Genomic DNA, 57,671 nt, shown 5'->3' on the forward strand with positions numbered 1-57,671 from the left:
TCCCTAACAATCTCAGTTTATTAACTGTTTCTAGCAAATCTACAGTATTTCTGTTAAAACGACTAATTGACTTAACTAAAATAATATCAAAGTAATTTTCATAACTATCAAATATCATTTCTCGAAAACCTGAGCGATAGATATTTTTACCTGAGTCTGTATCTGCATATACCTTAAATAAAATCCAATTAGAATTATCATTAACTACTTTTTGCAGCCCATTCTTTTGGGCTTCTGAAATTTCTTCCTGTGAACCATGAGTTGTACTCACACGACTATAGATTGCTACTCTTTTCTAATTTGATATAGTAGCAGGAATTAATCGTATACTTCTATTTGATCTTCTATTATTTCTCATAACAAAACCTCACTATAATTTTTGACTACCTATCTTTTCAGTATCACCATTTGTATGATAAGTAGCTAAAACCAAGGTTTTATCTTAAAGCCAATTTTAAATTTTGCCCTAAGTTCCGCTATTCTCTAAGGTTCTAGATTTTGAAATACTTTTGCGTATTAATATTCCCTCTGTGCTTAAAACAAAAAATCTCCCTCAGATATACCCTCTGAAGGAGATAAAACACACTTTACTTTATTGTTGTTAATGCCTTAAGCCATTGATATCACTAGGATTTCTTAGATAGCTTAACCACTTTCTCAACATGTGTAGAGTGCTGACCATAGACAAGCTCAAATATAAAAGATGTAGTGAAATTTACCTAATGAAAAATAATATTATTCATAAAGTTAGGCTTACCATTAAAAGTAATCCACTTTTCCATTTAATAATTATGATGTTAAATAAGAATAGTGTGAATTAGTTCAACTCTATACTTCAATCATTTTGTATTGTTTTCTACTGCTGCTACTGCTTCAATTTCCACCAATTGATTTGTATATCCTAATACTGTAACTCCAGATAAGGTGCTTGGAACATCATGATTACCAAACTCTTTTCTTATTGTTTCCCATGCAGTTACTAAATCTGACTGATTGTGAGATGCCACAAGAACTCTGGTATATACTACGTCTTCCAAAGTAGCCCCACAGTCCTTAAGTGCTTCCTTCAAATTCTCTACACAAAGTTTTGCCTGAAGTTCATAATCACTCAAGCTGGGTACTTCTCCATTTTTATTAATAGGACATGCCCCCGCCAAAAATAATAAGTCCATTCCTGAAGGTATACGTCCAGCATAAGCATAATCTAATGGGGCTAAATTTGTAGAATGAATTAATGATATTTTTTTATTCACTTTGATTCTCTCCTTTTGTTCTAATATCTACTAGAAAAATTACAAATTCATTTTTTAAATGAATTTTATGTTCAATATCATTTTAAAGCTTCTACATTTTTTAATAAAGATAATAATCATTTCTATATCATCTTTTATACAAAAGCTACCACACATTACAAGAGTGGTAGCTTTAACCTAATTATCTTTTTTATATACAATTTTCTTAATACTACTATGTGAAAGAAAGAATTCTTCAGCCAGATTGCTAATTGATTGCCCACCTATATATTGGTTTAGTATCTTTGCATTTCTGGCTTTTAGATAATCTCGGCTTTTAGATTTTTCACCCCATCTTTTTCTCTTTTCAGGAAGGGAAGGGATGTATACATATTCACCTTGGATATACTTTTGAATTTCTTTAACTAAATCATCTGGTAATATTCTATCAATTCTTACATATTTCATAAAGCTCACTTCCTTAAATTTATTATTTAATTAAGGAAACAAAGCCTGTATATGTATGAATTTATTTATCAAAAGCGACTAAATATCTATCTCTGTGCAAATTGTCGCCCAAACTCATACCTACAGACTTTGCACAGAGCATTTTAAGCATTTTTCTATCCATGAGATTAATATTCATGGTATCACACTCCTTATTTGTATTAAATCAATTATATTCTTTATTAAGAGGATATGCAATTTTTTACAATCGAGTCTTATCACCTAAAATGAATTATATTACTTATTTACATGTAATTTAAACTAATTTTCAACATATAATTTGCTCTTTATACTTAAAATCATCACTTTATGTGCTAAAGTTAAAAAAGCTCATAAAGTGCATGAATTTAAGGATTATACGGTATCTTTGCGGCGTATGCATTGATTAATTCTTATTATAAGTTAATGTATATTTTTTTCTTTTAATCTATGTTATTTACTCGGGTGGCAAATTGATGACATTGCCACCGAAAATTTAAAAATCTAATTTAAATCAATAATTCAATGAGGTGATAATTTTGTATTCTTTCAATATAAATGACATCAGTAAATCTATTAATACCCCACCCATTAAAATAATTACTACTAGCATTGAATATGAAGATCCAAACTATAATGAGAATTAGCAGTCTATACTTTATTTGAGTTCACTCTTAACATGTGCTTATACAAAAGAAAAATAAGGTAGAAAGTAATATTATAATTACTCTCTACCTCTTAAATTTAAATTAGTTATTAATTATTGTGCATAAACCCCGCCATATACGCTTACATAAGCTGTTGGATCTAAACTTCTAATTTTTATTTTATATACTCCAGCCCTAAGATTAAAAGTTTCATCATACGTGCCATCTCCACCTATTGTTTGACTAGTACGATAAAGTTCATATTCTCCTACTCCAACTCTTCTCCAAATTTCAAATACCATATGTTGACGACTCCTGTCATTAGTACTCCAATTCACAATTGTATTACTAACATATACTTTTCCGTCTTTCTTGTGCAAAAGCCTTAGAACTAAAACCCAAATTACAACCAAGGACTGTTAAAAGTAAACATAAACTAATTACAACCTTTTTTAAATTATTTTTTTCATTTTTATATCCCCCTCAATAATTATTTGTATCTACTACTACTATATTATTACATAAATATACATACTTTTCTTTATTAAATGCTTAAAAGCGTTGTTTTTGAACTCAACTTTCCAATATTATCCTTGGTTTCATATAACTAATTGTTGATATTTTTACATTTAATGTATATAATAAAAATTAACTGTCTTTAATTTATTTGAGTTTACTCTCAGCTATGTGCTTATACAAAAGAAAAATAAGGTAGAAAGTAATATCATAATTACTCTCTACCTTTTAATATTACTATTTCACAACTTTACCTACTTATGGTAAACCAACTATACCACTTACGGTAGCACAAACATTTGAGTCCGCAGATACGAATTTCAATTTATATATTCCTGGTTCAAGATTAACGTATCTTGTAAGACTTCCGGTTCCACCTTCATAAAAGCTACCATATTCTACTTCACCAGTACTACTAGTAAATTTAGCATCTACTAAACTATATTGTCCTACTCCAATCCTTTTCCAAACTTCCACTTGCATATTTTGGCGGCTTCGTTCAGAAGTAGTCCATCCTTCAATTCTATTAATTATAATCACAGCCCTCCTACTATTTAATTCAAATACCCCTTGAGTAAATCCATCACGAACTTCTGTCTCTCTGTAGTTCATAAGTGTTTCTCCTGCAAAAGCTTTAGAACTACAACCAAAGACTGTTAAAAGTAAACATAAACTAATTACAACCTTTTTAAAATTATTTTTTTTCATTTTTATATCTCCCTCAATAATTATTTATATCTACTATATTATTACATAAATGTACATACTTTTCTTTAGAAAATGCATGAAAGGGTTATTTTCAACCTTAACCTTCAAATATTATCCTTGATTTTACGTATTTCGCCTATAATCTAAATACATCTTAAACCATATTCTTATACAAAAGAAAAACAGGCTAGTAAGGATTTTATTCCCTGCTAGCCTTTTAATCATTATATATATCTTTAGTTATTCTTAGATATGCAGAGCTTACCCATCCAACTTTATTGCATTTAGCTGGAGCATTATAATATCTAGCTTGTCTCCAGTTTCCAGCTTTTCCGATTATGGTAATCTTCTCATTGAAATTAAGTTCTCCTTGAATAGAATGATCTGTACTAGCTCCATTTCTAACAATTTATCTAAGGTGATAAATTACGAACTAGATTTAACTTTCTTATTACATCTTCTCTTATATCTTCCATAGCTTTCACCCCTTACCTTAAGGTTGTCCAAATTATAGTATAAATTAACTCTTTAATAGTATTTAATCATACTTTTAACAAATTTAAATCTAGTAATCAGAAATATACTCACAGTTAAAATTTTCAAAAACATAATCATATACCTCAACAATATAAAAAGGTCTTGAATTACTCTAGACCCTCAACTAATACTTTTTCCCCTATTGCTATTTCCTGATTAAATATAACTAGATATATTTTATTCATTATATTACCCCATATCTCTGATTAGTATTTATCTCATTGTATACTAAACTAATCATAATTTAAACCTTCATCTAACACATCATGATTCAATTAACACTACTATTATTCAAGATAAACCTAATCTACAAATTGGAATTTGTCTTTCTAAATATTTTCCCTAGCCACTGTGCATGGATTACCATATGCAACCTTATTAGATGGAATATCTTTTATAACAACACTTCCTGCACCTATTACAACATTATCTCCAATTTTTACTCCTGGCATTATGATTGCTCCACCACCAATCCAAACATTATTGCCTATAGTGACAGGTGCTGTTTGTGTTTTACAAAATTGAAAAGTCCCATCTTCTTTAGTCTCACCAAAACGTTCTCTTGCATTTACAGGATGAAATGCCGTATATATCTGAACATTTGGCGCAATCAATGCATTGTCTCCAATAATAATTTTATTATCATCTAAAAAAGTACAATTCATATTAACTTCGCAATTATTTCCAAAATAAATATTATTTCCATAGTCAACAAAAAAAGGTGCAGTAATCCAAAGATTTTTTCCTTTACTACCAAGCAAATTATCAAGAATATTGTTTTTTGTATATACATCCTCAGACATAGTATTATTGTATTGTCTAATCAAGTTTTTTGCTTTATGCCATTGTGTAATCAACTCCATATCTCCACAATCATAAAGCTGACCAGCTAACATCTTTTCTCTTTCTGTCATAATACTCACCTCTTCAAATTACTATTTACCGACCTGCTCTACAATTACAACTCACTATAAAGAAAATTATACCACAAATATTACCAATTCTATAATTGCTTGTAGTATAATTTATCGTTTTTATCTATCCCCTAAAGTTACAAATGGACTAGTGGATTGGCACCCTTGTAAGGCATTATTGGTTTATTCTTATAAGTCATTCCATTAAATTTATAAATGAATCTAAATACATGCTCATCATAAAGGAATCTTACATGAATAGAAACATCAGCAGATGGTGCTTTTTTATCTATTCTAATGTACTGGGTTGGACCAGCTAAGATTATATCTCCCTAAATGGCTTATAGCTACAAAGCAGGGATACCCTTATTATACGATGACTATACCGTAAACTTTATTCTTCCTGCTTATAGCTTTAGAAATTAACTTTGAATTAAATCCAATTGAAACCTCTTTTCCATTCTCTCCATATGCTCTCCATTTACTTAATAAATCTCCATTTTTTGAAAAACACGTAATATAACTTGAACTCTCAACATAATGTTTAAGCATATCAATGATAAACGCAAGTTGATTGTGTATTCCCTTATCATAACAATAATCTTCTTTTAAATTAATAGAAATTTCATTTTTCTCAAATGCTTTAATAAGTGAATCTTCTAAAATATTAAGTATCCATTTACGTTCCATATAATCATTTGTTTTACTTAAGTCACATAGCCTTAAACTTTTATTTGAAATTATAGCTGTAAAATACAATAAAAGCACTCACTCTTTAACCTAAGTAAGTGCCTACTATATTTTATTATATTCTTTTATAGCATCTTCAATTAATTCATTTATCTCTTTAATCTCTTCTGGTGTTATTGTATTATCATTTATCTCATCATTTAATCTATATTTCATATATTCAATTTCAATTAATTTCTGAAGCTTTGAATATTCTTGTAAAGACCATCCGAGTCGTTATAATTCTATCCACTCTGGTGAATTATCCAAGCCTTCCTCATATACAAATAGATTATCTTCATATTGTTTTGGCATTTTTAACTTTAATAATTTTTCTTTCATAAATTTATTCCACCTTTTTACAAATAAAACCATAATAATTAGCAACAGATTTATTTACATCATTTAAGAAATTGTCCCATGCATAGTAACTGCTTCTAGAAATATGGCTGCTGCCATCTTCAATATGGGTGTTGCTTATTTTTTGCGAGCTTTTGGGTCAAATGCCAGAGAACGCTTGCTGATACAGTAACTCCAATTAAGTTCATTTGGATTAACTGGGGTATAGCCACACGAAAGCATAGCATCTTTAAATTCATTGTTAGTCAGATATATTCCAGTATCGCTTTCTAAAGTATGTTTAATGCCATAACTGGTATGGCTTAACAGTGGCGTTTTTCTTGGACAGATATTTTCAGCAATCCAATTAAAAACAGCATCAATTTCTTGCTGTGGATGATCCGTAATCAAAGCTGCATCTATATACCCATTTTCAGTGCTATAAGGTCTTCCATCTTTCATCATTTTATTTCACCTCCTTGTTTTAACATTATTTAACTTTATTTTCTTAATTAGTTGACTGGCTGCGTATGGGAGATCCTGTAACATACACTTTTCATAATCATATGTAGGGTAAATTCCAACAATATGAGAAATGTTTATGTATGGAAAATGCACTTGCCGAATGTTATATAGTGGAGATTCTCCAAAACCGTCTACTTCATCACACATCCATCCTATTTCTTGAGATATGACTAAATCATCATGAAAGCTCTGATAGGGTATATTGGAAAGGTTAAGTTTTGTATACTTTTGAAACTCATCTAATTGAGACACCCTATACGATAGAATTATAAAGTCTCAAAAATTTACTGGAACATAATCAAAGTTGTTAAATAGTTCTAACTGTATAATAGCATTTTGAGAATTAGGAAAATACTCACCTTTATTCAATGATATTTCTAATACTTCATTGCTTTGTGTTGTCCAAAAAAAACACACGCTCACATCCAATCAAATATATGCTCTTTTATCCACCTTCCAATTTCAATTGGGTGGTTTTTCTATTTCAATTTTACCATGACACTAAAAAGAAAGAAATAACAAAATGTAAATTTTGAAGGGAGTAACCACTATAGTAGACAATAACACAACAAAAGAACGCTCGAAAGAGATTACCGGCAGCATAGAAATCAGTATCCAGGGGCTGTTTGAAAGCGACAAGTGTATGTAATATCTTCGCACCATGTCCCATTTTTACAGCTATTCGCTTAACAACACCCTGCTTATTGCCATGTAGAAATCCGATGCTACCCTTGTGTCTGGATTCAATAAATGGAGGGATCAGTTTTCCCGTCATGTAATAAAAGGTGATAGGAGCATAAAAATCATTGCTCCCACACCCTACAAGATAAAAGGAGCAGGAAAATTATCCCCTCTGACCAAAGTGCCTATACTTGATAAGGATGGCAAGGTAATGACAGAGGAAGTGGAAATAAAAATCCCTATGTATAAGGTGGTATCGGTGTTTGATATTTCTCGGACTGAGGGCGGGCCTTTACCCAACCTTGCAGACAATCTCACAGGCGATGTAAAGCAGTTTGAGCTTTTTATGGAGTTACTATGATTAAAATTATAGGGCCTACAGCAGCTACAATCTCCTTATCACTGGGTTTAAACTTTATTCCTTTATTTTTAAGTTCTGATGCTTTCATTTATTTCCCTCCAATCTATTTTTAGATACTAAAAAAGGACTTACTTATATAGTAAATCCTTTTTGTATCTAAATTTATATATAATATCTTATTACAATGGTAGAACTTCTGCCACTTGGTGTAGTCTTTAATATTTCATCATTTTCTTTTCTTAATTTATACATAGCATCACAAACAGATGACATTTTATTTTTAAGGCCCATTTTTTTATGGATTTCACCTGAAACTATATCTATATACTTTAACTTAGCTTCTCGTGCTTGGTCTAAAATATTTTTTATGAAATTTCTAATTTCAGCTGTAGATACCTTTGTATTTCCTATACTATTCTTTGCATCGTTACAATCGTATTTATGTTTGATAACATCTATTTTTAATTCTTGTTGTTTTTTATCTTTAATATATGTGTACTTAATTAAATTTTTAATTTTGTTAATTTCTGATTCTTTTAACACTTCAGCATTTAACCCCTGCACATTCCAAAGTCCACTATTTACTATCTCAATCTTTGGAGAAATTAACCCTAACCATTGTGCAGAACATTTAAACTCTAGTCCCTTCCACAATGTTGATATAATAGCCTCTTCAAGTCTTAATCTCTCCTCTTGAGTGTCTACTTGAAAACATATAAATGAAATATTTTCACGTAAATATTCACTTATATCTTCCTCAATCTTTTGCTCATAATCTATTTTTATTAACTCCCTATTCTGCTCCTTTATTTCTCTTCTAGATGTATCTAATTCCCATATAAATTCATATGGATCATTACTCTGATGTAACAATGCTCTTCCTATATTCTTTCTTAGAATACTGCCATCAGCATTTTTTTTAACAAAGTGATCTCTAAGTCTTCGTTTTAATCTATTATCAACTCTATGCGTTCCAACCCTAACTATTCTATCCATACCTCTATATTTCTCACCTTTTTGAAACATTATATATATGCCATTTTCAAAAGGTATATTATCTATCTGATTCCAATCATATCTCTTAGTTTTATTAAAAATTTTGTGAAGTGCAAGGCATTTATCATCTGTATTTTCAAAATCATCGAAGACTACTTTATCATCTATATCTTCAATTGATTCTGTACTCTCTATTTTATCTACATTTTCTATTAAACGTCTCAGTTCTGGTATCCAGTTTCCAAGACTTTTTCCTTTTAACGGCAATTCATATTTTTTCAAATGTGGTATGAGATATTTGTTATAGTTAATACCGGCAAGAATGATAAACTCATTCTCGTCTAAATTAAATTTATTCTTCATTTGATTTAGAACATTTAATGACCATACTTTCCTTTCTTCTGTAGATTTATCATTTAGAGTTTCATTGTATGGCTCAACAATCTCAAATTCACTTATTAATCCATGTTTAGCAGATAGTATATAAACTTCATCACAGTTTCTTTTTTTTGCATACTGATATTCTAATTTAAATCTAGGACTTTCTGAATAAAGTTCAGATGCCGTACATTTATATTGTTTTTTCTTACTTGTACAAGATATTAATGCAATTCTCATCTCAAATTCCCCCTAAAATAGCATTCTCTTGTATAAGATTATACATTAATTGTTAAATTTAAACAATTAGGGTTATATTTTTTTAGATCCTCATTTTAGTCATTTTATATATCTTTAGGCTCACTAGGCACAGCAGTAAACCATGAGCTAATAATAGTTGCATCTACTCCTTCTGCATCCTCATCACAGATAAATCTATAATTTCCATCAAAGTCCCTAGAATAGAATTTCCCCTTAAGTTTTGCACTCTGTGCCTTTGGCTTTTCTGCCTCTGTATCATATTCATCTGTGGCAAATTCAAACTTACCTTTTAGTAGCCATACAAATCTATACTTTCCACTATTCTTCTTTGATTTAAATCCTAATGCTATTGTTGGGGGTATATCATCTTTATTTTATATAAGTACACCTTTTACAACTTTTGAACCTTGAAGCTCTGCTCTACTTGTAAGTGATAGTTGATTTACTTCTATTTCAACATCTACGCCTTCAAATGCAGTGATAATATCTTCCACTGCATCATCAGAGTAAATATTATCTGAATTTGACTTTGGTGAAAGCTTTACACTTATTGCTCTTTCAAGTTTTATTGGTGTATCATAAGTTGTTCCTATAGCATCATCAGTTTTTAGTATTGCTATATGAATATCCTTAAGACCTACTTGTCTAGCCATTTATATCACTCTCCCTTTCTTCTAAATAATAAAATTTAAGACCTTTATGATAGATTTTAGTATCTTCTTCATAAAGGTCTATTTCATTTAATCTTTTAAATCCTACCTTAAGCAAAAGTTCTTTTACACTTTTAACTAACTCTGTATAATCATCCTTTGACCAAATATCTACCTGAATATAGTGTGCTGTTAAGCTTTCCTCATCGTCCTCATATTCTTCTCCTAAAACTAAATATTCATGGAAAGTTATATAGGTTTTAGCTTTGTCACTATACTTTTGAAAAGATACTAGAATCTTTAGTGGCTTTAATGCATCTAATATTATTTTACTTATCATTGATCAATACCTCTTTGTAATTCTGTCTTTATAGTTTCATTTATTTCTCTCTTATTTTCAAGAACTGATTTCTCTGCCCAGTGCTGTGCTGGTATTTTACTTGTACCCCATTCAGTAAACTTACTGTAAAAGAACTCTGAGTTATCACCTTTATTAGGTCCAACTTTAATAAAATCTACACCATTATCCTTTTGTATTTCTGACACTTGTATATTTTCAGCCATGTGCCTTTTAGTTTCTTCAGATTTTGGTGCTCGTGTTTCCATGGCTTCTTTTACAAGTTTTCCTACTTTATCTAATGCTTTCTTTTTAATAACTTCACCTTTTTCTCCTAATTTATTAACTTTATCAATAAGTTCTTCCATCCCTTCAAGTTCAACTTTAGCCATCATCCTCCACCTCCACAGCTTTTATTTCAATTTACTTATTTATATATTTTATATTATCTATGAAGGATATGTTATACTGCTTATTCCTAAATAAAATTATCATAGATTCATCTATACCTTCCACATACCTTATTAAGAATTTTACAGTTTTCTCTCTTTCTCATTTTTCTCCTCCTATCCTATGTTATTTTTATTAGCAAATTCACCTGCATCAGCAAGTTTTGTCATGTATCCATTAATTAAATATAAATCTCCACCAAGCTCCTCTGGTATCCTATTAAGGTTTTCAAGTTCACTTATATCATTACTTGATAGCCAACCATTCTGCCTTCTAACAGCATAGCTATTCATTCTACTTTGATAGTCTCCTCTAAGTAATCTATCTACATTGAATTTAACAAAATACTGTTTCTTTTTACTTTCAGTAAACAAGGCTCTTTTAATAGCTTGCTCCCATCTAACAACCCAAGGATCAAGTGTGTACATAACAAACTCAAGTGATTGTTGTTCAATATTTGAAAAACTTAATTTATCTAAATCTCCAATCATATGAGGTGGAATTCTAAATATTCTAGCTATCTCATTTAATTGAAATTTTCTTGTTTGTAAAAACTGTGCTTGTTCTGGTGGAATACCTATACTTTGAAACTTCATTCCTTCTTCTAACACTGCAACTCTATGTGCATTTTTAGTTCCTTGATATACACTATTCCAACTTTCTCTAACCCTAGCAGGATCCTTTACTATTCCAGGGTGTTCAAGAACTCCCCCTGGATTTGCTCCATTTGCAAAGAAACTAGCTCCATACTCTTCAGTTGCTATTGCCATACCTATTGCATTTTTAGCCATAGCTATTGGAGAATAACCAATTAATCCATCAAATCCAAGACCAGGAATGTGCAAAACTTCATCATTTCTCAGAGTATAATTCTGCCCTTCTTTGCAATAAACATAGTATATTTCACCATTATCAGCTCTTTTTACAGACATTATATTAGGCATTAGTGGATATAGAGCTGTAACTTTGCCTCTGCCATCCCTTATAATCTGAGCATAGGCATTTCCCCATAATAAAAGATGACCCATCAATGTTTCTCTAAACACAAATGAGGTCATCTCAGGGTTTGGTTCATCTGCTAGGAGATGATATATTTGATGTTCTGCAGCCTTCTCCTTACTAGTTTCAGTGTATCTATAGGTATGAAGTGGCAGTGAAGCTATTGTTTCAGCTAATATTCTAACGCAGGCATAAACTGCAGTAGTTTGCATTGCTTTTCTTTCATTTACTGTTTTACCACTTGTAGTACTTCCAAAGAAGAAACTATAAGTGCTACCCCAAAAACTATTCTTGGGACCTGCTCTAGGTTCCCAAAGTCTTGATATTATTGGTATTTTCATTATGTTTACCTCCTAAAAATGGGTATGAAAAAAAGCACCTCATTTGAGATGCTTAAATTTTATTGCTTAATGTTCATCTTCTATATATCTTGAATCAAGTAAAAACCCTAATAGACCTTCAACATGACCTCTTTCTCTTGAATCTTCAATATTAATATATTGAAAATAGCAGTTATTTTTAATCCACTGTTTTGCATCATCATAAGTATTAATATTAGGATAATTTATTTCATCTTCAACAATATATTTCTTAAGCCTAGCTGTAGATTTATTACCTTGCAAATGATTAGTATATAATCTGCGTCTTAATTTTTTAGTTCTACCTACATAAAGTGTTTCTAATGTATTCTTATCAACAATCGCATATACAACCGCTAAATCTTCTTTCAACTTGGATGGTACTAAATTTTCAAAATAATACTTCTCACTAGATGTAATGTCTTCAACTAATTTACTTGCCAGTTCCATTCTCACGTTAAAATTCATTATACCCCTCTATTCCCTTAACCATCTATCATTAAATTTATCTCTAAACTCTTCCATAACATCCTCAAAGCGTATTAATCCTTCTGCTTTTAAATGCTTAGAAAACGTAATAGCATTTTCTGTTGCAAGTGCAGACCAAAAATATTGAACCATCTTTTCTGCACTTAGACTGCTCATTCTTGCAACTGTAAGATTTACCCCGCTCTTTATTTTTGACGGGGAGGTTGTTGAATTTAAAATTGGGTCAAATACCCTTTGGTGTAAGAAATCCATTAGTTCTTGTTCTTTTTTCATATTCATGAACCTCCTTATTTATTAGTTGCTTTTTAAACGTATTAGTTCCGCTGCTGCTTTTAGTCTGCGATCAGGATCTGTAGATTTCAATTCCTCTTCTAATACCGTTAATGCCTCACGAATCAAACTGTCTAACTTTGCAGAATCCTCTTTATTAAACGAAGGCTGCTTACCAAGAACCTTATCCAATCCTGATTCTTCAATAGATTCCGGGTACTGGCAGATAGTGTTACGATTACTTATTAGCCTTTGAATACTACTTTCAAGATCCGTGATCAATACACGATCAGTCCACTCTACACTTCTTCTATGGCACATACCGTCTTGAGAGTTATCAAATTGTACTTCATATGCGTAATCTCCTACGGTACCTATATAAGCCCTGTCCTTCTCGACAATAATTACAACATCTCCGGTTTTCATCGTATTAATAAATGTGTTGACCTGCCCAAGTGCATTTCCAAGTCTATGACCTGTATAACCGTAAGTTTTTTCTAACCTATCACGTATTTCATCCTTGCTCGTTTGTTCTAAGTTTCCTATGCCCGGCCAACCAATGCAGACAAAATTTTCGTCAATGAATTCTCGACCCCTCTCAATTCCGTGTGGTTTTGTTTTCATCTGAAAAATATTCATTCTATTACCTCACTTTCATATTATTCATTACGTTTCATCATGTATCGTTATGTTAAATATATCATGGTAGTAATATTCTGTCAATATTTTTCATAACGATTCCTTACGAATTTGATGTTTAACTTAATGAATAGTAGAAAATATTTCTCAAAGCAAACTATTTGCTTACAAAATTAAAATTCCTCTCTCGTCATAAACACTACCACAACTACCTTGATTCCTAATTGCTCTATCCAATGCCATGATTAAAGCAACAGCACCGTCAATACGCTCAGTAGATTTTTCTTTGTCAGGCTTAATATTCCCTGCTGGGTCTGTTTTAACATAAATGTTATCCATCATCCATCTAAGTACTGGATTTCCTCCATGTGCAACTTTCTTTTCAAGTATTAGCTTCATTAATTCCTTAGAAGATGGTGACATATCTTTATAGCCTTGTCCAAATTGAACTACTGTAAATCCCTTTCCTTTATGGTTCTGTACCATCTGAACTGCTCCCCAACGGTCAAAAGCTATTTCTTTAATATTATATTTAGTATGAAGTTCCTCTATAAACATTTCTATAAATCCATAGTGAACCACATTACCTTCTGTGGTTTTTATAAATCCTTGTTTCTCCCACACATCATAAGGTACATGATCCCTTCTCACCCTAAGCTTTAAATTATCTTCTAGTATCCAAAAGTAAGGAAGTACTATATATCTTTCATCAAATGTTCTTAGAGGAAAAACTAAAACAAAAGCAGTAATGTCTGTAGTGCTTGCAAGGTCAAGTTCTCCATAATATTCTCTGCCTCTTAATGAATCCATATCTATATTAAAATCACACTCGTCCCATTTATCCATCTGTATCCAACGAGTTGATTGTTTTACACATTGATTTAATCTTAATTGTCTAAATATATTTTCTTCAGCTGGATTTTCCTTTTAACTATTATACGCATTACTGACCCTTTAGATTTCTATTGCATGCCTAAGTGATTGATTTGCTTTATACTAGTTCTTTTCATTTCCCCAATCAGTATTATCATTTATACCATATATAAATAGATAAAAGGTTTTATCTATCTTTCTACCTTTAATTATGTCGTTAGCATTTTGGTGTTGCTAAAAGCATATGGAATTTCTATCTGTACTAGCAGCAGTTATTTTAAAAAATAATGGCTGTAGTCTTGCGTCTCCTGAACCTTTAGTCATTACATCAAATAACTCTATTAGTTGTGCATGAAGTTCATCGAAAATAACTTAATACACATTAAGACCATGCTTTGATATAAATTACTCCAACAATCATTATTGCTTTTGACTTTTTCATTCATCCCTTAATTCTCCTTTACTTGATAATATAAATATTAGCTGCCCTTCCACCATCATCATGATAAGTCTTCCTAATATTTATATACCCTTTTTCCTCAAGTCTATGAAGATTTTTTCTAACTGTATTCTCACCTATACTTAATGTATAACTAATTTTCTTTATAGGTACTTGAACCTTTCCATCAGAATCTGCAATTTCACACAATAAACCATATATAAGTTTACCTGCAATAGTTGTCTTTAATGTGCCTACTAGCTTATACTTTACCAACTCATCATTCATCTATCTTCATCTCCATTCATCAAGATATTTATATTGGTATTTCTTCTGTGATTTAGCAAACTTAATCATAAATTTTAACTGATCCACAACAGAAATATTAGTTTTGTCCTTAGTAAGCATCATTACAGAACCTGCAATTGAAGATAAAATAAACACCACACAAAATGCGGTGCTCTTAGCTATCATATATACAATTACATCAATTGCTCCTGCTACTAATGTAGCAAGAATAGCTTGAAACAACTCTTCTTTACCAAAGCCATCAAAGATTTCGGTTTTTGTTTTTAAACCTAGTGGAATATATAGGGTTTCTTTTTCGTGGTTATTCACTGTTTCACCTCCTCCCATTTATAAAAATTATTCTAATAGTATGCTATATTTAAATATAGAAAAGAGCCCTTTCAAGAGCTCCTATAATTATTTTAATAATCCGGCTTTTTCCAACTCCATTTTTAAAGCCATTCTTCCCATTTCATCCCTTAGTATTACTTTAGCGGATATTTCTTGTAAATCATCGCTAATAGAAAATAATTCAACTTGTCCTGAACCTAAACTAATTCTTCTAAGAATATCCTCTTCAAGTTTATTCCCTAATTGTATTGGTATAATTACTCCATCATTCTCATCTCCATTACTTGGATAAACACAAATTAGAATAATATTATATTCTGAAATATAATTAACAATGGTTATTGTTGGATTATTTTTCAATTTAGTAATTTTATCTTTATCATCTTTTACTACAATAGAAAGTATATCTTCCTCTTGATAAATTATTTTACATCCCTTATTTTTAAGGCTTTTTCCCCACTCCATTATTTGATCTCTATAAGTTTTACCACTCTCACTATCAGAACTTTTCACTGAAATAATTTCATCTATTATTTCAAATACACTTTTAAAATTTTCATAGTTTATATTATCAAACGGTGCTATTTCATTTAAAATATTATCAGCAAAGTCATTTTTAGACAATGCAATATTTTTATGTTCATCATTCAAAAGATATATTTCACTATCCAAAATTGATATAGATTTTTCACCACATTTATTTTTATTTACACAAAATCTATCTTTTTTGCAGTGTATACCTGACATATTTGAAAATTCTTTACCCATGTATAATCTTCTTCCATTAATATCTTCAGTTTGTAATTCTTCATCAGTATAATAATGTTCTATGCTAATTTGCGGGGTATTTTTCCTATGTTTTGGAACTGGAATAACAAATGAGAATACATTATTTCCCCAATCTTTATAGTTAGCTCCTTCTGTTGAAATCTTATTCAATATGCTTGGAACATCTGCATCAAAAACGCAAATTATTTTATATTCATTTGGAATTTTACTAAGTTGCTTACATAATGACATTAGTTCAGTGTTTCCCATCTCCGTATCATTATACTCTAAAAACTTAAAATTACCTTCACAAAACATATTTTTATTGTTTAGTCTATTTAATGCTCTTTTTAAATGTTTCCAATCTGTTTTTCCTTCTGTAATAACAAGATTTGTAGTTGTCTGTTCCATTATTGTTTTAACACTATTACTTCTACTTCTAACAGTATCACTAATAAAATCTTCTAAAAAATATAACCATATCATTGAATTGTCATTTCCAATTAATATTTTTAAATTAACTCCCTCTTGTCCATAGCTCTTTTCACTTTGTAATATATCATTTTTACCTATCAATACTCTATCTCTATCTTCATCTCCATAAAGATAAATTACATCTGATAAATTTTGAAATGTTTGTACTTTTAATTTAGAATACATACCAAATCTATTATGTTGCTCTTTGTCTTTCCAAAAAAAATTTACTGTAGATTTTACATAAATCCATTTTCCTTCATATGATTTTAAAATCTTAAAAGCTTCCTGATTATCAATTATCATATATCCGAAATCCTCTTGCATATTTACACCTTCTTTCAATGGTATAAATTCTATATTTGTTTTTTAAATCCTTTTAATTTTACATACTTGTTGATTTTTGTATATAATTCTGCATTAGCATTGATAATCAAATTTTATTTTTATTGTAATTTAGTAATGTCAGTATTTATTATTGTAATTTCGACATGTCGCACTAAATTATATATAATTTTTTCGTTCATGAATAATATCCCAATACTAGGTCTTTTATCTGCCATATACTTTCTGCAAGTATATAAAATACCAATGTATTCTTAGCTCTCTTCTTATACATAGCACTTTCATCCTCTGAAGCACCCATTCTTATAAAACAGTAAATCCCCCTTAATCCTGCACCTACTCTAATGAGCATTACAAACGCATCTGCCATTTCTTTTACTAAATCCATTACTTTTTAAACGCTCCTTTCGATATTTGTACTAACCTTACTGATTGATAAACATTGCCCATAACTCCTGCTCTATGTCCACCTGATACAATAATGAATTCCTGTAAGAATTTCGGTGTTTTTATTGCAAGCATTAAGGCTGCTACTACCTAAAACACATGAGTATTGAGCATTAATGCCACTCCAACTTTCGCTAAAACTATTTGTACTAACACTGCTAAAGTTGACAGAAAAAACTTCTGAATATATGTCCTAAATACACCATTATCTGCATCTAATAAGCCAACACAAGCTACTGGAAGACCTACTCGAAGTATCAATATCTCCATTCCTCTCATTAAAAATTGAAGATATAAAAGGAAGAAACATATAAAAAATATCAGTGAAATAATGGCTGTGAAAAGCCCTGCACTTGATATTCCATTAATTATAGCTGTAAAATCTGTTACCATTCCTTTACTTACTGCCTGTATCAATTTATCTGTCAAATCTTCAATAATTTTACCTAGCCAACCATATAAAGTTGGAAAGCTTACTGCTATTGCTAATGCTTTAAAAAATCCTGTAAGCATAATATAGGGTCTGCATCAGCATCTCCCTCTGTCCAAAGAATATATTGCTCAAAGCCTTTCTTTTAAATTTCAATACTATTAGTGAGACACCAAAACCAAAGAAAATATTAAATACTTCTGTTAAACCATTCGTTCCAAGCATAGTATCCATATATCTTTCTGCGTGTAACACAATAGGTACTAAATCATTCAATAATGAATTTACATAGGCAAGGCAACCACTTAATATTCCTGCAATTAAAAGCACTAATAAATATTCCACATCATCACCTCCAATTTTTAAGGAGCTTACGTTTTATATCATAAGCTCCTTAAATGGATTTATCTTAACCTTTGAAGTTAAACATATCTTTAATTTTTTGAGTTAGTGTTGGAAGAACAGTATCTTTAAACAATAAATACAGTCCTCAAAGTACTACTGCTCCTATTACTACAGACATTATAATTTTTACTGCTGTATCAACAAAGCCCTCACCGCTTTTGCTTGTGAGAGCTTCTTTTGCCTTTCCTACCATATTCATAGCCTTTATTTGTGTTCTTAATACTAAATTTTTCATATTGTTATACCTCCATTAATTTGATTATTATAATTTTTATTAATTATTTGTAGTACCCTACAATAAGATTTAATGTTGCCGAACCTAGAACCGCTCCAATGCATGAAACAATTGCCACCACAATTCTGTTATTCCATCTCTTCTGATCCATCTCATCTGCTGCACTTCTTCTAATACAAAAATATATAATTAAAAGTCCTACGAGTACTGGAGCAAGTACCATTAACCAAGTTGTAGTGTCATTAATTAACTTTTCTGTACCTTTTACAATCTGGCTATTCTTGACATCATTTGCTGCATAAACTGGTGTTGCAATCATACTAACTGTATAAACTGATACTAAAGTCAGTAATATTTTTTCTTTTGTCTTTTCTAAAAAGTTTCTAATCTTCTTCAAAATAATCTTCTCCTTTCTCATTTCCTGTTACATAGCTAATTCTTTGAGCCTTAACAACTTTTTCTTGTAATCCCGTTATTGAATTTTTTGTAATACCTAATTGCTCATTAGCTGTGTAATAAAGCCATACTCCCCACAGCTCCATCTCTTCCATACTTGCACTTCTTACTTTCCTTCTATTTTCTCGTAATTCTCTTACCTTTCGATTATGCTCCTTATCTCCAAATCCAAAAATTTTATTAAATTGCCATTTTGACAAGTCTGGAGAATTCATAATTACAGGATTATTTCTTGACGTAATAAACTATAAGGTCTTGAAATAAGTCTTATTTCATCAACTGTAAGTAAATCTCTATGAGTAAGATTAATACTATGCGAACTTGATGGAGTACTATATTTCCCATGAGAAGCACTTAATGAATAAGTAGCCACTGTGTAATTGCCTAACTTCTTAGATATTTCTTCTAAGGTTTCAAGGTCATCTGCCTGAAGATAAATCTAATTTTCACAGTTACCCTTTATGGTTTTCGCCACCTCCTTTCCGTATTTTTCATCTAGTTGTGCAAAACTCTGTAAAAATAAATTAAACCTAATTCCTCTGCCTCCACCAACGGTAAGCTTATTTGAGAAATCAGGTATTTGAGCAAAGTTTCCAAATTCATCAAGCAAGAAGTTTACTCTATTTTTAATCTACCGCCTCTTTCATCTGCACTTTTTACAAGTTCTATATAATGCTGTGATACAAATAAACTTGTTAACGAATAGTAAGTTGTTTTTTCCTCAGGAAGAATAATAAATATGGCTCTTTTCTTATCTCCTGTTTCCTTTGGATTATAATCACTTACATTAGTCATAGAATTTATAAGTGGATTAGTAAAAAGCCTTAAAGTAGTAAGAGCTGCTGTATAAAAGCTTCCTCTTGTTTTACTTGGTGCAACTTCTGATATAGCAAGTAAAGCTTTTGCAGGATGTGTAGGGCTAAGTTTTTTTACATACTCAACAATAGGCATTGAATTTCCTACAACCTTACACATTTCACTAATAAAGTAATAAACATTTGTCATGTTTTGATATTTTCGATTTTTCCCTTCTCTATTGTCATAAACAACACTCATAATGGCACTGGCAATAATACTTGCTTCACCATCTGTCCATATTCTTTCACCTTTAGGCTCACCTACAAGTTGAGAAGTTAAATCCCATGTAGCATCAATAGCTTTTGCTATATCATTGCTATCAACTGCTTCAATTACAGGCTCTAAAAAATTATATCTATCACTCTTTAAGGGATTTTTAAAATCTATAGCAATAACTTCATATCCTAACCTTTCTTAAAACGGATAGGTATATTGATATAACTCGCCCTTGGTATCACTCAAAATCATACTTTCACCTGCAAGAGCTATAGTTCCTATACTTTGAAGCACCACTGTTCTTGTTTTTCCTGAACGAGTTGCACCAATGCATAAACTATGAACATCTTCTCCGATAAAAAATATTTTTTCTTTACCACCTTCCTTTCTATAACCAAGTACTACACCACCCTGCGGTAAAAGAGCTTCGGAACACTTACAAATACTTTGTGGTTTCATTTGATTTTTCATCATTTCCTTCTTGTTTTCCCAATGTTGATTTTTCTTGAATTTCTTCTTGTTTTTCTTTACCTTCTTCTCTTTCATTTTTACATTCACTTCCCTTCCTAATTTCATGCAAGTCATCATAGCCTTGCTTGATTAATGCTTTAACTGTGCTGCCATTGGTATTTAGAATAAAACTTTCAAAAGCTGAATCCTTTTCTTTTCACTTAGCCACTCTGCTGAACCAAACTGCTTTTGTCCTGCTGATACTGGTGTAGAAATTTTAGGTGTTATTTGTTTTAATTCACTTTGATAAGGCTTGTTATTTGCTACAAAGAAAAATATTGCAAATAAAACTATGAAGCCATTTAGGCATAAAAAAAGCATCAACTGTTCTTTACCTGACGCCATGCTCGCTAAACAATATTTAAAATTAGATATTTCTAAAGTTGTTATCTTCTTTGTAAGTAACAACTGTACGGTTGTTGAAAAATAAGCATTAAATAATAGTCCTCCAACTATTATCAGTAAGGAAATAAGTAATTTTTTCTTTTTGGATTTCAATGTATCACTCCTATCTTTTGATTTTATGGCATAAAAATAAGACCTGCCGTTTTGGCAAGCCTTTGTATCAATTAAAATTAATGTTATCTTACAAAAATATAAATTATAGTAGTAATGATATTAGTCTTATCTTATTTTTTATCACAAAGAGAGTTATTTATTAACGCCTTACAATATCAAATTTTTCAGGATTTATAATAACCTCTTTTACTTGTTCAAGCAATCCATATATTAGCGTTGCCTCAATTTTTCCGCTCTCAGTATCATAATAGTTTTTTTCTTTATCATCAATTTTTTTCATTCGTTCTATATGTCTCGCAACATTATTTTTAAGCATACAATATTCATCCAAAACATATTCTTTATTCATTTTAATAATAAGAGTTTTGCATTTATCTAACAAATTGTCTACATCATTAATAGTTATGTTATCTTTACAATTGCCAATACATATTGTATAAAAACACTCAAATAGCTTCTCATTATAATCATTTTTCCCATCTTCAGAAACAAAGAAGCAATAATTATAATCAAGCATATCATATCTTAAATCCTTGGTTAATTGTTTTATATTTTTTGTAGATTGATAAACCAATCCATTATATCCTTGCTTTTCTAAATAATCAGTAAACATTTGTGGCAAAACATATTCTTCAATTTGTTTATTCCTTACATGCACAGGAAATGTTAATATTTGAAATAATATACTATCACCAATAATAATATCCGCATTATTCTTTGAAAAAGTAAATTGATAATTATTATATTTAATTTCTGATCCACTAACAATCAAAGGATAAATACAATTATTTAATGTAATATCAATTGAATTTGTAATATTGTACATACCAAAACGATAGACCCAGCTATACTTTGGATAATATGCAGCAAAATTCACGTTATTGGGTTTATTCCCCAACTCTTGAATAGCAGTAGGTATAGATCTTGCTAAATATAGCATAGGTTTTCCTGCAATACTAAATCTTTGACTTCCCACTATATTCTTTTTGCTGAATGGTATATGGTAATACTCATATATATTTCCATTATCATATTGACCATATGGTCTTCCTCTAAATAATATATTACAAAACTGCATTGCATTATCAGATGAATATTTTGTACAATATTTATTGAAATAAGCATCTAGTTTTCTATATGCATTACTATCATTTCCTTCCATATATGTTACATATACTTCAATAAGCCCATCAAACAAATTTTCTAACAAATCAATTTTCCCTCTATAATCATTAAGCAAATCATCACAAAACTGAACATATAGAGGCTCATTTATATAATTTTTAGAATACTGACAATTACAATTTGTTAACGAATTTAGCTTTTTAAATTCATCAATGTAAAGTTTTTTGTACATACTTAACTTATCTTTAAATGTTGTTTCGCCAAAGCACTTTTCTTTCAATTGTTTTTGATGTTCATTATCAAAAAAGCAACAAATACAAGACATTTCAATCCCTCCATCCTTTATTTAGCACATTAAAAACAGATTAAATTATTATTCTTTTCCATATATTCCACCTCAGTCATAAGATTATAAGAATAATCCTTTATCATATTTTTTAAATATTATTAATATTTTATCATCAAGCATTACGGTAGTCTATATTTCTACATTTCTTCTCCACTACATTTATTCCAATCTAATCCCCTTCCCTTAGCTTCCTCAATAGCCCTTTCCTTTCTCGCCTGTCCTTCAAGAGCTGTTAAAGGATAATATCCTTGATTATAGTTTGTATCCTAATTAGCTAACATTTGAATGGCAGATAATAAAAGTTTCATTTTTGCTTGAAGTTGTTTTTTAGTTGCTTGCTGCTCATTTAATTCAAAAGCTTTAATAAGTGCTTCTTTAGTAAATTGTTCTGGTGGATATAGCTTTCTGTTTCTGCATTTTTTACCGTTAGCATTAGTAAAAGTAATATATTTTCTTTCATCACTCCAATCCACTTTATAGCCTAGCTTCTCCATATTCTTAATAAATTCTTCCTTATTTCTACTACACCATTTGCATTGCCTTACTGCTAAGAAAAGCTCATACTTCCAACTTTGCTCTTTATCTTTAACTCTGTGTTCTTCTCTATTTTTATGGTTTCCTTTAGCTCCATCAACAATTATAAGTCCATAATCTCTGCCATAGCGGTAGCTCCATATGTATCAACTTTGTCTTTTATTGTTGTCTTATAGTCGTCTAAAACAGATTTGTAGAGGAATTTTATGAAATTGAGGTTGTGTGTACTGTTGATTTATAATTAAAGTAGTTGACAATCTACAAGCGTGTACAATTAATTTAGTTTAATATAAATTTTGAAACTTTTCTGATTCTGTTGTAACATTACAACCTTCTTAGGCATATTATATAAATTATGCACTGCAGGTTACTCTTGTATGGAAATTCACAAAAAAGTTGATATTCTTAAAGAAATTGATTCCAACATAATTACTTATGACGGACTTGATAGTGCTATCATTGGCTACTGTGATATTTTTAATAAAACTATTGCAATCTATAACAAAGATAAAGTTATTGAAATACTTATGGATAAAAATAACTGGACTGAAGATGATGCTCAAGAATTCTATGAATACAATATAATTGGTACTTATGCCGGCGAACTAACCCCTGGATTTTTTACATACCTATAAAGTTTAAGTACAATATATTGAATTTATTTCAAACTCAATACATTGTACTTTTTTATCTAATGACTTCAAATTTTCATATAGGCACACCCTTATATGTATTTTAATATTTTCATTTGAAATTATATCTTCTCTAGTCAATCAATAAAATTCTTTACTTTCTCCATATCGTGGACATACCTCAAAAGTATCTATAGTAGGAAATATATAAAGTCAATATTTTCTTTACCCACAAACATATATGATTTCAATCATGTTTTTGTTAATAGTTTATTTTGTTCCTATAATTTTAATAAATCGATATTCATTTTCTCATTTTTCAGGAAATAATCGTACATCATTGTTGCAGGTAACTTCCTAATCTTTATAGGCTGCAACTCCAAAGCCTCTAATATTTCCATACTTACATATCCCTTATCTATTATATCTGGTTGGTCTGTTGGCATTAAAAAGCAGTTCTTTACACTCGTAATGGAGTGATGATCTATAAAATTCTTATATGCCAATTGATATAAATACTGCTTTGTAACATCACCAATACCCGGCTGACCTCGCAGTTCTTTATCTGGCTCTAACTGGAGCATATAGTATTTTGTATCGAAGATAACAAAGTGGCACATTCCATCCTTTGAGTATATCGTAATAAGGTCAGGAATAAGTGTATCCGATGCTATTTTAGTATATAAACTTCTATCATTTCTAATTCCTACCCATTTTGGCTTTTCTATAAGAGATATTAGAGTGGCATTTTCATTATAGATTTTGTGCAAAGATTTAGGCAAAGAAAGAGATCCTAATGTGTTTTGTAGTTGGTTGTTCATTACCTCTGCACACACTCTTTCCCATACTAAATTATAACTGTTTGTGCCAAACATACTGAAACCATCAACCGCTGACAAATTGCTACGGTGTGACGCATAAGCATAAATTGTTTTCAAGACCAACTGCTTACGGGTATTAAATTGTATATTCAGTTCATTCTGGATTCTGTAAAGGATATATTCATTATCACCAAAGTCATCCAGTGTTTCATCCGAAAGCTCAACCGGCATGATATCAAATAAATCCAGTAAATCAGCTTTTTTAAGTTCCTTTGTAAACTGACTTAATATACATTCATGCAGTCTCTTAAAATAATCAAAATCATCTGTTACTCTTTTCTTTGTTAGTAGTTCAGTATAATACGGACGGTTATTACATATCAAAGTAAATGTTTCATTTATAGTCTTGTCCCATAAAATATCACCAGAACCATTTATCTCTATTATATCTTGAGTATTGATGTAAATTCCATTTTCATAGTAATCGTGCATTAAATAAATCATAACTGCAAGCAAGTTAAATGAACCGCTTTCTTCGCTATCATTGTACATACGAATAATTTGTTCTTTGGCATTATACTTTTCAAGAACCTTTAGAATCTGCTTCAGTTCAGATTTAGGAGAAATCTCACTAGTAATGTATTTAGGGTAACATTTCAAAATTCTCCCGTAAACAGTAATAACCCCTACAAAAGTGAAAACATAGAGATATTCGCTTTCTCCAACTTCTACATCAGCAACTACTATATCCTTATCTATCAAATCAGACATACTCTTCTGAGCATCGTTCGCTTTTATAGCTTTTAAGACACCATATTCCTTCATCTTCTTTATAATATTGACTGCTTTTTCAGCTGGGCATTCAAATATGTCTATCAAGTTTTTCTGCGTATATCGTTTTTGCTCACGCACAAACTTGGATATCATTATTCTTCAGCCCCCTCAGTGTCTTCTGTATCCAATGTAGCCTTCGGAAACTTGTCCCTAATTTCCTTGCAAAATATTTCTACCCCTCTCTTATCAAACTCTGTACATATAGATGAATATTTTGTTGAATCCTTACATCCATCAAACAAGGAAGGTCTCTTCTGTTTTGCTGCATCATCAAACAGATACATTAGAACCTTGTTTTTAAAGGCAGATATAAAGGTCTTGGCATCAATTTCAATATCCGTTCCAGAATTAATTATTTTCTTTGATAAGAAATAAGGTCCTAACAATTTATCTTCATTAATCCTATAAGAGGATAGCGTATCATTAATTACTTTACGCAGTTCATTCCATTCAATGTAACGAGCATACGTTCCTGAGCCTAATGTAACTTTTCTTCCTTTAATACCATCTTCACTATCATTAATACCAATATAATCAAAATCCCATCTACGCTTAAATGCAGTATCCATTGGGAATACACCTTGGTCAGCGCTATTCATTGTTGCCCAAATAAACATATTATCTGGAATTTTGATTTTTTCATAGTTCTCAAGATTACCACCAAGATTTTCTTCCTTAGCCAAATATGTTCTCATATCCATTGATGTATTTATAGGGTATTCACTGACTTCATCTTGTCCACGATCAAGTAATTGGAATACATCCCCAAATACTCCCGCTACATTTGATCTGTTGATTTCTTCTACGATAAGCAAATATGGTTTGATGTTATCAGTCTTACTATTCTGTAGTGCCTTAACGAGTGTACGCATAAATGGTCCTGGTACATACTCATAAGAGATTGACTCTTTATCATCACTATCTTTGCAAGGTACAGGCTTATAGGTTCCCACAAAATTTGCATAAGAGTAGTCTGGGTGGAATGTTACACGCTCGTAATCACTTCCATTATATTCCCCAAGAAGTTTTTCACGATCCTTATTAAGAGTGAAACTCTTTCCTGTTCCTGGAGCTCCAAAAAGGATACGATTTCTAGCATAATTGCTTTTGTATCCGGTATTGAACATAATTGGTTTTAAACTCAGATATTTATCTTGTCTTTCTTCTACACTATAACTGTTTTTAATATCCAATAAATCTTTAATTTCATCTAAGGTCTCACCAATATCATTGTGTGAATCATTACTCATAGCGATGCCTCCTCTATTATTTTTTCCATTGCATTTATTTTGCTCGTTTGCAATATATGATAGTCTTTTTGCTTAACAATTAATCCAGCTTGAGTTAATAGTGCAGTGAAAAAAGAAAAAGCCGTAAGAAACCCTATACCTTCTTGCCTGCGATCTTGATTGCTCTTCGCTCTAGTATCGTTATCATTACGAACATCTACTTCCACTTCAAAATCCTGTTCCCCGTTTCGATATGCTAAAATATTGTCTCGCATTGAAGTAATAATGTCTGTAGATTGACCTTCCATTTCGTGTAACATATATGCAAATTCATATTTATTCATTTTTTCAAATTCTAGAAAGCATTTCATAAAAGTTAAAAACGCCTCACGATAATTACTATCTGGAATCTTTAAAAGTTTTATCATTCCATTATAAATAATTTTTTGATTTATGGATTTCAATTTATTAATCGCTTCTTGTTTTTGATACTTACTATATGTTTCATCATTACTAATTTTTTTAATAGCATCAAGAGCCTTGCAATATGCCAAGCCTACGTTGGTAAAGAAGTCTTTATATTTAATTGATGACCCTCTTTCGTAATTTATAAATCCACAATTTTTTAATAATGGATAAATATTACGAGCATTGTTATCATTGAAATTTTTAGCTTTTGAAACTTCTTTTCTGAAATTTACAAACGGTTTAACTTCATTAGGATAAGCTAAAACCCATTCATAACATGAAAGAATCACATAGTTAGTATTATCAGTAAAACTTGCTCCTGGGGATGAGCAATTTTTTACGATTAATTTCATAAGTAGTTCCTCCTCTCTTAAAGTTGATTTTTAATAGCTTTAGCGATTGCATATGCAAGCAGCGGCGGCACCGCATTACCAATCTGTTTATATTGACTTGTTTTTGACCCTAGCACTTCAAAATCATCTGGAAATGATTGAATTCTTGCACTTTCTCGGACTGATGGTATTCTATTTTCCTTGTAGTGGAAGTAATTTCTATGACCTGTATCAATAGTATTAGATGGCGCAGTACTTAGCATCCTCTGAAATGCTTTATTGTACTTTCTAACACTCCAATATTCTTCTGGTAAATCAGAAATTTTACCACCATCTTTAATCATACCTATTATTTTCTTTGTTTGCTCAGTATGATTAGTTGATTGATGATTTAATACTTTTTTACATTTTGATCTCATTTTCCTTTGATATTCATTCTGGGGTTCTGAAATATATTCATTTGATTCATTTTGATATTCAAGTGAAGGTAAATCTCCCAACGCCTCTAATGTAGATATAATATAGTCTTTTTCCTTAGGAAACTCAAAACCTTTTTTCTTCATTCCAACAAAAAACACCCTATGTCTATTTTGTGGTACTCCATAATTAGCCGCATTTATAATTTTATACTCAATATGATACCCTAATTTTTCAAATCTGTTTATGATATCATCTCTAAAAGTCCCTCCACTTAATGTTATCAAACCTTTCACATTTTCAATGACAAAAAATTCTGGGTTTACCTTCTCAACAACTCTACAATATTCTAAATATAAATGATTTCTTGGATCATTAACATCTCTTGTTCCTACTGTACTATAGCCTTGACATGGAGGCCCTCCAATAACACCCACTACCTCTCCTTTTGCAACAATCTCATTTAAATATTCATCATTAAGATTATGGATATCTTCACATATCGCAACTGCATTTTTATGATTATGATTATAGGTTTTAATAGCATCTTGCCAAACATCAACCGCTACCTCCACCTCAAACCCCGCCATTTCAAATCCTCTACTTAGTCCTCCACACCCACAAAATAAATCAATTATTTTATTTTTCATAGTTTTCTATCGCTCCTCTTAATTGTACTGCAATAGCTTTAGATAACAGAGGTGGTACAGCATTTCCAACTTGTCTATACTGCTCTGATCTATTGCCTTTAAATTCAAATTCATCATTAAATGATTGAATTCGTGCAGCTTCTCTTACTGTAGGAATTCTATTATATAACGGATGGAAATAATTACTGTGATTGTTACCCGTATCAATTGTTACCGATGTAGTTGTCTCATCAAGTCTCTTATATGCTGATGAATGCCTATTGGTTCTATTGTTTGGAAATAACTCTTCCGGTACATCTCTCCAATTGCCACCTTGTGGAACATGAGCTATTCTTTCTTGAACTTTTATAGCAGGATATCTAATATCATGATTAAAAATCTTCCCATCTTTTCTTCTTAAATATCTTTGATAGCTTGTGATCGGTTGTGATTTTAATTCCTTTTCTGTTTCATTTCTATTTTCAAAGTCATAAAGTTCCCCAATGGTTTCTTTGACTGTTATAATACCTGGTACTTTAATTAAAGTATCAAAGTCAAATTCAAACCCTTTTGTCATGACAAAAAAGTTTCTTAGTCTTTTTTGTGGAACTCCATACTCTGAGGCATCTAAAATTCTATGAACTACGTTATAGCCTCTACTCTCAAAAATTTCATAAATCCTATCTTTTGCATATCCATTATTACTTGTTACTATTCCACGTACATTTTCTATAACAACAGCTTTGGGCTTTGCTAAATCTACAAATTTAACAAACTCAAAGAATAATTTATTTCTAGGATCACCACCCTCGCTTTTATATCTATTTGCAGCAGAAAATCCCTGACAAGGTGGCCCACCTATAATCACATCTATATTTCTCAAGTCACCAAAAGTATTCAATATCGTTTCTTCATCCATATTAGAAAGATCACAACAAATACCTTTCGCTTCAACAAAATTATGATTGTATGTTTTTATTGCAGCTTCATTAAAATCCACACCACCAACTATATTATATCCAGCAAGTCTAAATCCTTCGCTTAAACCTCCGCATCCACAAAATAAGTCTATAACGTTAAGCATTTTCATTCTCCTTCATATCTTTAATTTCCATGATGTCAGAAATATCGCAATTAAGTGCTTCACATATTCTCACTAATATTTCCATAGTTACATGTTCATTTTTCCCGAGTTTAGCCATCGAAGCCGTACTAATTCCTGTTACTTTTCGTAAATCTTTTTTCTTCATTCCTTTGTCAATTAATAATTTCCATAAATTATTATAGCTTACATTCATCTATTTAACTTCCTTTACTAATAGTTTTTAAAGTCACTACTATAATATAATAATATCATATTTTATTTTGATTAGTAAACAATAAGTTTGCAATTGCATATATTTGTTTTGTATGTGTAAATACTTGTAATCACCCATCTTGTTTTTTATTTTTTTATTTTTTTCATTCTCATTATAATATACTTCACACTAACCAAACATTATATCAATTTCACCCACTTGTATGTCTTTACATCCAACTTACCTTCTCAACTCTATAAAATAATTTGTTTTTAGGTAATTCTGAACAAAACTAAAAGAAGGGTTTCAAAAATCGAGAGGTATACTATAATACTCATAGCTTCACTCTCAATTTAAGAAACCCTTTATTTATCAACGTTTTACACACTTTAGTTCTTTTATCATTAAAGCAATTGTCCCGACTGTAGGTTGCAACTTTGCTACGCTCGATTTCTATGTCAACCCTTGCATGGGATATTATAAAGCTTACTTCATCGCTCCGCTCTTCGTAAGCTTAACAACAGTCTGCATTTATATCAGCTTGGTGATATGAACAATTTTCGGTGCCTTGCTATTTGGACACTTTGTGATACCAACGTTAGTGGCTGTTCTGCATTTCCAAACTAGTTTCTTATTATGTGTATCCTGATTATGTGAACGCCTGGAAATGTATTTCCCTCAAAATCCACATTCGAGTTCCATCCACAACCGTATTATTGGTACGATATCTTTCCTCACGAATTTTCTTCGCCTTATCCCATATTTCTTCTGAAACAATAGCTTCATGGTGATTTTTCAAGTAATACTGTTCTTCCTCCGCCTTGTTCCGCTTTAGGAAATCCCTCTAACCCTTTCATCAAACATGACATAAAAAACATTTTTAGACTAATGCACAATAAGTTAATATCAGCCATATATTAACACATGAAACCACAACCGTGCTTGAAGGCATAAAGAGAGGCTCTGATTCCTACCTAAATTGAATCCAGATCCTTCTGCTCCTAGGATAACCTAGTACAACTGCCCCTTCTGTAAACATATTTAATTTTCAGGCACATATTTCTTGCTTTTCAAATACATATCATAAAGTTTTGAACAGTACACCATGTACAAATATACCTTTTCTTTTTCATCTGTTTCATTTCCATTCTTTTTTGAATCAATCTCGATACCAATATTATTCATAAGATATTCTGCCATAGAATCAAAATTTGCTTGCATTACATAACCTAATTCACTATACAAAACATTATCTTCTTTCTTTCGCCCAAATAAAGATAATATCTTATCTGGTATTTCAGGTAATAGAAAAATGTTTTTAGCAATTACCGGTCCACTAATCCGTGTCAGGCTTTCACTTATTCCTTTAAGATAAGCTACTTGTTTTACAATATCTGAGTTTGATGGATATCCATAAATATCCTGTTTTGATGGATTAGGAAGATAATACTTTGAATCATATACATACAAATAATTTTGATTTTGCTCATTAACTCTTGTAAAAAAAATAGTATCTGGTTTTGCAGTTCCACGACCAGTATATGAAATCATTTTTCCATGCTCATCTTTTAGCTCATATATTGGATACTGAGATTCTTTTTTGAATTGATTTCCAAACACCTCATCATTAACCCATTCCCATACATTTTGAAAACAGTTTGTACAACCAGCTATTTTATAATTATACGTTGCCTCACACCATGCAATCATTGCTTTTATCAATGATATTTCCCTGTCGCCAAAAACGTGTAATAGCTCCTGATTCAGTATCTTGGAATACTCTGATAAATTTTCTTCTTGTATCTCAACTATATCTCCAGGCTTTTTTAATCCTATATACCCATTATATTGCTCATAAATTTCAATAGCCTTATTAACAATATATGCATGAATTATTGATATTTCATTTTTATCATCATACAAACTCTTTCTTTTCCACAACTTACTATATACAATGTTGTTCTCAGAAATAATTGGTATATTTTTATTAATTGTTCTTGCCCAAGCTGTTTTCCCAAATCCTTCTCGTGTGAACTCTTTTTTTCCTCTTGTGTAAATATCATTCGACATATAGTCTTTAACTATGTATGTAGACAACTCTATAATATTTACTTTCCGTTTTTGTTCATTTCTCGAATCAGGCGTAAAAATGTGATCACCTTCAAATAAATTTTTCCCACTGTATCTTAATTTTTCTATTACTTTCATAATTACTTTCATATTATCTTGATCCGACTTAGATATCTTACCATCAACTAATTCAAGTTGATAATACTTTGGAAAGCTATACCATAATACGCTATTGGAAAACATATAACTTCCAACCATTTTTATCTTTTGTAAATCAACAAAACAATCATATACATTGTCTTTTAATAGTAAATCTTCAAGACCAATATGCAATGATAGCTTGTCTCCTTCCGATGTATAATATACTTTTAGTTCCATATTATTTTCTCCTATCCCTCAAAAGTATATCAATCATTTTGGACTTGTTCAGTGTTAGTTTCAGGTAAAACCTCATTTACTTTTACTTCCGTACTATTATCTTCCGTTCCATCACTACTGTCAGCATCATCTTTTGCTATTTGTTTTTGCCTCTCAATCCAATCATCATTATCTTCAAATAATCCAGTCCAATCGACATTTAGTATTTCCTCTAATCCAATTGCATTAAGCAATGCAGTCCTAATAGATGGCATATTTAAATACTCTTCTTTAAACAACGCACTTGGATTCATTCTACATACATCATTTAGTAAATAGATAATTAACTTATCTGTTAATGGATTAAGCATAGTAGATTTTTTATCTCTCTCATCTGTATTGTAATATTCTTCAATTTGCTTAAATTCATTACTTTTAAAATACCATGCACCAATACATTTATCTTCTGTTGCAATTTCTAAAATTTCTGCATTCAAATAATTTCTAAATATATTCCATCTGACTTTTTTTGCTTTGGCTATTGAAATATCTCCATCCCTATTTGATGAATTTACGTCCAAATATAAATATCCCCACCTACGCTTAAATGCAGCGTCAAGAGGAAATACCCCTTGGTCAGCATTATTCATTGTCGCCCAAATAAACATATTCGCTGGTAATTTCATTATTCCATCATATGTCGTTATTTCTTTTTTTAAGAAATTATCAAGTGAAGTTTCCGGTGTAATATAATATTCACTAACACCATTTTCCCTATCCAACAATTGGAACATGTCACCAAAAACAGTAGCCGCCCTTGCTCTATTTATTTCTTCTATAATAAGGAAATATACATTATCGGCATTATTAATTGCATCAATATAAGTCTTAATAAATACTCCTGCTTCATAAGCATATGTAATCTGACTACCACTTGTTTGACCTGATATCTTTATATCTGTTAAAATAGTTGAATTTTTTTCCACAATAAATGAATGACTTTCATTCTTTTCTATTGGTATTGGTTTATAACATCCAACAAAATTTTCATAAGAGTAATCTTCATAAAAAGTAACCCTTCTTACTCGTTCTTTAAGAATAATTTCAATACATTGTTTTTCATTAATTCCATTTTTCACAGCTAAATCTTGTATTATCCTATCAGCTTCCGTTTCGTCAAAAGGAACACCTTTTCCTTTTTCTTTTAAAAATATCTCTTTTTTTATTGCCACTAAAACATGTTCGTTAATCATATAACTTTTACCAGTGCCAGGTGCACCTGCTATTAGGAAGTTATTTGGCCACAATTCATTTGCTATCATTTCCACGCTACTTTCTGAACTTATATTGTTCGGTAAAAAATCTGTTATTTTTGTAATATATTTAGAGTATGGTCTTGAGTCAAAACATAGTATATATTGTTTTAACAACTCAATGGATTTTGCCCCCGCCGTATCTTTAGCCGGTACATAAGTCACAAAATATGAACCTGATCCCTTACATCGAGTAATTCTATCTTGAGGTGCCGTTGACGGTATTTTAATTTCAAATGAAGATGATGTTCCGCCTTTATCTAATAATTCAATAAAAATGTAGAAATCATCACATGAGAAGTTACTACTATCTGGTACCATTAAGAAAAATTTGTCTTGATCTTTTTTGCTACTTTCATATGCTGATAGTATTCTGGGTTTTATATTTGCTTGCATCTGGGCAAATAATCTAGTATTTCCACTTGCTCCAATCATTGCAAATATATATTTTCCCTCACTACTCGCATACTCATAAACACCATTTCCTGCTGAAGTAACATTTTTATTAGTTACTGGTTGTCCCAAAATTGTTTGAATGTCATTTTTTACATCTGTAATATTCATTTCACTATTTCCTCTGTACTTTCATAATGCTTCTTCTAAAATATCAACAAATCTATAAATCTATAAATTGTATATGCATTTTTCAATTCTGTAAACTCTCGAATTTGTCGTTGACCTCCTTTATCACTCTAACTGGTACCCGCTTTAATTCATTGAGCCGTTTGGAAAACGCCTCCTTTATTATAGTCTAAACATTTGTTACTGTACATAATTTTAGATAGTTTTGTAAATATTATCTATTGAGATTTCATACTTCGTGCTTTGCCCTTCTGACACTAAAAAATCCAAATACTGCTTAAGACGACTATCACTCTCCAAATCCCATATCTGCCTGCTCACCATCAATGATCAATTGGCCTTTTTCATTATGCTTATAGCCAAAACATTTCCAAGAATAAAGTTTTGATTTTCCAGATTCAAATCCGCGCATTAATCCTCATTTTATTGCCTCACTATTTGATTCACTTTCAACTTGAGCAATTGCAATTAACATAGATACTAGTAAATCATTATCTATTTCATTAGCACTAAGATTTTCTTGATGAAAAATATTAATACCTGATCCCCTTAGTTTGTTCTCTGCATCAAGTAAATCAATTGAATTCCTACCAAATCGACTAATTGGTTTTACTAAGATAATATCAAATAAATTATCATAACTATGAAATAGCATTTTCTCAAACTCCAAACGTGAGTTACTCCCCATGAATCTTTTTGAGTATAAATTTTGAATAGCTGCCATTTAGGATTATTCTCAGCAATGTGCTTCATGCTTTCTATCTTTGACTCTAAACTTTCTTCCTGTAAATTGTGCATTGCGCTGACACTGCAATAGATAGCAACCCTGTTATTGCGTTATACCTTCTCAGGAATACACTTTATATTTTCTTTTAGCATCCCATTCAGCACAAAATCACCCCCTCTAAAAAATTTAGACCACTTTTCTATCGAGTGAATGGCATATATGTTAAGTAGGCTAAATCATTGATTTATCAATACTTTATTAACTAACATCTAATCCACACACACACTTAAGCCTACATCTATCCTGAGTTTTCAGGCTTTGAGATATCTAACGTGCCTACTATACCTTATAATTATTATAATCTTTAAAATTTTCTTCTGCAAAATAAAAATAAGGATTCCAAGATTAGGGACATAAAAAACAAATTTCAATTTGCTATCCTAATCTCGAAAACCCTTTATTTATCAGTGTTTTACACACTTCACTTCTATTTTTTTGTCATCAATACCACCGTCTCCACGTGCGGCGTATGCGGGAACATATCCATAACTTTCACCTTTTCCACCTTATATCCATTAGCAGTTAATACTTCTAGATCTACTGCTAGGGTTTTAGGGTTACAGGATACGTAGATTATTTCTTTGGCATCAAATTTTATTACGTAGTCTAGGGCTACTGGGTGTACTCCTGGTCTTGGTGGGTCTAGGATTATTATGTCTGGTTTTTCGGTTACATTTTTTATGGTTACGGCTACGTCTCCTGCTATGAATTCGCAGTTGTTTAGGCCGTTGATTTTAGCATTTTCTTTTGCAGCTTCTACGGCTTCTTCTATTAGCTCTATGCCTACTACTTTTTTTGCTTTTGGAGCTACTATTTGTCCTATGGTTCCTGTTCCGCAGTATAGGTCAAAGACTACTTTGTCTTCTGATTCTCCTATGAAGTCTCTTACTATAGTGTAAAGCTTCTCGGCTCCTTTAGTATTGGTTTGGAAGAAGGCAAAGGGATTTATTTTAAATTTTAATCCTAGAAGATTTTCTATTATATAGTCTTTTCCATGTAGTATTTCTACAGAGTCTGCTTGCACTACATCTGATAGAGAGTCATTTAAGGTATGGATTATTCCTGTGAGCTCTCCTTTTAGATTTAATCCTTTTAAAGCATCTACAAAGGCTGTGAAGTCATATTCTACTTGTGTAGTTGTAACTATGTTAACTAATATTTCTCCTGTGTTTATAGCCTTTCTTACTACTAGATTTCTTAAAAAACCTTCATGTTTTAAGATTCTATAATAAGGAAGGTTTTCTCCTCTGAAGTGGTTTATGGTTGCATTTATTATAGCTCTGAAGTCTTCGTCTACTATTTGACAGTTATGTACTGATACTATGGCAAAGCTTTTTCCTTTAGCATGCATTCCTAGGGTTAGTTCTCCACCTTTTTCAAAGTCTCCAAAGGTGAATTCCATTTTATTTCTGTATTCATAGTGAAGTGGGCTGCTTTCTATTCCTAGGTACTCATAATCTGTTATACCCTTATTATCTAATAGTGCCTTTACTTGTTCTTCTTTAAATTTAAGTTGAGTGTCTAGCGATAAATCTCCTTGACTACATCCTCCACAAATTCCAAAGATATCGCAGGCTGGCTTTACCTTGTAATCTACATCTTCTAAAACTTCAAGAAGTTTAGCTTCTACTCCATTGGAATTTTTTTTAGTTACTCTTGCTCTAACCTTTTGCCCGGGCAATGCACTTTTTATAGCTACTTTTTCTCCTTCATGGAAGGCAATTCCCTTTCCTGGAAATTCTGTACCCTCTATGATAAATTCATATTCTTTTCTCTTTCTCATTTTTATCTCCTTATCTAATAAAATTCTATATTAATTTTAATTTTTTATTTAAAAATAATTTCATCTATTAGGTATATCTTTAAGTTTTATTAAAGTTATTTTACCCTATATTTTGGGGCTTAAAATATGACTCTGAAAATCACCAAAACCTCTGAAACCCGCATAAACAGAACAAATAGTTAACTAGTTATATAGTTTCCTAGTTAAAATTTTATATAGGTATATTGTTTTATTGTTCCCTATTTAACTATTTTAATATTTTTATAGTTTCATATTTATATAGGTTTATAGTTTTCTAGATATATTGTTTCCTAGGTAAATAGGTGTATGTTTATTTGAAATTACCTAGTTTATTATATATTATCCCCCAGATTTTATCTAGGCTTTTATGTCATATCCCTAGGTATTTTAAAGCTTCTCCTTACACTCAATGTGGCAACTCTTAGTATTATGGCATATATGTGGCTTAATTGACATAAAATATAGGAAGTTGATATAATGGTTAAAACTGTGGAAAACTTTGAGTTAACTTTTAAAATATCTTTAAAGGGGTGAGGTTATACTGTGAGATCTAAAAAAGAAAATACTAAAGCACTGATAGTTGATAGCTTTAAAAAGTTAATGACTCAACATTCCTTTGATAAGATAACTATAAAAATGATTACTGATGAGGCAAAGTTAATAAGACCATCCTTTTATAACCACTTTGCTGATAAGTATGAATTACTTGAATGGATTTGTTATAAGGATATATTTGAAGGTGCAACCCTTCTTATAGATAATAAAATGTTTAATGAAACAATTCTTTTTATTCTTACTAGAATAGAAAATAATAAAGAGTTTTATATTAAAACTGTAAAAATAGAAGGACAAAATTCCTTTGAGAGTATAATATATAGATTTCTTCTTAAAATGTTTGAAGAATTATTCTCTGTGCTAGATATAGAAAATATGAATTTTGAAGGAATTCTTACCGCTTCTGAAATTGCTAATTACTACTCTAGAGGTTTAACCTATTTTTTAATTACTTGGCTTAAAAAAGGTGTACAAGTTCCTGCTCATGAGTTAGCTGAAAAATATTATTTACTACTTTCTAATTCCTTAGAAGATATTGTGTTCAAACCTCTTTAAGTTTTTTTACATTAATTTATAATCCTTTAAATAAACCTTTAAAATTGTAAATTACGTTATATATTTGAAATAATTAGTTACATTATATATAAGATATATAAGTTAAAAATCTCCCTAATTAAAGATAATAAAAAACAATTAAATAGATTTGTTTTAAAGCAACTACATAAGTTGCTTTTTGTTTTTTTTGATATACATTTAGGGCTAAGTGTATTTTTACATAAAAATCTATATTGACTATAATTTAAGAAAACAGATTATGAAAGGAAGATGCTTATGAGTGTTCTGGAAGTAATCATAGTATCAATAGGATTGTCTTTAGATGCATTTACAGTGACAGTATGTACAGGTGCAACTCAACCTTATCTTAAAAAGCGTATGGATTTTATTGTTGGCCTTGCATTTGGAGGAATACAAGCTATTATGCTTACTATTGGAATGATGATTACCAAGTTTCCAGTAAGCTCAATTTATTCTGAAACTTTTAAATCCATCAATCAATGGTTTTCTGCAATTATTTTTATTTTTTTAGGACTTAAGATGATAAAAAATGCCATGACAATTAAATCCATCAATGAGCAAAGGGAAAGTTTTAATTATAGAAATATTTTTTCCTTAGCCTTTGCAACTAGTTTGGATGCTTTAGTATTAGGAATTGGCTTCGCTCTAATGCGTACTGAGATTATTATAGATATGTTTATCATATTTGTAATAACAGGAATTTCATCTATCATTGGACTAAGGGTAGGCTACCGTGTGGGTGATAAGTACAGATTTGCTGTTAATATCTCTGGTAGCGTTATATTACTTATTATGGGAGTAAAAATGATACTTTCTTACTTTAAAATTATTTAAAATGGGGGATGGCTTATGTTAAATGTAAAATATAAAATTGAAAAGGCTGCTTTAAAACAAGGACTTGGATACTTAAAGAAAAATCCTGAGAAAAACTTTGAGAAGATTGTTCACTGGCTAAGGAAGTTTGATACTGAAAATTTATATACTCCTCAATATGATGCCGTTGAAGGATTTTTAAAGGAAAAGGATAATAACTGGGTAGAGCTTATGACTAAATTAGCCAAAGATGTAAATCCTCATATTTTAGAAACTGTATTTAGTAACTTCCTTCTTAATTCTTCTATTAGAGGTTGGAGTGAATCTAGGAAGAAGTCTAAGGAATATGGATACGAAATTCCTTTTACTCTACTTATAGACCCTACTACTGCTTGTAATAAAAAATGTATAGGATGTTGGGCTGCTGATTATAATAAGGCTTTAAATTTAAGCTATGATGAATTAGATAGTTTACTTATTCAAGGTAAGGACTTGGGTATTTTCTTTTATATAATGACTGGTGGTGAGCCTTTAGTTAGAAAGAATGATATTTTAAAATTAGCTAAGAAACATAATGATTGTGTGTTTATGATATTTACTAATGGAACGTTAATTGATCAGTCTTTCTGTGAAGATCTATGTGAGGTTGGAAATATAATTCCTACTATTAGTGTTGAAGGCTTTGATGATGCTACTGACGCAAGACGTGGTGATGGTTCCTGGAAGGATATTACTCGTGCTATGGCTCTTATGAAAGAAAATAGAGTTCCTTTTGGATTCTCAACTTGCTTTACAACTAATAACTGTGATAGCGTTTTATCTGAAGAATTTATAGATATGATGATAGATATGGGTGCTTATTTTTCTTGGTACTTTACCTTTATGCCTATAGGCTGCAAAACAGACACTTCCTTAATGGCTAATCCAGATCAAAGAGAAAAACTTTATCGTACTATAAGAGGTTGGCGTTCTACTAAACCAATATTTAATATGGACTTCTGGCACGATGCTGAATATGTTGGTGGCTGTGTGGCTGGTGGAAGAAGATACTGCCATATTAACGCTAATGGGGATGTGGAACCTTGTGTATTCTGTCACTACTCCAGTGCTAATATAAAGGAAGTTCCTTTAATTGAAGCTCTAGGACAGCCACTATTTATGGAATATCAAAAGAATCAACCTTTTAACAATAATCAATTTAGACCTTGCCCAATTCTTGATAATGCTCCAAAGATTGCAGAAATGGTTAAGGCTTCTGGGGCTAAGTCTACAGAGTATGTAGATCCTGAAAATGTAGAAGATTTAGTAGCTAAAACTATAGACTATGGTGAAACTTGGGCTAAGAGAGCAGAACCACTATGGGAAGAAAATTTAATGTGTAAAAATAAATAAAAATTTGTTTATAAAAGGGACTTTCGCAAATATATCACTAATCTTATATCAAAACAGCTGAGCGTTAATAATGTATGTGCATGCTCAACATTTCTTTTAGATTAGCTTATCTTTTGAAAGTCCCTACTTTTATGAATAATAAGGTAATTTAGTTTCTTTTTCTTCCTTTTACCCTTATAATATAAGAGTAGACTATGCTTCATTAATGTATAACATAATCTTTAATATGAGGCTTATAAACAGAGTTCTTAGTATCAGTATTTTTGATGCTTAGAAATCGTTATCCAGGAACGCAGCAGCTCTTTACCCCCACTTTGAAAAAGATGGGAGTACTAGAACTGGTAGTCATCGGATATATTTAAATTTATGGAGGAATTATGAACACACTTACTTTTATTTTTTTATGCTTTGCAGGTTTTCTAGCAGCCTTTGTGGATTCCATTGCTGGTGGTGGTGGAATAATAAGCGTTCCTGCTTATATGATAGCTGGGTTGCCTCCTCACATGGTCCTTGGAACTAACAAGTTTACAGCTTCTATGGCATCTCTTACTAGTTCTATTAATTTTATAAAATCAGGTAACTGCAATTTTAAGTTTCTTAAAATAGTAGCACCTTTTACTTTAGTAGGCTCTATTTTAGGCGTTAAGGCTGTACTTCTATTGGATGAAAGTTTTCTACAACCTTTAGTTCTTGTGCTAGTTCTTGCCATAGGTGTTTATACATTCTTTTCTAAATCCATTGGAGAAAAGGATAATTTTAAAGGATTAAATAAAAAAAATATGACTATTTCTATAATTTTTGCTTTTTCACTAGGATTCTATGACGGATTCTTTGGACCTGGTACAGGCTCCTTTTTAATCTTTGGTCTTATTAATATTTTAGGTTTTAATTTTCTTAAAGCTTCAGCCAATGCTAGAGTTTTAAATTTTGTTAGTAATATTGCTGCTCTTGTTACCTTTGCCTTTAGTGGTAACATAAATTACCTAATTGGTATACCTGTTTGTGTATTTATGATATTAGGAGCTAAGCTTGGAACAAAGTTAGCTATTAATAAGGGTTCAAAGGTTATTAAGCCTATTTTTGTTACTATGTCCCTTGCCGTAGCTATAAAAATGTTATTACAACTATTTTAATATTCAAACATTTTATATATTAGGAATAATTTTCTTTACAGTGACTTATCCTTGGCCTATACTTATTAATATGTGTTAAAAAGGAGGCTTTGTGCTCATGTATTCATTTATTGTTTTAATTATTATAATTGTTATTGGATTTTTAGTTTGTAAAAGAAATTATAAAAACAGAGCTAGCCATATTAATGGCAATTTATTAGAGTTTTGCTATCATATTGTTGTAGAATTTGAAAAACTCAACTATGATCAGCGGATAAAATTTAAAGATTCTCTTACTCCAAAGGAACTAGACTTATTTGATGGAATAATAACTAGAAACATATCTTTAGGTAAAAATCTAAACATACTTCAAAATCATATGTTTAATCTAGAGTCCATTATGAAAAAATTAAAGGCACAGGAAAACTAATATACTTTATAAATAAATATTTTTTATAAATATATAGATATAATTTCTCATTTTATACATAAACTAAATGGGAATCTTAAGAAAGGAATGATTATATGAATTTCAAGAAATTAATAACAAATACTTTAGCTATTGTAGGTGCTGTTGTCATTGTAGATAAAATAGTAAATGCTGTTTCAAACAAGAGTATAAAAACTATAAGCGAGGCTCTTATGAATGACAATGAAGATAAGGATGAAGATTCAGACCTATGTCAATGTAGCTTTTTAGATGATGACTATGAAGAAAATCTTAATGCTTGTCACTGCGGTGAAGGCGAAATGGATTATGACGCTTTCCCTGACATAAAACAATATGAAAATGAAGACGATAACGCTTTTCAATATGCTATAAAAACTGAATCTACTACTGATGCTTCAAAAGAAGTATAATTGTTACACAAAAGTCCACTTCCTATAAAGGAAAGTGGACTTTTTAACTATCTATGATGTTTTTTATGATGTTTTTTCTTCTTCTTTTTACTTTGATCACAATCATTACATTCTTTATAATCATAGTGTTTCTTCTTGTGATGTTTGTGTCCATAGTCACAATTATTTAAATACATGTCCTGGAGTAAGTATTCACACTTTATACAATTGCTTTTAGGTTGAATACATTCCTCACATACCTTATATTTCATAGAATCACGGTTTTCTAATCTACGACGATCACCTTCATACTCTTCTCTTAAAATTTCATCATAGGCAGGTTTTTCATACCTTTTATAATCATCATTTGAAACTAAATCTTGATTTTCTTCTTCTCTATCACATTTGCATTTTATAGTTTTTTTGTCCCATTCATTTATAAATTCTGATTTATCTTCATGGTTTTCATGAAGCTCATCATTATCATAGCAGAATTGTTTATATTCTTTCTCATGGAAGTTGTGGTTTTCATGATAATCATCATCTTTATGATTATCACGGTAATTACAGTACTCTTTCTTCCAACGGAAATCATACTTATCCCACCTATCATGTTCATCATGATTTTCATGAAGCTCATCATTATCATAGCAGAATTGTTTATATTCTTTCTCATGGAAGTTGTGGCTTTCATGAGAATCATCATCTTCATGATTATCATTGTCATTACGGTACTCTTTCTTCCAATTGCAATCATACTTATCCCACTTATCATGTTCATCATGGTGGTGGTCATTATGATCATGATGCTCTTCATGGTGTTCATGATTATCGCAGTGGTGGTCATGATGTTCTTCATGGTGTTCATGGTGATCTTCATGGTGATCGTGATCATCGTCATGGTGTTTATGATGTTCTTCATGACATTTATTACATTTTGGACAAGTGTATTTAGATTTTTCTTCTAAGTATTCATAATCATCTTCACATCTATAATCATTATTAGCTCCATAAAGGCTTAATTTATCTTGAGGTTCTCTATTTCCATAATATTTTTTATAGGCTGTTTCAGCTTCTAATCTCTTCATATATAAAATATCATCAAATTCATCATCAGTTTCTACAAAATCATCATAAATTTTTATATTTTCTTTTCTTTCAATAGGTTTGACAAATCTTTTTGCTAAACTATCTACAGGATCATTAAATTCTAGAGACTTCACATCAGCTTCTCTATCCCATCTATTATTCACTTGACGTTTATCTGTATTTTCAATACTTAACACTGTATTTCTGCCAAAGGTAACATTAGCACTAGCTCTTTCTTGTGAAAAATCTCCATCAGTATCAAAGGCTTCAATGGACATTATATATTTTTCTCCCACACTTGGTTTATTAGCTAATCTTAAAACATATGAGTTAGCATCTCTTCCTAATGTAGTTACATAATTAGAGTTTATAAATATATTATATCCACCTAAATCTATATCTGTATTTGGAGTCCATGTTAGACGTATTTCTTGTCCTGTTGCTACTGCTCTAAAATCTCTTACCTTTCTAGGTTGCATTAATAAATCTAAATTTTCTGGTCCATAGTTTAAATCTACTGGTGGATTAACTCCTGGCATAGTTCCATTTTCAGTAAATTGCCACATTCTCCATCTAGTCCATCCACCTTGATCCCTTGGATATGGTGGATTGGGTTGTATTTCTGGATACATAGCAATCCATAAAGGCATATCTGCTAGAATAAATCCTTTTTTAGTATGATAGAAATTATTGTATAATTCTATGAAAAAAGCTCCTGTATATAACATCATTTTTCTTCTAGTTCTTCTCTCAAATCTCTTTCTAAATCTATCTACCCAATCTAATAAAGCATCTGTAGATATAGATTTATCTAGTGGTGCTTCAATATCAATTACTGGAAATAAATCTCCATATCTTCCTGGTCCATAAGCCTGTTGTAATATGTCTATAAATCCATCACATTGAACATCTGCTGTAGTTAAATCTGTGGAAGGCACTGCATAGTGATATGCACCTGTTTTAATTCCTACATTTCTTAATCCGTTTGCATATTCAATAAACTTTCTGTCTAATCTAAATCTACCAGTACCAAAACCAGAACCACGTAAATAAGCGTAAGGGGTTTGTGTTGCAAGTAGAGTATAGTTTACATCGCCCCTATATTCATTTAAGTCAGGACCTATTATGTTGCGACTAGTTTTATTTTGCATACTATCCTCCGAAATTGAATGCTTCACTTATTATATTACTAGTCTTACATATAATGTGTTACAGTTTTTTTATTTTAATTATAGAGATTTTTATTAAAATTTTCCTTATTAAATATTAGGATACGACACCTAATTCCTTGCTTTAATATCTCCATTTTGTAAGTTTACCTCATATATTTTGTTGTATAATAAAGTATTTTCATCCCTTCTATTATTCCCTGAATAGGTTATATCAAAAATTATGGTATTCTTATCTTTAAACAAGCTCTTATAATAGGTAGTAATTCCTTTTATATATTTATTTAAATTTTTATTTTGAGAATTTGCTTCTTTAACATCTTTGGCAAACTTAAAGATTTCTTCCTTAAAATAATTGTTAATTTTTGCTTCTATATCCTTATTCACCATATTCTCAATTTTAGGATAGGATAAATATTCATTAAAGTCCTTATTACTTTCTTCATAGGTTATCGTTTTTATTGTTGGTGCTTCTACTTGAATATTTACTTTATTTAATCCATTAGGAAATGCACTTAATGGTATGTAGAATTTAGGACTGCCTGCTACATAAGGCGCAATTTCATATTCATCAAAATATACAACTAAATCCTTATCTGTTAGGAAAAACTTTTGATTATATGGAATCATGTTTAATTTATCTACAACTTCTTTAAAATATAATTCTGGATTTTTACTTATTGTAGATTTTATATTATCTAAGATTATTTTATTATAATTTTTATTATTCCCAAGGAAATCCTCAATAACTCCTCTATTTCCTGTCTTAGTATCAAAGTTAAACGACTCATCTGTAGTAGAACCATGAGCTCCACCGGTAAAACTGTATAAGTGCAATGTTAAGGAGAGTATATTATCCTTGTTATAGGTTACATTATTATTTATATTAATTACATAGGGTTTCACTTCTAATCCAGCTTTTATATTAGATTCATTGTCTCTTATAGATAAATTAGTTATATATTCTACAAAATCGTTAATTCTTTTAGATATTTTATTATTTATAATTTCTTCAACAGCTTTATTATTAGGAATTTTTACAACGGGTTTATTAATATTTACAGATACATACTCATTAGAATATACTTTTTCCTCATTTTCTATTATGGCACCTTCTTCATCTTTAACTATGTTACTAACCATTCTTGGTAAGGATATCTCTACAGAATCTGGATCAATATGTGCATCTAAAGCAAATACTGTATGAAAATTAGTTGTTAGCAATAGAATTAAGATTAAATATTTAACTTTCCTCATAACATTTCTCCCTTCTATAAAATATATTTTAAACAATTCTATATAAAATAACTTTATATTAGTTTGCCCATAGAAATACTCTGTACACCTGTTAATTTTTAATAAAAAAAATGCCTTAACTTTTGGTTAAGACATTTTTTTATTATTTTTAAACTTTAATTCTTAATTGATTTAAGATAGTACTTGTTATAAATTGAGGTCCACCTACTACATACATCTTACTTATACTATTTCTATTTTGTGTAACTATATTCATTACGGAGGTTTCTACATCAATTGTATTTGTTAATAATACAAAAGATTTTTTTGTGCTGCTAAAGCTGAAATAGAAAGTGCATTTGGAAAATTTGTACCTAGAGCCATAAACATTTCACTGCCAGTTAAACTACTTTTATATCATAACATATAAATTAGGAGTAAAATGTAAATTTATATAATACAGTATCATTATATAATAGTTAATAGGAACTTAAATCTTTCTTTATCTGTTGTAAAACTTTTAAAGGATACATCATAGAGACTCTCATCATTATGATATATCCTTTAATATTTACTTTAAATTATAAAATCCTTTGGATCATGTTCCTTTGCTTTAGGACCATTATATTCAGCTTTAGGTCCATTAAATACAGCCTTTGCACTTTCAACTTGAGGATCATGATTTATATTTTTCTTTTTAAAATTTCCATCTTGTTTTTTATTGTTTTGTGTTCTTTTCATATTTGTCATGGTATCACTCCTTTGTAATATTAGAGTAACCACAAATCTTTAGTTTATACTTTTTAAATTCCTTTCCCTATTTATTATCTCCTTAGATAAACTATTTGCTTTATCTATGATATTATCATAATTCATAGTTAATATTACACCATCTTTAAATACTATCTCACCATTTATTATTGTGTATTTTACAAAACTAGAATTTCCACAACATACTATGGCAACTATAGGATCTTCGCAGCCAGTAAAGGATATGTCTTTTAAATCTATAGCAATCATATCTGCAGCCTTATTAACTTCTAATCTCCCTATGTCATTTCTTCCTAAAACTTCAGCTCCACCCTTTGTAGCCATTTTTAATACCTCATAGGCACTTAATCCAGTATGCCCATACTTTAAATGATTTAAAAGATAAGTTCTTCTAACTTCTTCCCACATATTTGATCCATCATTAGAAGCACTGCCATCAACTCCTATACCTACTGGAATGCCTGCTTTTATAAGTTCGCTAGTTTTACATATACCACTTCCTAGCTTCATATTGGATGTTGGACAATGAGCAATGCCAGCTCCTTGGATAGCTTTAATTTCTCTATCACTTAAATATATACCATGTGCAAACCACACATCACTGCCTATCCACTCTAACTCCTCCATAAGTTCCACTGGAGTTTTATCATATCTGGCCTTGCAATACATTTCTTCATCAACGGTTTCACAAAGATGAGTATGAAGCATTACACTTTTTTTTCTTGCTAATTTTTTTGTTTCCCACATTAAATTTTTAGTTACAGAAAAAGGTGAGCAAGGGGCTAAGGCGATCCTTGTCATTGCTAATTCTGTATAATCGTGGTACTTATCTATTAATCTCTCGGAATCAAGTAAAATTTCTTCCTCACTTTGTATAGCAGATGAAGGTGGTAATCCTCCTTCATCCCTTCCTAGATTCATAGAACCTCTAGTAGCATGAAATCTTATTCCAATATCTCCAGCAGCTTTAATTTCTTCATCAATTAAAGTTGTATTAGCTTTTCTTGGAAATATATAATGGTGATCTGATGTAGTTGTGCATCCTGTACGTACTAATTCACTAAGGCTAACCATTGCCCCATAATAAACAGACTCACTGTCTATATGCTTCCAAAATTCATATAATCCCTCTAACCATGGGAAAAGCGGCATATCCTGTACTTCTTTCATTCCTCTAAATAAACTTTGATAAAAATGGTGATGAATATTTATAAAGCCTGGCAATACAGCCATGCCATCACAATCTATAATCTGTACTTTATCTTTAATATCCGAAACATCTATATTCTTTTCTATTTTCGTAATCCTATTGTTCTCTATTAATAAATCCATATGTTCAAATATATTGTCTTCATTATCCATAGTTATTAACCATGAGATATTTTTTAATAATTTCACATTCATTTAAATTCCCCCAAATTTAAAATTAATATTTAATTATATATTATTGAAGATTATCTATATGTTATATAATATCACAAAATCACATATTAATAAATTAAATTTCAGTATATTTTGTTATTCTTTCTAATATATTCCTTTATTTATAATTATATTATGATATAATTATAGTATTATACTCAATTATTAAGGGTAAATTTATTACTATAAGAAAATAATTTAAAGGAGGATATTTTATGACGGAATACAACTTATCAACATTAGAAGCCTTTCAAGTTTTAGATTCTAATCCCACTTACAGAGCTATTAATTCAGAAGGTCATACTCTAGAACTTAGAGGTCCAGAAAAATTTATCATTCATAGACGTGTAAAACTTGCAAAAGATAAGCATGTAAGTCTTAATGATACCTGGAGAATAATTAAGCCTATTGACTATGAACTAGCTAATGATCTTTTCAAAAGACTCAGAACCATAGAAATTAGATTTGACGACGGTACTAAAAAATTCTATTCAAAGATGCCTGACAATGGTCATGTTATCCTTGAAAGTGATCTACCACACTATAGAAATTGCTTATTTTATTGTTTTAGTTATTATGAAGAATAAAATTTTTATGTAAGGATTTATTATGGATGCTTATGAATGGATAAATGAAAAATAGACTGTGAAACTTATTTTAAGATTTCATGGTCTTTTTTTGTAACCTTTAAATCTCATACTAATATATTATATATAGATAATACTTTTTAGGAGATTTAAATGGATTTTTATGGAAGTCAAACTGAAAAAAATTTAAAAAAGACTTTTACTGGTGAGAGTAAGGCTAACACTAAATATACATTGTATGCCGAGAAAGCCAGAAGAGAAGGTCTTCACTATGTAGCCCAAGTCTTTGATGAAACTGCATTTAATGAACTTGCACATGCTAGAAGGGTCTTTGCTGAATTTCTAGGTGAAGTAAACTCTACAGAAGAAAACTTAATGAATGCCTTTATGGGCGAAACTGCTGAAGCAACTGCAATTTATAAAGAATATGAAGAAGTCGCAAGAAAGGAAGGGTTCGAAGAAATCGCAGACTTCTATAAGGAAGTTGCTGAAGTAGAAGCTGAGCATGACTTAAGATTCCGTGCTCTTTACAACAGATTACTTAGCTGTACATTGTATAAAGGAGATTCTGACTCCTTATGGCGATGTACTAATTGTGGATATATACATGAAGGATCCACTGCACCTATGGTATGTCCTCTTTGTAAATTCCCTCAAGGATGGTTTGAACCATATTGTAACCCTCTAGAATAGCTCTTCTAAAATAGCGCAGATACCTACTCCGGGGTAATCTCGCTATTTTATTTTTTATTATATAAAGGTTTTTAACAATTTTTATAGAAATATTTAATCTATATACTATTAAGCTAAGTTTAGCTTAATGTGTGTTTATTTTTTCACATTGATATGAAATGGAAATATTACACTTTGTAGCCATGATATAAACAGAATTCTTTGCTTCAGAGGGAGTTTTTACTCCCATTGAAGCTTACTAACAGAATTCTTGGTATCAATTTATTTGATACTTAGAAATCGTTGTCCTTTAGTGGAAATCGTTATCCAGGGACATAACAGCTCTTTACTCCCACTTTTGAAGAAGATGGGAGTATTAGAGCGGGTATTCATCGGATTAACAGAGTTCTTAGCTTCTGTGAAGCTTTAGAAATCGTTATCCAGGGACGTAGCAGCTCTTCACTCCCACTTTGAAGAAGATGGGAGTATTAGAGCTGGTAGTCATCGGGTTAATTTATTTATTATAGGAGTTATTATGAGTATTAAAGTTTTAATTTGTGATGATGATGCACTGATAAGAGAAAGTTTGAAAATTATACTATCCATGGATGATGAGTTAAATGTTGTACATATATGTGAAAATGGTACGGAAGCTGTTAAGTATTGCTGTTATAACTCTGTGGATGTGGCACTTTTAGATGTTCGTATGCCTAAGTTAAATGGTGTAGAGGCTACTAAGGAAATTTCTAAAAACACCTCAACCAAGGTCATTATATTAACCACCTTCGATGAGGATGAATATATTTCTTCTGCACTAAGGAATGGTGCAAAGGGTTATTTATTGAAAAGTAATTCTCCAGATACTATAATTAACACCATTAAAGTAGTTCATAATGGAAGTGGCGTGGTAGAAAATGGAATTATAGATAAGCTTCTTTCTAAGGTTTCTCCAATATGCCCTAACCTTATTATGAATAATTTTTCTAAAAGAGAGGTAGAAATTATAGAATCCATTGCTGAAGGTTTAAGTAATAAGGAAATCTCTGAAAAGCTATATATTTCTGAAGGTACTGTGAAAAATTATATTACAAACATATTAACTAAAACTAATTTAAAGCATAGAACTCAAATTGCAGTTCACTATTTAAAAGGAAAAATTTAAGTATGACGAAAGTCATATAAAGTTATGACCTTTTCCACTTATTAGTGGAAAAGGTTTTTTATATAATTTGAATATAGGATATTCTAGTTCTATTCAAAGGAGTTGTTATAATGTTAATAAATATAGAAAACCTGACTAAAAACTTTGGTGATAACATTGCTATAGATAATTTAACCTTGTCAATTGAAAAGGGTGAAATTCTAGGTCTTTTAGGACCTAATGGTGCAGGTAAAACTACTACTATAAATATAATTACCTCCATATTAAAACCTACTAAGGGTAAAGTAGAAATCTTCGGAAAATCTCTTTATAAGTATGGTCCAGAGATTAAAGCTGGCATGGGTATTGTGCCTCAATGCATATCTTTATATGAAAACCTTACAGTAGAAGAAAATATAAGCTTTTTTGCTAAACTTTATGGATTAAGGGGAGCTTCTTTAAGGGAAGGTTTAAACTATGCTCTCGATTTTACCTCTTTACAGGACCATAGAAAAACTAAGTGTAAAAATCTATCTGGTGGAATGCAGCGTCGATTGAATATTGCTTGCGCCATAGCTCATAAGCCTGAAATTATAATTATGGACGAACCTACTGTTGGAATAGATCCTCAGTCAAGAAATCATATATTAAACATGGTAAAGGAACTTAATAAAAAAGGGTGCACTATTATTTATACTTCTCACTACATGGAAGAAGTTCAACAGCTTTGTAATAAAATTGTCATTATGGATAATGGAAAGCTTATAGCAAAGGGAACTAAAGATGATTTAATCTCTTTAATTTCAGATAACTCAACTTTAGAAATTGAAGGCTATGATATTGATGAATCTATTTTAAAAAAACTTTTAGAAATAAAGGGTGTAAAGAATTATTCCTTTGATGAAAATAGAGTATTAATAACCTCCAGCATGGATGTGTCAAATTTAAGTTGCATTATTAACTTTTTCACTTCTAATAATATAGAAATTAAAAATGTGGGATATAAAACCTTAGATTTAGAAGATGTATTCTTAACTTTAACTGGCAAAAAACTTAGAGATTAGGAGGAAATTATGAAATTTTTAAGTATTGTTTATTATGATATATTAGACCTACTTAGGGATAAGACCTCCATGTTATCCATGATAATTTTCCCTATAGTATTAATGACTACCCTTGGAATTACTTTAAGTGATGCCTTTTCTTCAAGCTATGAATTTAAACCTAAAACAGTTATATATGTAAATAATCTTTCTACCACTTCTGATTTTAGTGAAGAAAAACTTATATTAGATAATTTCTTAGAATTAGGCCCCAAAAATAATATAACCTTTAAAGAAATATCATCTTTAGAGGAAGGTAAGAAAGAAGTTCAAACTGCTAACTCTATACTATTAGAACTTAAGGACAAAAATATTATAGTTTATAAAAATTCTAGGAATAAATATTCTACAAATATAGTTATAAGTATGCTAACTTCCATATCTAAAAAAGTAACTCTATCAACTATTACCAATGGTAATATTGAAACCTTAGACGAAGGCTTTACTACTGCCACTGAGTTTCAGCAGAAAAAAGGATTTACCTCCTATGATTATTATGGAATTGTAGAAATAACTATGATGGTTCTTTATGGCTCATTATATGGATTTTATAGCATCTATACCAACAGAAGAAACAAAATAGAAGCTAGGTGCTTTCAAGGTAATCTTTCTAAAAATTTCTATATACTAACTAAAGTTACTTCTACTTTTATTGTAACTATAATCTCTCTAATTCCTGCTATGGTATATTCTCTATTTGTTATAAAGGCTTATTGGGGCGAGGATTTCTTATCCGTTATAGCACTGCTTTTATCCTTGAATTTCTTTGGTACTACTCTAGGTATTTTATTTGGATATATTTTTAAAGAAGAAAAACATGGCTCCTTCTTTCTTAATACCTTAATTATACCTGTTATGACCTTTTTAGGTGGAGGATATGTATATTTAGAAGATGGCAATAAGCTCCTTGATATAGTACGCTATATTTCACCTTTAACCTTAATAAATAAATCTATTCTTTCCATAGCTTTTTATGAAGACTATTCTATATTCTATATAAGTATTTTCTACTGTCTATCCCTAGGAATTTTATTTTTAATTTGTACTTTCTGTATATCAAGTAAAAAGGAGGCCTATTAATGAAGATTTTATTAGTTATGGCTGAAAAAAATCTAAGACTTATATTTAAAGATAAACTTTCTATTATTCAGCTATTTATTCCCATAATAATAATAATGTTAAGTATAAAATTATTTAGCTTTAGTAATGGAACTGTAAAACTTGGAATTATAGATGAAGATATCTCTAATTCATCAAAGCTTCTAATAAGCAGTTTAAGTAATAGTTCTTCAATTAATACAGTCCATCTTGAAAGTTCTACTGTTGAATCAACTATGACAGAGAACTCTATTCCTGTCACCATTGAAATCCCTAGAGATTTTGAAAAAAGTATTATAAATGGAACTCCTGAAAAGATCAATGTGCTTTGTGAGAAAGATAATTCTATGGGTGATGCCATTACCTCCATAGTAAATCTTCAAGTACAAGATTTATATAATTTAGGCATTAATTCTAATAAAGACAATGATGAATACCAAAGTCTTCTTTTAAAATATAGTGATGATCCAGTTAAAATTACCTCTGAAACCTTATCAGATTTAGAACATGATTTTGACTTAACTCAAACTTCCATTGCCTTTGTAATTTTCTTTCTCATGATGAGGGCGTCTTCTGTATCTCATATAGTATTATCAGAGCGATGGAATAAAACTTACTTTAGAATATTTACTACCCCAGTTACCTCCTTTCAATATATTGGAGGAAATATCTTAGCAAACTTTTTACTTTTAGCTTTTCAAGTTCTCATTACTCTTATAACTCTAAATTATGTTGTAGATATATATACTGGAGTAGGATTTATTCCTTTATTTCTTCTATTATTAGGAATAGCCCTAGTTACCGTGGCCTTTGGTACTTTTTCCATAGCTTTATTTTTTAACTCTAGGGGCTACGGTATGTTTTCTAACATTGTAATTACTATAACTACCATGATATCAGGTGCTTTTACTTCTATTAATTTTTTACCTGAAAGTGTTAAATTTATAGCACCCTTTACTCCTCAATACTGGGTAATGAATGGAATAACTAAACTTCAAATGGGTATGGGCATAAATTCTATTATTATAAACCTGGGAATTTTATTATTATTTTCTATTGCTCTATTTTTAGCTGCAGCTTATAAACTTAAGTTTAAACTTCAATAATAGTTTTATATGTAAATTGATTGTGATAAGTATAGCATAAAAATATATTAACAATAACCCTTACTATGAATTCTAACTTCTTAGTAAGGGTTTATCTATGCATTCTTTTCTTTAAATGATATAGTTTAATTAATAATATTTATTTGAAACTTTATTTTGAAAGCAGGGATATAATGAGTATATTATCTTTGAAAAATGTTTCTTTTCAGGATGCTAATACAAAAGTTCTAAAGGACATAAATTTAGAAATCAATGAAGGAGATTTTATAGCTATCACAGGTCCTTCTGGTGGTGGTAAATCAACTTTGTTAAGACTTTTAGGGGACTTAATTTCGCCAACTTCTGGTCATATATTCCTAAGAGGAAAAGATTTTTCTGAAATTCCTCCTCTTAATCTACGGACGGAAATAAATTATTTCTTTCAACAACCTTATCTCTTTGGTAATACTGTATATGATAATCTATCTTTTCCCTATGAAATTAGGAAAAAATATATAGATGAAAATAAAATCTATATGCTTTTAGAAAAATTTAATATGGGAAAGGACTATCTTGATAAAGATATAAATAAATTATCTGGCGGTGAAAAACAAAGAATTTCCCTTATTCGTTCTCTTCTTCATGCAGGTCCTATTCTCTTGTTAGATGAAATTACCTCAGCACTAGACAAAGAAAATAAACTTTTAGTTGAACATATTATGAAGGATATGAATAAGGAAGGTCATACAATCTTGTGGATTACCCATGATATATCTCAAATAATGGAATTAAGCAACAAAAAAATTATTATAGAAGATGGAACAATAATTTCTAAGGAGGGATTCTAATGAGTACTCTCTCCCTTATAATTTCTTCAGTATTAATTGCCATCCCTATTTTTATCTCTTATAAAGAAGATTTAGGACTAGGTAAAGATATACTTATCAGTATGACTAGAGCCATAATCCAATTAGTTATTGTAGGCTATATACTTCAATTTGTGTTTAGCTTAGAGAATCCTATATTCACTATTTTGTTAGTTACTCTAATGATTGTGAATGCAGCATTTAACACCAAAAAGCGTAGCCAAAATATAAAAAATCCTGTTAGAACATCATTTATTGCTTTATTTTCAGGTGCTTTTATAACTCTTTCTATATTAGTACTTTCTGGTGCTATAAATTTTATTCCTAATGAAATAGTACCTGTAGCTGGTATGGTTGTTAGTAATTCTATGGTTGCCATTAATCTCAGTTACAAAAATCTCAATACTACTTTTAGTAGTAAGAGAAATGAAGTTGAAGTTAAACTTGCCCTTGGAGCCACAGCTAAGGTTGCATCTAAAGAGATTCTTAAAGATAGTATAAAGCTCTCAATAATGCCCTCCATTGACTCTGCTAAAACTCTTGGCATTGTATCTCTTCCTGGAATGATGACTGGATTGATTTTAGCTGGATCTTCTCCACTTATGGCAATCAAGTTTCAAATAATGGTTACCTTTATGATATTATCTTCAACTTCTATCGCCACCCTAATAGCTACCTATACCTCTTACAAAAGCTTCTTTAATGAAAGAACCCAATTAAACCTATAGTGTTAATAAAAGGATTGTCCCTAATAAATTTATGAGTTATTTAAGACAATCCTTTTCTAAATAGTGCTCTTATAATAAGGGAAGAATCATTAATATGGTAAATCCGTCTTGTCCATTAAAATTAATATTTCCTCCTAAGTCTATTACTCTCTCCTCCATTGCCTTAAGCCCAATGCTCTTTTTTATATTTAATACTCCATCCCCATTATCTTTAAGTGATACTCTTACAATCTTATTAAGAACTTCGATGTTTAAAGAAACGCTGTCACCAGTAGAATGTTTCTTTATGTTTGTAATTCCCTCCATTAGATTATTAATTATACACTTCCAATGACTATAGTTAAGCTTGTCTATATTTCCAGAGTGATTAAAGGTATATTCATAACTATTATGGCTAAAAGCATCATCCATTATGGATTTAACTCTATTTATACCTAATTGTTCCTCTGAAGGCTTAATTATTTTTAAAGTTATTCTAATGTCATCCATACCTTCCCTTAGAACTTTAATAGTTGTATTTATCATATTTTTAGCTTCATTTTTATCTTTATCTATTACTACCTTTGTTGCCTCTAGATGCATTAAACTAGATGCTATAGTATGTCCAATTTTATCATGCATTTCCTTTGATAGCTTATTTCTTTCTTCTAACTTTGTGGTGTATATTATCTGTTTTGAATAACTTTTTTCTTTTTCTACTTCTTTAGTATATTTGTCTATTTTCTCCCTTAGCATTAAGTTTTCTTTCCATATTTTATCTATCCTACTTACTTTATTAATTAATATCTTTACTACTATATAGTAAAATATTACAAACAACAAATAATTCATAACTATAGATGTTGGTATCATCATTATAAAGAAAATACACCCTATAAAAGAATAAGTAAGCTTTTTATTCATCAGTATACCTATATCAAAAAATGTAAATGGAGTTAATATAAAAAATATGCTATTATATTTTATACCTAACCCATAGGAAATTAATAAAGATATTATTGATAAACCTATCTTTACCTTAATATTATCTATATAGTATAGCGCTATGTTTATTATTATATAGCATAGTAATCCTATAACTATAGAGGTTTCGAAGGAGCCATAATTTATATATACATAAATACTAAATATCAACCCAATTAATTTTATAACGAGGAAATAATCATCTCTATTATGAAGCATACAATTTCCACCTTTGCTAAATATTATATCTATATATTATCACAATAATGAGTGGCTTTTGCAAAATATATTACTAATCTTATATAAACAGAGTTCTTAGCTTCTTCGAAGCTTTACTAACAGAATTCTTGGTATCAGTATTTTGATACTTAGAATTCGTTGTCCTTTAGTGGAAATCGTTATCCAGGGACGTAGCTGCTCTTTACTCCCACTTTGAAGAAGATGGAAGTATTAGCGCTGGTAGTCATCGGATAAAATATTGAGCATGCACTTTAATAATATAAGTGCATGCTCAACATTTATTTAGATTAATTTATTTGGGAAAGCCTTTTTATTATTGACCTAAGTTAGATTGTATGACTTCTATATCTTCTTTTTCACATAGAGTTATGGTTGCATCTTCTTCAAGAGTATCTACCATGCTTTCCTCTATTGATTTTTTATCTCTTTCTTTTCCTTTAACAAACATGAGAAATATTACCACTGGAATTTGAACAAATATAAGTGCTGCAAATATTCCAAATAAACCTGATAAGTTTATATCCCTAAATCTTTTATAACTTAAAATGAATAACATTGTATTTATAAAAACCATTAGGGTAATCTGAAAAGACATGGAAGCTGCTATTAGCAAATTATAGTCAGTTTTTTCAAATGTGAAAGTAATAAAAGTTCCAATAGTCTCTAATATTATAAATCCTATTAAAAAAGCTAGTACATATATACTATATTTTTTTCTTCCTATTACTTTGTTAAGTAAGAATAAGTCATCACTCATTTCATCACCTCATTAACAGTATTTTACAGTAACCTATTATAATTCTATACACATTTTCAAATATTATAACTAAAATCAATAAACCTATAGAAATTATTTTAAATAATTTCTATAGGTTTGTTTTACTGCTAGAACAAATTTCTTTATAAATGTAAATATATACGTAGGAATATAGTAATGCTATAATTACTATTCTTCAATTTTATATAAGTCTATATATTCATTATAAACTACCACTACTTTTTCTATATAGTTTACTGTTTCTATAAATGGTATTGTGTGAACCACTTCTCCGTCTTCAGAATATCTAGGATCTTGAAGCCATCTAAATACATTTCCTATTCCTCCATTATAGGCTGCTAATATTTCATTTCTATGTTTAAGTTGATCTTTTAAGTAATTTAGATACCAGCATCCCATTTCTATATTTACATCTTCATTCTTTAACATGTCCATGGAGAAATTTTCTATATTTAATTGTCTTGCTATCCATTCTCCTGTGCTTGGCATTATCTGCATTAATCCTACGGCTCCCATAGAAGATACAATATCCTTATCAAAACCACTTTCTGTTTTGATTATAGCTGCCACTAAATAAGGATCTAGTCCATACATTTTACTATATACTTCTATTTCATCACTAAAGGGCACCGGTATATGCTTCTCTACTATATCTTTTTCATTGTTATCTATTTCCTTAGGTTTTTCATTTTCTTGTAAACTAATAAAATATAGATTAATACACATTCCTGCTATAA

At 30.3% G+C, this 57,671-nt stretch carries 57 protein-coding genes and 7 pseudogenes (2 of these 64 only partly in view); 16 read left to right on the plus strand and 48 right to left on the minus strand.

The window, feature by feature from the left end:
• From ABDZ93_RS17645 to ABDZ93_RS17680, 9 genes are all read right to left on the minus strand, one after another.
• Nucleotides 1–283: the start of a recombinase family protein gene (locus tag ABDZ93_RS17645; protein ID WP_343827909.1), read on the minus strand. Its footprint begins 341 nt before the window's first position; the window shows 283 of its 624 coding nt (coding positions 1–283); its start codon is at nt 281–283; its stop codon lies off the left edge, out of view.
• A 556-nt stretch (nt 284–839) separates the two neighbouring features.
• The gene (locus ABDZ93_RS17650) at nt 840–1,253 is read right to left on the minus strand and encodes a RidA family protein (RefSeq protein ID WP_343827834.1); all 414 of its coding nucleotides are present in this window, start codon (nt 1,251–1,253) and stop codon (nt 840–842) included.
• A 177-nt stretch (nt 1,254–1,430) separates the two neighbouring features.
• On the minus strand, nt 1,431–1,700 hold the full coding sequence (locus tag ABDZ93_RS17655) for a CD3324 family protein (protein ID WP_343827835.1): 270 nt from the start codon (nt 1,698–1,700) through the stop codon (nt 1,431–1,433).
• 778 nt (nt 1,701–2,478) lie between these two features.
• A complete protein-coding gene (locus tag ABDZ93_RS17660) occupies nt 2,479–2,667 on the minus strand; it encodes a hypothetical protein (protein WP_343827836.1) in 189 nt (62 codons plus the stop codon).
• A gap of 472 nt (nt 2,668–3,139) precedes the next feature.
• Complete coding sequence (locus ABDZ93_RS17665) at nt 3,140–3,589, minus strand: hypothetical protein (protein WP_343827837.1); 450 nt, start codon at nt 3,587–3,589, stop codon at nt 3,140–3,142.
• Nucleotides 3,590–3,806: 217 nt separating this feature from the next.
• A complete protein-coding gene (locus ABDZ93_RS20140) occupies nt 3,807–3,998 on the minus strand; it encodes an SH3 domain-containing protein (RefSeq protein ID WP_425544803.1) in 192 nt (63 codons plus the stop codon).
• Between the two features lie 457 nt (nt 3,999–4,455).
• On the minus strand, nt 4,456–5,040 hold the full coding sequence (locus ABDZ93_RS17670; protein WP_343827838.1) for a sugar O-acetyltransferase: 585 nt from the start codon (nt 5,038–5,040) through the stop codon (nt 4,456–4,458).
• 369 nt (nt 5,041–5,409) lie between these two features.
• Nucleotides 5,410–5,799, minus strand: coding sequence for a hypothetical protein (locus ABDZ93_RS17675; RefSeq protein ID WP_343827839.1), 390 nt, complete (start codon nt 5,797–5,799; stop codon nt 5,410–5,412).
• Nucleotides 5,800–6,246: 447 nt separating this feature from the next.
• Nucleotides 6,247–6,573 (minus strand): hypothetical protein, encoded by a 327-nt coding sequence (locus tag ABDZ93_RS17680; RefSeq protein WP_343827840.1) that lies wholly within the window; start codon nt 6,571–6,573, stop codon nt 6,247–6,249.
• A 589-nt stretch (nt 6,574–7,162) separates the two neighbouring features.
• Between ABDZ93_RS17680 and ABDZ93_RS20145 the strand changes: the two are divergent.
• Nucleotides 7,163–7,672, plus strand: a pseudogene (locus ABDZ93_RS20145) (ArdC family protein); the annotation flags it as partial.
• 165 nt (nt 7,673–7,837) lie between these two features.
• Here ABDZ93_RS20145 and ABDZ93_RS17685 read toward each other — a convergent pair.
• The 20 genes and pseudogenes from ABDZ93_RS17685 to ABDZ93_RS20155 all read right to left on the minus strand — a co-directional run bounded on the left by ABDZ93_RS17685 (nt 7,838) and on the right by ABDZ93_RS20155 (nt 23,085).
• Nucleotides 7,838–9,289, minus strand: coding sequence for a DUF6884 domain-containing protein (locus ABDZ93_RS17685; RefSeq protein WP_343827841.1), 1,452 nt, complete (start codon nt 9,287–9,289; stop codon nt 7,838–7,840).
• Nucleotides 9,290–9,393: 104 nt separating this feature from the next.
• Nucleotides 9,394–9,963 (minus strand): annotated as a pseudogene (locus ABDZ93_RS17690) (major tail protein).
• Nucleotides 9,956–10,300, minus strand: a complete 345-nt coding sequence (locus tag ABDZ93_RS17695; RefSeq protein WP_343827842.1) for a hypothetical protein — start codon at nt 10,298–10,300, stop codon at nt 9,956–9,958. The pseudogene ABDZ93_RS17690 and the gene ABDZ93_RS17695 overlap by 8 nt, the downstream one beginning before the upstream one ends.
• Nucleotides 10,297–10,692 (minus strand): HK97-gp10 family putative phage morphogenesis protein, encoded by a 396-nt coding sequence (locus ABDZ93_RS17700; RefSeq protein ID WP_343827844.1) that lies wholly within the window; start codon nt 10,690–10,692, stop codon nt 10,297–10,299. The genes ABDZ93_RS17695 and ABDZ93_RS17700 overlap by 4 nt, the downstream gene beginning before the upstream one ends.
• A 28-nt stretch (nt 10,693–10,720) precedes the next feature.
• Nucleotides 10,721–10,831: pseudogene (locus tag ABDZ93_RS17705) on the minus strand (phage head closure protein); the annotation flags it as partial.
• A gap of 32 nt (nt 10,832–10,863) precedes the next feature.
• Nucleotides 10,864–12,087: a phage portal protein gene (locus tag ABDZ93_RS17710; RefSeq protein ID WP_486187761.1), complete on the minus strand. Its 1,224-nt coding sequence runs from the start codon at nt 12,085–12,087 to the stop codon at nt 10,864–10,866.
• 66 nt (nt 12,088–12,153) lie between these two features.
• Nucleotides 12,154–12,573 carry a GIY-YIG nuclease family protein gene (locus ABDZ93_RS17715; protein WP_343827845.1) on the minus strand — a complete coding sequence of 140 codons (420 nt, stop codon included), beginning with the start codon at nt 12,571–12,573 and terminating at the stop codon, nt 12,154–12,156.
• A 9-nt stretch (nt 12,574–12,582) separates the two neighbouring features.
• Nucleotides 12,583–12,867 carry a hypothetical protein gene (locus tag ABDZ93_RS17720; protein WP_343827846.1) on the minus strand — a complete coding sequence of 95 codons (285 nt, stop codon included), beginning with the start codon at nt 12,865–12,867 and terminating at the stop codon, nt 12,583–12,585.
• Nucleotides 12,868–12,888: 21 nt separating this feature from the next.
• Nucleotides 12,889–13,503 carry a hypothetical protein gene (locus ABDZ93_RS17725; protein WP_343827847.1) on the minus strand — a complete coding sequence of 205 codons (615 nt, stop codon included), beginning with the start codon at nt 13,501–13,503 and terminating at the stop codon, nt 12,889–12,891.
• A 165-nt stretch (nt 13,504–13,668) separates the two neighbouring features.
• A pseudogene (locus ABDZ93_RS17730) lies at nt 13,669–14,775 on the minus strand (terminase TerL endonuclease subunit); the annotation flags it as partial.
• Nucleotides 14,776–14,836: 61 nt separating this feature from the next.
• Nucleotides 14,837–15,103 (minus strand): helix-turn-helix domain-containing protein, encoded by a 267-nt coding sequence (locus ABDZ93_RS17735; protein ID WP_343827848.1) that lies wholly within the window; start codon nt 15,101–15,103, stop codon nt 14,837–14,839.
• A gap of 6 nt (nt 15,104–15,109) precedes the next feature.
• Complete coding sequence (locus ABDZ93_RS17740; RefSeq protein ID WP_343827849.1) at nt 15,110–15,433, minus strand: hypothetical protein; 324 nt, start codon at nt 15,431–15,433, stop codon at nt 15,110–15,112.
• 87 nt (nt 15,434–15,520) lie between these two features.
• Nucleotides 15,521–17,023 carry a hypothetical protein gene (locus ABDZ93_RS17745; protein WP_343827850.1) on the minus strand — a complete coding sequence of 501 codons (1,503 nt, stop codon included), beginning with the start codon at nt 17,021–17,023 and terminating at the stop codon, nt 15,521–15,523.
• Nucleotides 17,024–17,219: 196 nt separating this feature from the next.
• Nucleotides 17,220–17,429: a mercury transporter gene (locus ABDZ93_RS17750; RefSeq protein WP_343827851.1), complete on the minus strand. Its 210-nt coding sequence runs from the start codon at nt 17,427–17,429 to the stop codon at nt 17,220–17,222.
• Nucleotides 17,429–18,263 (minus strand): annotated as a pseudogene (locus ABDZ93_RS17755) (conjugal transfer protein TrbL family protein). The gene ABDZ93_RS17750 and the pseudogene ABDZ93_RS17755 overlap by 1 nt, the downstream one beginning before the upstream one ends.
• A gap of 64 nt (nt 18,264–18,327) precedes the next feature.
• Nucleotides 18,328–18,558 (minus strand): annotated as a pseudogene (locus ABDZ93_RS17770) (DUF6133 family protein).
• A 43-nt stretch (nt 18,559–18,601) separates the two neighbouring features.
• Entirely contained in the window at nt 18,602–18,955 is a 354-nt protein-coding gene (locus ABDZ93_RS17775) for an Mbov_0395 family pilin-like conjugal transfer protein (RefSeq protein ID WP_486187762.1), read from the minus strand.
• Nucleotides 18,942–20,955: pseudogene (locus ABDZ93_RS20150) on the minus strand (VirD4-like conjugal transfer protein, CD1115 family); the annotation flags it as partial. The gene ABDZ93_RS17775 and the pseudogene ABDZ93_RS20150, both read right to left, overlap by 14 nt.
• Before the next feature lie 301 nt (nt 20,956–21,256).
• Nucleotides 21,257–22,567 (minus strand): hypothetical protein, encoded by a 1,311-nt coding sequence (locus ABDZ93_RS17805; RefSeq protein WP_343827855.1) that lies wholly within the window; start codon nt 22,565–22,567, stop codon nt 21,257–21,259.
• 290 nt (nt 22,568–22,857) lie between these two features.
• On the minus strand, nt 22,858–23,085 hold the full coding sequence (locus tag ABDZ93_RS20155) for a hypothetical protein (RefSeq protein WP_425544800.1): 228 nt from the start codon (nt 23,083–23,085) through the stop codon (nt 22,858–22,860).
• A gap of 417 nt (nt 23,086–23,502) precedes the next feature.
• Between ABDZ93_RS20155 and ABDZ93_RS17815 the strand changes: the two genes are divergently transcribed.
• Complete coding sequence (locus ABDZ93_RS17815; protein WP_343827856.1) at nt 23,503–23,760, plus strand: hypothetical protein; 258 nt, start codon at nt 23,503–23,505, stop codon at nt 23,758–23,760.
• Nucleotides 23,761–24,038: 278 nt separating this feature from the next.
• On the opposite strand, the gene ABDZ93_RS17820 is transcribed toward ABDZ93_RS17815, so the two are convergent.
• The 12 genes from ABDZ93_RS17820 to rlmD all read right to left on the minus strand — a co-directional run bounded on the left by ABDZ93_RS17820 (nt 24,039) and on the right by rlmD (nt 36,677).
• Complete coding sequence (locus ABDZ93_RS17820) at nt 24,039–25,505, minus strand: LlaJI family restriction endonuclease (protein WP_343827857.1); 1,467 nt, start codon at nt 25,503–25,505, stop codon at nt 24,039–24,041.
• On the minus strand, nt 25,505–26,662 hold the full coding sequence (locus ABDZ93_RS17825) for an AAA family ATPase (protein WP_343827858.1): 1,158 nt from the start codon (nt 26,660–26,662) through the stop codon (nt 25,505–25,507). Before ABDZ93_RS17825 ends, ABDZ93_RS17820 begins: the two co-directional genes overlap by 1 nt.
• Nucleotides 26,659–27,462 (minus strand): hypothetical protein, encoded by an 804-nt coding sequence (locus tag ABDZ93_RS17830; RefSeq protein WP_343827859.1) that lies wholly within the window; start codon nt 27,460–27,462, stop codon nt 26,659–26,661. Before ABDZ93_RS17830 ends, ABDZ93_RS17825 begins: the two co-directional genes overlap by 4 nt.
• Before the next feature lie 17 nt (nt 27,463–27,479).
• Entirely contained in the window at nt 27,480–28,508 is a 1,029-nt protein-coding gene (locus ABDZ93_RS17835; protein WP_343827860.1) for a DNA cytosine methyltransferase, read from the minus strand.
• Nucleotides 28,498–29,571, minus strand: a complete 1,074-nt coding sequence (locus ABDZ93_RS17840; RefSeq protein WP_343827861.1) for a DNA cytosine methyltransferase — start codon at nt 29,569–29,571, stop codon at nt 28,498–28,500. Before ABDZ93_RS17840 ends, ABDZ93_RS17835 begins: the two co-directional genes overlap by 11 nt.
• Nucleotides 29,564–29,785 (minus strand): helix-turn-helix domain-containing protein, encoded by a 222-nt coding sequence (locus ABDZ93_RS17845; RefSeq protein WP_343827862.1) that lies wholly within the window; start codon nt 29,783–29,785, stop codon nt 29,564–29,566. Before ABDZ93_RS17845 ends, ABDZ93_RS17840 begins: the two co-directional genes overlap by 8 nt.
• Before the next feature lie 649 nt (nt 29,786–30,434).
• Nucleotides 30,435–30,584 carry a recombinase family protein gene (locus ABDZ93_RS20160; RefSeq protein ID WP_425544801.1) on the minus strand — a complete coding sequence of 50 codons (150 nt, stop codon included), beginning with the start codon at nt 30,582–30,584 and terminating at the stop codon, nt 30,435–30,437.
• A gap of 242 nt (nt 30,585–30,826) precedes the next feature.
• The gene (locus tag ABDZ93_RS17850; protein WP_343827863.1) at nt 30,827–32,233 is read right to left on the minus strand and encodes an LlaJI family restriction endonuclease; all 1,407 of its coding nucleotides are present in this window, start codon (nt 32,231–32,233) and stop codon (nt 30,827–30,829) included.
• Between the two features lie 29 nt (nt 32,234–32,262).
• Complete coding sequence (locus ABDZ93_RS17855; protein ID WP_343827864.1) at nt 32,263–34,089, minus strand: AAA family ATPase; 1,827 nt, start codon at nt 34,087–34,089, stop codon at nt 32,263–32,265.
• Between the two features lie 307 nt (nt 34,090–34,396).
• Nucleotides 34,397–34,519: a hypothetical protein gene (locus ABDZ93_RS17860; protein ID WP_343827865.1), complete on the minus strand. Its 123-nt coding sequence runs from the start codon at nt 34,517–34,519 to the stop codon at nt 34,397–34,399.
• Nucleotides 34,520–34,525: 6 nt separating this feature from the next.
• A complete protein-coding gene (locus ABDZ93_RS17865) occupies nt 34,526–34,831 on the minus strand; it encodes a recombinase family protein (protein ID WP_343827866.1) in 306 nt (101 codons plus the stop codon).
• A gap of 490 nt (nt 34,832–35,321) precedes the next feature.
• The gene (gene rlmD / locus ABDZ93_RS17870; protein WP_343827867.1) at nt 35,322–36,677 is read right to left on the minus strand and encodes a 23S rRNA (uracil(1939)-C(5))-methyltransferase RlmD; all 1,356 of its coding nucleotides are present in this window, start codon (nt 36,675–36,677) and stop codon (nt 35,322–35,324) included.
• Between the two features lie 564 nt (nt 36,678–37,241).
• Between rlmD and ABDZ93_RS17875 the strand changes: the two genes are divergently transcribed.
• The 6 genes from ABDZ93_RS17875 (at nt 37,242) to ABDZ93_RS17900 (ending at nt 42,007) form a co-directional block, all read left to right on the plus strand.
• Nucleotides 37,242–37,808 carry a TetR/AcrR family transcriptional regulator C-terminal domain-containing protein gene (locus ABDZ93_RS17875; RefSeq protein ID WP_343827868.1) on the plus strand — a complete coding sequence of 189 codons (567 nt, stop codon included), beginning with the start codon at nt 37,242–37,244 and terminating at the stop codon, nt 37,806–37,808.
• 276 nt (nt 37,809–38,084) lie between these two features.
• Nucleotides 38,085–38,663 (plus strand): manganese efflux pump MntP, encoded by a 579-nt coding sequence (locus ABDZ93_RS17880; protein WP_343827869.1) that lies wholly within the window; start codon nt 38,085–38,087, stop codon nt 38,661–38,663.
• A 15-nt stretch (nt 38,664–38,678) separates the two neighbouring features.
• Nucleotides 38,679–40,034 (plus strand): radical SAM/SPASM domain-containing protein, encoded by a 1,356-nt coding sequence (locus ABDZ93_RS17885; RefSeq protein WP_343827870.1) that lies wholly within the window; start codon nt 38,679–38,681, stop codon nt 40,032–40,034.
• A gap of 377 nt (nt 40,035–40,411) precedes the next feature.
• A complete protein-coding gene (locus ABDZ93_RS17890; protein WP_343827871.1) occupies nt 40,412–41,167 on the plus strand; it encodes a TSUP family transporter in 756 nt (251 codons plus the stop codon).
• Between the two features lie 97 nt (nt 41,168–41,264).
• Nucleotides 41,265–41,576 (plus strand): hypothetical protein, encoded by a 312-nt coding sequence (locus tag ABDZ93_RS17895; protein WP_343827872.1) that lies wholly within the window; start codon nt 41,265–41,267, stop codon nt 41,574–41,576.
• Nucleotides 41,577–41,671: 95 nt separating this feature from the next.
• Complete coding sequence (locus tag ABDZ93_RS17900) at nt 41,672–42,007, plus strand: hypothetical protein (protein ID WP_343827873.1); 336 nt, start codon at nt 41,672–41,674, stop codon at nt 42,005–42,007.
• 47 nt (nt 42,008–42,054) lie between these two features.
• Here the strand turns inward: ABDZ93_RS17900 and ABDZ93_RS17905 are convergent, their stop codons facing one another.
• The 4 genes from ABDZ93_RS17905 to ABDZ93_RS17920 all read right to left on the minus strand — a co-directional run bounded on the left by ABDZ93_RS17905 (nt 42,055) and on the right by ABDZ93_RS17920 (nt 47,655).
• Nucleotides 42,055–44,226: a glycoside hydrolase family 25 protein gene (locus tag ABDZ93_RS17905; RefSeq protein WP_343827874.1), complete on the minus strand. Its 2,172-nt coding sequence runs from the start codon at nt 44,224–44,226 to the stop codon at nt 42,055–42,057.
• Nucleotides 44,227–44,355: 129 nt separating this feature from the next.
• Nucleotides 44,356–45,501, minus strand: a complete 1,146-nt coding sequence (locus tag ABDZ93_RS17910; RefSeq protein WP_343827876.1) for a PdaC/SigV domain-containing protein — start codon at nt 45,499–45,501, stop codon at nt 44,356–44,358.
• A 555-nt stretch (nt 45,502–46,056) separates the two neighbouring features.
• Entirely contained in the window at nt 46,057–46,230 is a 174-nt protein-coding gene (locus ABDZ93_RS17915; protein WP_343827877.1) for a CPC_1213 family protein, read from the minus strand.
• A gap of 39 nt (nt 46,231–46,269) precedes the next feature.
• The gene (locus ABDZ93_RS17920; protein ID WP_343827879.1) at nt 46,270–47,655 is read right to left on the minus strand and encodes an 8-oxoguanine deaminase; all 1,386 of its coding nucleotides are present in this window, start codon (nt 47,653–47,655) and stop codon (nt 46,270–46,272) included.
• A 233-nt stretch (nt 47,656–47,888) separates the two neighbouring features.
• Here ABDZ93_RS17920 and ABDZ93_RS17925 point away from each other — a divergent pair, with 233 nt between their 5' ends.
• The 8 genes from ABDZ93_RS17925 (at nt 47,889) to ABDZ93_RS17960 (ending at nt 54,953) form a co-directional block, all read left to right on the plus strand.
• Nucleotides 47,889–48,260, plus strand: coding sequence for a hypothetical protein (locus ABDZ93_RS17925; RefSeq protein WP_343827880.1), 372 nt, complete (start codon nt 47,889–47,891; stop codon nt 48,258–48,260).
• A 153-nt stretch (nt 48,261–48,413) separates the two neighbouring features.
• Entirely contained in the window at nt 48,414–48,953 is a 540-nt protein-coding gene (locus ABDZ93_RS17930; protein WP_343827881.1) for a rubrerythrin family protein, read from the plus strand.
• Nucleotides 48,954–49,467: 514 nt separating this feature from the next.
• Nucleotides 49,468–50,094 (plus strand): response regulator transcription factor, encoded by a 627-nt coding sequence (locus ABDZ93_RS17935; RefSeq protein ID WP_343827882.1) that lies wholly within the window; start codon nt 49,468–49,470, stop codon nt 50,092–50,094.
• Between the two features lie 107 nt (nt 50,095–50,201).
• Nucleotides 50,202–51,137, plus strand: coding sequence for an ABC transporter ATP-binding protein (locus tag ABDZ93_RS17940; protein ID WP_343827914.1), 936 nt, complete (start codon nt 50,202–50,204; stop codon nt 51,135–51,137).
• A gap of 9 nt (nt 51,138–51,146) precedes the next feature.
• Nucleotides 51,147–52,256 (plus strand): ABC transporter permease, encoded by a 1,110-nt coding sequence (locus ABDZ93_RS17945; protein ID WP_343827884.1) that lies wholly within the window; start codon nt 51,147–51,149, stop codon nt 52,254–52,256.
• The gene (locus ABDZ93_RS17950; protein WP_343827885.1) at nt 52,256–53,380 is read left to right on the plus strand and encodes an ABC transporter permease; all 1,125 of its coding nucleotides are present in this window, start codon (nt 52,256–52,258) and stop codon (nt 53,378–53,380) included. Before ABDZ93_RS17945 ends, ABDZ93_RS17950 begins: the two co-directional genes overlap by 1 nt.
• 173 nt (nt 53,381–53,553) lie before the next feature.
• Nucleotides 53,554–54,207 (plus strand): ABC transporter ATP-binding protein, encoded by a 654-nt coding sequence (locus ABDZ93_RS17955; protein WP_343827886.1) that lies wholly within the window; start codon nt 53,554–53,556, stop codon nt 54,205–54,207.
• Nucleotides 54,207–54,953, plus strand: a complete 747-nt coding sequence (locus ABDZ93_RS17960; RefSeq protein WP_343827887.1) for an ABC transporter permease — start codon at nt 54,207–54,209, stop codon at nt 54,951–54,953. Before ABDZ93_RS17955 ends, ABDZ93_RS17960 begins: the two co-directional genes overlap by 1 nt.
• Nucleotides 54,954–55,022: 69 nt before the next feature.
• On the opposite strand, the gene ABDZ93_RS17965 is transcribed toward ABDZ93_RS17960, so the two are convergent.
• The 3 genes from ABDZ93_RS17965 to ABDZ93_RS17975 form a co-directional block, all read right to left on the minus strand.
• On the minus strand, nt 55,023–56,135 hold the full coding sequence (locus tag ABDZ93_RS17965) for a sensor histidine kinase (RefSeq protein ID WP_343827889.1): 1,113 nt from the start codon (nt 56,133–56,135) through the stop codon (nt 55,023–55,025).
• Between the two features lie 334 nt (nt 56,136–56,469).
• On the minus strand, nt 56,470–56,913 hold the full coding sequence (locus tag ABDZ93_RS17970; RefSeq protein ID WP_343827890.1) for a DUF805 domain-containing protein: 444 nt from the start codon (nt 56,911–56,913) through the stop codon (nt 56,470–56,472).
• A 189-nt stretch (nt 56,914–57,102) separates the two neighbouring features.
• Nucleotides 57,103–57,671, minus strand: the 3' portion of a protein-coding gene (locus tag ABDZ93_RS17975) for a lytic transglycosylase domain-containing protein (protein ID WP_343827891.1). The gene runs 61 nt beyond the window's last position; only the last 569 of its 630 coding nucleotides appear in the window; its start codon lies off the right edge, out of view; its stop codon occupies nt 57,103–57,105.

Origin of the sequence: Clostridium subterminale (genome assembly GCF_039521425.1) — a bacterium.
GTDB lineage: Bacteria > Bacillota > Clostridia > Clostridiales > Clostridiaceae > Clostridium_J > Clostridium_J subterminale.

Excerpts from the sequence above, each read along its gene's own strand:
- ABDZ93_RS17655 (WP_343827835.1), bottom strand. The coding sequence starts at position 1,700 with ATGAAATATGTAAGAATTGATAGAATATTACCAGATGATTTAGTTAAA.
- ABDZ93_RS17660 (WP_343827836.1), bottom strand. The coding sequence starts at position 2,667 with ATGGTATTTGAAATTTGGAGAAGAGTTGGAGTAGGAGAATATGAACTT.
- ABDZ93_RS17665 (WP_343827837.1), bottom strand. The coding sequence starts at position 3,589 with ATGAAAAAAAATAATTTTAAAAAGGTTGTAATTAGTTTATGTTTACTT.
- ABDZ93_RS17670 (WP_343827838.1), bottom strand. The coding sequence starts at position 5,040 with ATGACAGAAAGAGAAAAGATGTTAGCTGGTCAGCTTTATGATTGTGGA.
- ABDZ93_RS17680 (WP_343827840.1), bottom strand. The coding sequence starts at position 6,573 with ATGATGAAAGATGGAAGACCTTATAGCACTGAAAATGGGTATATAGAT.
- ABDZ93_RS17685 (WP_343827841.1), bottom strand. The coding sequence starts at position 9,289 with ATGAGAATTGCATTAATATCTTGTACAAGTAAGAAAAAACAATATAAA.
- ABDZ93_RS17695 (WP_343827842.1), bottom strand. The coding sequence starts at position 10,300 with ATGATAAGTAAAATAATATTAGATGCATTAAAGCCACTAAAGATTCTA.
- ABDZ93_RS17700 (WP_343827844.1), bottom strand. The coding sequence starts at position 10,692 with ATGATGGCTAAAGTTGAACTTGAAGGGATGGAAGAACTTATTGATAAA.
- ABDZ93_RS17710 (WP_486187761.1), bottom strand. The coding sequence starts at position 12,087 with ATGAAAATACCAATAATATCAAGACTTTGGGAACCTAGAGCAGGTCCC.
- ABDZ93_RS17715 (WP_343827845.1), bottom strand. The coding sequence starts at position 12,573 with ATGAATTTTAACGTGAGAATGGAACTGGCAAGTAAATTAGTTGAAGAC.
- ABDZ93_RS17720 (WP_343827846.1), bottom strand. The coding sequence starts at position 12,867 with ATGAAAAAAGAACAAGAACTAATGGATTTCTTACACCAAAGGGTATTT.
- ABDZ93_RS17725 (WP_343827847.1), bottom strand. The coding sequence starts at position 13,503 with ATGAATATTTTTCAGATGAAAACAAAACCACACGGAATTGAGAGGGGT.
- ABDZ93_RS17735 (WP_343827848.1), bottom strand. The coding sequence starts at position 15,103 with ATGAATGATGAGTTGGTAAAGTATAAGCTAGTAGGCACATTAAAGACA.
- ABDZ93_RS17745 (WP_343827850.1), bottom strand. The coding sequence starts at position 17,023 with ATGCAAGAGGATTTCGGATATATGATAATTGATAATCAGGAAGCTTTT.
- ABDZ93_RS17750 (WP_343827851.1), bottom strand. The coding sequence starts at position 17,429 with ATGGATTTAGTAAAAGAAATGGCAGATGCGTTTGTAATGCTCATTAGA.
- ABDZ93_RS17805 (WP_343827855.1), bottom strand. The coding sequence starts at position 22,567 with ATGTCTTGTATTTGTTGCTTTTTTGATAATGAACATCAAAAACAATTG.
- ABDZ93_RS20155 (WP_425544800.1), bottom strand. The coding sequence starts at position 23,085 with ATGGAGAAGCTAGGCTATAAAGTGGATTGGAGTGATGAAAGAAAATAT.
- ABDZ93_RS17815 (WP_343827856.1), top strand. The coding sequence starts at position 23,503 with ATGGAAATTCACAAAAAAGTTGATATTCTTAAAGAAATTGATTCCAAC.
- ABDZ93_RS17820 (WP_343827857.1), bottom strand. The coding sequence starts at position 25,505 with ATGATATCCAAGTTTGTGCGTGAGCAAAAACGATATACGCAGAAAAAC.
- ABDZ93_RS17825 (WP_343827858.1), bottom strand. The coding sequence starts at position 26,662 with ATGAGTAATGATTCACACAATGATATTGGTGAGACCTTAGATGAAATT.
- ABDZ93_RS17830 (WP_343827859.1), bottom strand. The coding sequence starts at position 27,462 with ATGAAATTAATCGTAAAAAATTGCTCATCCCCAGGAGCAAGTTTTACT.
- ABDZ93_RS17835 (WP_343827860.1), bottom strand. The coding sequence starts at position 28,508 with ATGAAAAATAAAATAATTGATTTATTTTGTGGGTGTGGAGGACTAAGT.
- ABDZ93_RS17840 (WP_343827861.1), bottom strand. The coding sequence starts at position 29,571 with ATGCTTAACGTTATAGACTTATTTTGTGGATGCGGAGGTTTAAGCGAA.
- ABDZ93_RS17845 (WP_343827862.1), bottom strand. The coding sequence starts at position 29,785 with ATGAATGTAAGCTATAATAATTTATGGAAATTATTAATTGACAAAGGA.
- ABDZ93_RS17850 (WP_343827863.1), bottom strand. The coding sequence starts at position 32,233 with ATGGAACTAAAAGTATATTATACATCGGAAGGAGACAAGCTATCATTG.
- ABDZ93_RS17855 (WP_343827864.1), bottom strand. The coding sequence starts at position 34,089 with ATGAATATTACAGATGTAAAAAATGACATTCAAACAATTTTGGGACAA.
- ABDZ93_RS17860 (WP_343827865.1), bottom strand. The coding sequence starts at position 34,519 with ATGCGCGGATTTGAATCTGGAAAATCAAAACTTTATTCTTGGAAATGT.
- ABDZ93_RS17865 (WP_343827866.1), bottom strand. The coding sequence starts at position 34,831 with ATGGCAGCTATTCAAAATTTATACTCAAAAAGATTCATGGGGAGTAAC.
- rlmD (WP_343827867.1), bottom strand. The coding sequence starts at position 36,677 with ATGAGAAAGAGAAAAGAATATGAATTTATCATAGAGGGTACAGAATTT.
- ABDZ93_RS17880 (WP_343827869.1), top strand. The coding sequence starts at position 38,085 with ATGAGTGTTCTGGAAGTAATCATAGTATCAATAGGATTGTCTTTAGAT.
- ABDZ93_RS17885 (WP_343827870.1), top strand. The coding sequence starts at position 38,679 with ATGTTAAATGTAAAATATAAAATTGAAAAGGCTGCTTTAAAACAAGGA.
- ABDZ93_RS17890 (WP_343827871.1), top strand. The coding sequence starts at position 40,412 with ATGAACACACTTACTTTTATTTTTTTATGCTTTGCAGGTTTTCTAGCA.
- ABDZ93_RS17895 (WP_343827872.1), top strand. The coding sequence starts at position 41,265 with ATGTATTCATTTATTGTTTTAATTATTATAATTGTTATTGGATTTTTA.
- ABDZ93_RS17900 (WP_343827873.1), top strand. The coding sequence starts at position 41,672 with ATGAATTTCAAGAAATTAATAACAAATACTTTAGCTATTGTAGGTGCT.
- ABDZ93_RS17905 (WP_343827874.1), bottom strand. The coding sequence starts at position 44,226 with ATGCAAAATAAAACTAGTCGCAACATAATAGGTCCTGACTTAAATGAA.
- ABDZ93_RS17910 (WP_343827876.1), bottom strand. The coding sequence starts at position 45,501 with ATGAGGAAAGTTAAATATTTAATCTTAATTCTATTGCTAACAACTAAT.
- ABDZ93_RS17915 (WP_343827877.1), bottom strand. The coding sequence starts at position 46,230 with ATGACAAATATGAAAAGAACACAAAACAATAAAAAACAAGATGGAAAT.
- ABDZ93_RS17920 (WP_343827879.1), bottom strand. The coding sequence starts at position 47,655 with ATGAATGTGAAATTATTAAAAAATATCTCATGGTTAATAACTATGGAT.
- ABDZ93_RS17925 (WP_343827880.1), top strand. The coding sequence starts at position 47,889 with ATGACGGAATACAACTTATCAACATTAGAAGCCTTTCAAGTTTTAGAT.
- ABDZ93_RS17930 (WP_343827881.1), top strand. The coding sequence starts at position 48,414 with ATGGATTTTTATGGAAGTCAAACTGAAAAAAATTTAAAAAAGACTTTT.
- ABDZ93_RS17935 (WP_343827882.1), top strand. The coding sequence starts at position 49,468 with ATGAGTATTAAAGTTTTAATTTGTGATGATGATGCACTGATAAGAGAA.
- ABDZ93_RS17945 (WP_343827884.1), top strand. The coding sequence starts at position 51,147 with ATGAAATTTTTAAGTATTGTTTATTATGATATATTAGACCTACTTAGG.
- ABDZ93_RS17950 (WP_343827885.1), top strand. The coding sequence starts at position 52,256 with ATGAAGATTTTATTAGTTATGGCTGAAAAAAATCTAAGACTTATATTT.
- ABDZ93_RS17955 (WP_343827886.1), top strand. The coding sequence starts at position 53,554 with ATGAGTATATTATCTTTGAAAAATGTTTCTTTTCAGGATGCTAATACA.
- ABDZ93_RS17960 (WP_343827887.1), top strand. The coding sequence starts at position 54,207 with ATGAGTACTCTCTCCCTTATAATTTCTTCAGTATTAATTGCCATCCCT.
- ABDZ93_RS17965 (WP_343827889.1), bottom strand. The coding sequence starts at position 56,135 with ATGCTTCATAATAGAGATGATTATTTCCTCGTTATAAAATTAATTGGG.
- ABDZ93_RS17970 (WP_343827890.1), bottom strand. The coding sequence starts at position 56,913 with ATGAGTGATGACTTATTCTTACTTAACAAAGTAATAGGAAGAAAAAAA.